Here is a 57,671-nt window from a genome sequence, read left to right as displayed (position 1 = left end):
GCCGGTACGCGGTGGACGGCGAGCGCTGGTTCGGCTTCGAGTCGGTGCGGGTGATTCCAGGCCTGGACGAGGAGGTCCTGCTGGTGCCGCTGACGGGCCACACGGCGGGCCACTGCGGTGTCGCGGTGAATGGGCCTGGAGGATGGATGCTGCACGCGGGGGACGCGTACTTCAGCCACCACGAGGTGAACCCGGTGGCGCCGCGAAGCCCATGGGGCCTGGCGCTGTTCCAACGGCTGTTCTCCGAGGACAACGCCGTGCGCATCCAGAACCAGGAGCGCCTGCGCGGCCTGATCCGCGCGCACGGGCACGAGGTGAAGGTGTTCTCCGCGCACTGCGCCGAGGAGTTCGACCGGATGCGTGCGTGAGGGCGCAGGCGGTAGCCTGGCGGAACCTTGCGACGCGCTCTGCTCGGCGCCATCCCTGTGGTCGCGGTCCTCCGCCTCCGCCGCTGAACCCGCTCGGGTCCAGGTGCTGAAGGCCGCCCGGCCGTGATGAAGGAAGGCGTCATCCACCGCAACGACACAGCGGCAGGCTCACGCGCCGCGTCGTAAGACCCACGGTCCAGAACGCCGGGCCGACCATTCGCGTCATCAGGCCGGCGCGCCCCCGGGCCTCGAGGACCGCGAACCTGTCCGACTGTCGGACAGGTTTTCCACTTACCGAGCCAGCACAGCCTTGGGCCGCGAGGACCGCGAACCTGTCCGACTGTCGGACAGGTTTTCATTGTCCGACGGGCCGGCGCGGCCCCGGGCCTCGGGCGCAGCGAACCTGTCCGACTGTCCGACAGGTTTTCATCGCCAGCTGGGCTCGTCACCAGGGAGTGCGGATCCACCCTGGTGGGTAGCGCTTGAGGGGGGCGGACACGGAGAGTCCCGAGGGACTTCCGTGGCGTGGGCGTGACTCAGAGGCGAAGTCGAAATGACTACTCGTAAAGTCCCGCGCCCTTCCGCGGAGCCATCACTGGCCCAAGCGCTGGAGAAGTTCATGGAACGCAGGAGTCGAAGCGGGTTGGCGGTACTGGCCCTGAGTCTGGTGCTGGCGCTGACCGGGTGTGGCGAACAATCAATGGCTGTGGCGGAAGGCAGCGCGCAGGCGGTGGTGACGCTGCCGCAAGCCTTGAGCGCCAGCGATGTGACTCGCGTGGAGCTCACCGTGTCCGGCGCCGGCATGACGACGCGCACGGACGCGCTGGTGAAGACGGGCGGGCAGTGGGGTGGGGTGCTGGGACAGTTGCCTGCCGGCGCCGGGCGCACCTTCAGCGCGCAGGCGTTCGATTCCTCCAACACCGTGCGCTACGCGGGACAGGTGGCATCCGTCACCATCCAGGCCGGACAGACGACGGCCGTCACGCTGCTGCTGCAGGAGGTGAACGCACCGCCGCCCTTTGAGAATGCAGCGCCACGCATCCTCTCCCTCGTGGCCAGTCCTGGCACCGTCGCCCCGGGCGGCCAGGTGACCCTGCTGGCCACCGCGGATGACCTCAACGCAAGCGATACCCTCACGTATGCATGGACGTCGTCGTCCGGCAGCTTCAGCTCGCCCTCCAGCCTCACCACCGCGTGGACCGCGCCAGCGGCGGCTGGACAGGTGGTCCTGACGCTGACCGTAACGGACTCCAAGGGCGCCTCGGCTGCCCTCAGCGTCACCATCACGGTCAGCACCGGCAACGGCAGCGCGGCCGTCAACGTCTCCTTCAACACCTGGCCTCAGGTGGCTGGAATGACAGCCGTGCCTTCCTCGGTGGTCGTAGGCCAGTCCACCCAGGTGACGGCCTCCGCCAGCGACGCGGACGGCGACAGCCTCACCTACGAGTGGACTGCCAGCTGCGCGGGCACGTGGGCCAATGCCACCTCCGCCAGTCCCAGCTTCACGCCTTCGACCCAGCCCTCCAGTGGCACGTGCACGCTCAGCGTGGTGGCGCGTGACGGTCGTGGCGGACAGGGCATTGGCAGCCTCACCGTCTACGTGACGACGTCGCCCACCACGGGGCGGTTCCCGCCCGAGATCGTGGAGACGTTCCACTCGATCGCCACCGTGCCTGCGCAGGGCGACACCGTTGTGTTCCGCGCGAGGGCGCGAGATCCGCAGGGCAGCGCGCTCTCCTTCGCCTGGACCGCCAACGCTGCCGGGCTGGGCACTGCCAGCGACGGCACGACGACCAGTGAGGTGCTCTGGACCGCGGGCGCCTGCCTTACTTCGGGCAACTCACTCACGGTGACGGTGACCGTCCGCAACGCGCTGGGGTTGTCCGCCAGCGCATCCATGGTCCTGGAGGGCGGCACGCCGTGCACACCTTCGCCGAGCCTCGTGACCTGGATCGCGGCGGGTGGCGCGCACAGCCTGATCGTGAGGCAGGACGGCACCGCGGCCGCGTGGGGCCACAACGGCTACGGGCAGCTTGGGGACGGCACGAACGTGGACCGAGTCCTGCCCGTTCCGATCCAGGTGCAGGGCCTCACGGGAACCACGGCCCTGTCCGCCACCGCCTATCACACGCTTGCACTCCAACAGGACGGCACCGTGTGGGGCTGGGGGTACAACGACTCCGGCCAGCTGGGGGACGCCGCGGACCTGGCCCGAGTGACACCGGCTCCGCTGCCCGGCCTCACGGGTGTCACGGCCCTGGCATCGGGGACGTACCACTCCCTCGCGCTCAAGCAGGACGGCACCGTGTGGACCTGGGGCCTCAACAACCTGGGCCAACTGGGAGACGGGACGACTGTCAGCCGCACGGAGCGGATGTCCGTGCCGGGCCTCACGGATGTCACGGCCCTGGCCGCGAGCACCTATCACTCGCTCGCCCTGAAGCAGGACGGCACCGTGTGGACCTGGGGCTACAACAGCTCCGGACAGCTGGGCGACGGAACCACCGCGAGCCGCCTCACGCCCGCGCAGGTGCCGGGGCTGACGGGCGTATCGGCCATCGCCGCAGGGCTCGTCCATTCACTCGCGCTCAAGCAGGACGGCACCGTGTGGGCGTGGGGCCGGAACACCGACGGTCAGCTCGGAAATGGGGCGACCGTGAACAGCCCGGTCCCGGTGCAGGTGCAGGGATTGACGGACGTGTCGGCCATCGCCGCCGGGTCCTATCACTCGCTGGCGCTGAAGCAGGACGGCACCGCGTGGACCTGGGGCCGCAACGACACGGGCCAGCTCGGGAATCAGACCGTCACCGGCAGCCTCACGCCCGCGCAGGTACCAGGACTGGCAGCGGTGACGGCCCTGGCCGGAGGCGACGCGCATTCCATGGCGCTGCTGCGGGACGGCACCGTGTGGACCTGGGGCTACAACGCCGAGGGCGAGCTGGGCGATGGGACGACGCTCGACCGCACCGCGCCCGTGCGGGTGCAGGGATTGGAAGACTGACTTCCAGAAGCGTCCGCCCATCCGCAATTCCAGACATCACGCAGGAGGGTTGCATGCGACGAGAGAGTCGAAGCGGATTTGCCGTGCTGGCATTGGGCCTGGTCCTGGCATTGGCAGGGTGCGATAGCGCACAAGGGGTGCAAGCCCAGGACGGCAGCGCGCAGGCAGTGGTGACCATGCCGCAGGCGTTGAGTGCCAGTGACGTCACCCGCGTGGAGCTCACGGTGAGCGGCACGGGGATGACGACGCGCACGGATGCGCTCGTGAAGACGGGAGGACAGTGGGGTGGGGTGCTCGGACAGCTGCCCGCGGGCACCGGCCGCACCTTCAGCGCCCAGGCTTTCGATTCCTCCAACACCGTCCGCTACTCCGGCCAGGTGACGCCCGTCACCATCCAGGCTGGCCAGACGACGGCGGTGACGCTCCTCCTGCAGGAGGTGAATGCGCCGGCACCCTTCGAAAACGCGGCGCCGCGCATCCTCTCCCTGGTTGCGAGCCCTGGCACCGTCGCCCCGGGCGGACAGGTCGCGCTGCAGGCCACCGCGGACGACCCCAATGCGGGTGACACGCTCACGTATGCGTGGACTTCGCCCTCCGGCAGCTTCAGCGCTGCTTCCAGCCTCACCACCACCTGGACGGCGCCAGCCTCCGCAGGCCCGGTGGTGCTGACGTTGACGGTGACGGACTCCAAGGGCGCCAGCGCCTCCCTCAGCGTCACCATCACGGTGAGCACCGGTAACGGCAGCGCGGCCGTCAACGTCTCCTTCAACACATGGCCTCGGGTGATCGGCGTGACGGCCCTGCCGTCTTCCATCGCCGTGGACCAGACCACCCAGGTGACGGCCTCCGCCAGCGACGCGGATGGGGACGGCCTCAGCTACCAGTGGACGGCCAACTGCGCGGGCACGTGGACGAATGCCGCTTCCGCCAGCGCCAGCTTCACGCCCTCGGCCCAGCCCTCCGGCGGCGTCTGCACGCTGACGGTCCTGGTGCAGGACGGCCGGGGCGGGCAGGGCACGGGCGGCCTCACCCTCTACGTTTCGACGTCGCCCACCTCCGCGCTCTTCCCTCCCGAGGTGGTGGAGACCTTCCAGTCCGTTGCCTCGGTGCCAACGGGCGGCGGCACCGTCGTCTTCCGGGTGAAGGCGAAGGACCCGCAGGGCAGCGCGCTGAGCTTCGCCTGGGCCTCCAGCGCGGGCTTGCTGGGCACGGCCACCAGCGCGGCCACGACAAGCGAAGTTCTCTGGACGGCGCCCGCGTGCGTGCCGGTGGGCAACCCGCCCTCGGTGACGGCCACTGTCACCAATGCGCTCGGCCTCTCCACCCGCTTCGCCTTCGCCCTCCAGGGTGGAGCGCCATGCACAGCGAGCAGCGGGGCTCGTCTCGCTGCGGGCAGCGGCCACACGCTGGCCTTGAAGCAGGACGGCACCGTCTGGGCCTGGGGCTCCAACGGCCAGGGCCAGATCGGCGACGGGACAGGCGCCGACCGCCTCACGCCGGTGCAAGTGCCGGGCTTGACGGGCGTCGCGGCCTTCGCCGCAGGCTCCCTCCACTCGCTCGCCGTGAAGCAGGACGGCACCGTCTGGGCCTGGGGGACCAACAATGGCAACCTCGGCGACGGGACAACCACCCAGCGCCTTACGCCCGTGCAGGTGCAGGGCTTGACGGGCGTCGCGGCCCTCGCCGCTGGCACCAACCACACGCTGGCCTTGAAGCAGGACGGCACCGTCTGGGCCTGGGGCTACAACGGACAGGGCCAACTCGGCGACGGGACAATCACCCAGCGCCTCACGCCGGTGCAGGTGCAGGGCTTGACGGGCGTCGCGGCCCTCGCCGCTGGCACCAACCACACGCTGGCCTTGAAGCAGGACGGCACCGTCTGGGCCTGGGGGAACAACAACGATGGCCAGCTCGGCGACGGGACAACCACCCAACGCCGAACGCCCGTGCAGGTGCCGGGCCTGACGGGCGTCGCGGCCCTCACTGGTGGCTACCTCCACTCGCTCGTCGTGAAGCAGGACGGCACCGTCTGGGCCTGGGGCGACAACACCCAGGGCCAGCTCGGCGACGGGACAACCACCCAGCGCCTCACGCCCGTGCAGGTGCAGGGTCTGACGGGCGTCGCGGCCCTCACTGGTGGCGCCTCCCACTCGCTGGCCTTGAAGCAGGACGGCACCGTCTGGGCCTGGGGCGAAAACATTTATGGCCGACTCGGCGACGGGACGACCACCCAGCGCCTCACGCCCGTGCAGGTGCAGGGCTTGACGGGCGTCGCGGCCCTCGCGGGTGGCGCCTCCCACTCACTCGCCTTGAAGCAGGACGGCACCGTCTGGGCCTGGGGCTTCAACATGTATGGCCGACTCGGCGACGGAACGACCACCCAGCGCCTCACGCCCGTGCAGGTGCCGGGCCTGAGCCTCTGACGAGGCGCTGGGCGCCTGCGCTTGGGGCCCGGAGGACTGATTCCCAGCGGGTCCCGTCTTCTCGTCAGGAGCTCGGGACCCGCACGACGCCAATGATGGCCTCCGCGTCGATGTAGCCGAGCTGCCGAGAGTCCTGGGTGTTGTCGACGTTGTCTCCCGACACCACCACCTTCCCGGACGGGACGCACGTCCGGGCATCGGCTCCGAGCTTCGCCCACGCCCAGTCCGGCACCGGATCTCCCGCGACGGCGGCCACCCGCTTGATGAGATAGGGCGGGTCCTCCGGGTTCATCACCGCGAGCCGCTCGGCGGGCAGCAGGAAGACGATGACGTCCGAGCGCGCGTAGCCGCCGTCTCCCACGCGGCGCCTCGCGAGGAGCTGCTGCCCGTCGCGCAGCGTGGGCGACATGCTGTTGCCTCGCACCGTGACGACGAGCCAGCGGCGGCGCGCCCAGGCCGCGAGCGCGGCGCCCGCCACCAGGAGCCCCGCGCCCACAGCCGCAAGCATCACGCGACCTCCCGCTGCGAGGTCCGTGAGGCGACGCGCTCGTCCTGATAGCCGCTGGCCTGGAGCGTGAACAGGCGCGCGTACTCGCCGCCCGCCGCCATCAGCGCGTCATGCGTGCCCTGCTCGATGACGCGGCCTTCAGAGAGGACGTAGAGCGTGTCCGCGCTCCGCAGCGCGCTCATCCGGTGGGAGATGAGCAGCCGCGCGCGCCCCGCGCCGTGGCGCTCCAGCGTCTGGTGGATGTGGAACTCCGCGGCCGCGTCCAGTCCGGAGCTGGGCTCGTCCAGCACCAGCAGGTCCACGTCCTGCCGCATCAGGGCTCGGGCCAGCGCCACCCGCTGCCACTGGCCTCCGGAGAGCGACACTCCCGCCGGCGCGTCGTCGTCCTCGCCCGCGAACACGCGGCTCAGCAGCGTGTCGTAGCCCGCGGGGAGCGAGGCGAGCGTGTCGTCCATCTCCGCCAGCCGCGCCACGTCTCGGATCCGCGCGCCGTCCTTCAGCCGGGCCACGTCCCCCAGGCCGATGTTCTCGGCCGCGCTGAAGTCGTACGTCATGAAGTCCTGGAAGGTCGCCGTCATCCGCGCCCAGAGCGCCGGGGCATCCAGCTCCCGCACGTCCACGCCGTCCCAGAGGATCTGCCCGCGCTCCACGTCGTAGAAGCGGCACAGCAGCTTCACCAGCGTGCTCTTCCCCGCGCCGTTGACGCCGACGAGCCCCACCGAGCCGCCCGCCGGGATGAAGAGGCTCACGCCGCGCAGCACCCAGGGGCCGTGGGCGTCGTAGCGGAACCAGACGTCGCGCAGCTCGATGCCCTGTCGCAGCGGCGCCACTGGACGCGAGGGCCCCGCCGCGCGGACCGGCAGGTCGATGATGTCGAGGTAGTTCTTGAAGGTCTGGATGCTGCGGCTCGCGAACTCAATCTGCGACAGCAGCCCGTTGAAGGCGCTCTGGATGCCCGCCACGGCCGCGAGGAAGAGGGCCACGTCCCCAATCTGGAGCTGCCCCCGGATGGCCCCTCGCGCGACGATGAAGGCTCCCACCGAGGCAACCACGGCCGTGAGCAGCGACAGCGCCGCCTGCACGCCCAACCCCTTGCGCGTCACGGCCAGCTCCTGGGTCGACGCCTTGTGTAGCGACGCCACCATCCGCTCCAGCAGCAGATCCCCCAGGTTGAACAGCCGGCTCTCCTTGGCCGCCCGCACGTCCACCAGCAGCGAGTGGTAGAAGTCGCGCCAGCGGTACGTGGGCACGAGCGCCTCGGTCAGCTCCACCAGCCACCGGCTGCGCGCGAGCTGCGCCGCCAACGCCACGCCCCCCGCCAGCAGCAGCAGCAACGCCATGGGCGGCGACACCATCAGCACCACGGCGCTCAGCGTCCCCACCGACACCAGCGTGCGCACCATGGCGCGCACGAACTCGGCGAGCTGCTGGGGCGCGTCCAGGGCGGCCTCGTTCGCGAGGCGGAGCCGGCCGTGGAAGGCGGGGTCCTCGAAGTGGCGCAGGCCCTCCAGCGCCACCACCTTCGCGAAGAGGGTGCGCTCGACCTCGATGGTGACGCGCCAGCGGATGACCCCGGCCAGGTACTCGGTGACGTTGAGCACCGCCATGGAGCCCCCGGCCACGGCGGCTGCGCCCACCGCGAGCGTGAGCGCCCGCTGCGAGTCAGCGAGCGCACCGCGGCTCAGCTCGTCCAGCAGCTGCTTGGTGAGCCACCCACCCACGGCCGCCACGGAGCCCGTGCACAGCGTGAGCGCGAACGCGAAGGCCGACGCCAGCGGAGCCGAGCGCCACTGGAGCACCACGGCCGCGCGCACCGTGCGCAGCACCTCACGCAGCAGATTCCGCGCGTTCCGCGGCCCGGTCATGGCAGGACTTCGTGCACGAAGTGTCCCGCCGCGGCGACCACGCCCTTATCGACGAGCACGAGGGTAGGGTAGCCGGCCTGCTTGACCGCCCGCGTGATGGAGTCCCCATCGTTCAGGTACGCCACCCGAGCCACCTGCTTCAGCGACGCCCCGAGCGAGACCACGTCCGGGTCCTCGGGGCTCCCCTCGATGAACGCCAGGATCGGCATTCCGGGCGGCGAGGCGATGAGCTTCTCGCGCACCGACGAGCAGGGCCGGCAGCCGGGGGTGAAGAAGCCAATCAGGGTCTGCCCATCCGCGAGGACGGCATCCGTCACGGAATCGCCCTCCACCGTGGTCGCCTCGAAGCGGCCCACCTTGTCACCTTCCAGGGGCAGGGCCGGATCCCGGGTAGGGACCTGGTTGGCCACCGTCTCCTGGAGTTTCCGCAGCCGGCCGATGAGCGCGAGCGTCAGCAAGAGGTTGAGCACCACCAGCACGGCCAGGATGGCGCCACCCACGACAAGAATCTCAACCATCGTCTTTCTCAGCTCCTACGGGCTCGCGAAGACGCGGCCAGGGGCTCCGGTCCGCGAATCAGGAACACCAGGTCGTCCCAACGCGTGACGAAGACTCCGGCCAGCATGCCGGCGGTCCCCGCGATGGCCCCCATCGCCACCGTCACGGGCGCGCCCGAGGCCGCCGCGTGGCTCACGGCCCCCACGACAGTGATGGCCAGCAGCAGGCCGTTGCGCACCAGGTGCGCCGCGCCCACGGGGGTATTGCTGGCGCCAAAGCACCGGCAGGCCACCTTGGCGCCCCGGCGCAACACCCAGGCAATGCCAAGCGTGAAGCCGCCCAGGAGCGCCAGCGCCAGCGCATAGCCCACGGCCACGTTCAGGAGCAGCAGGACGGCGGAGGCGGCCTCCGCGAGGATCAAGGTGGCCGCGAGCGGCGAGCCCACCAGGGAGGGCGGGAGACCGAAGTTCCCGAGCGTCTGGATGAAGTCCTCGAAGGGCTTGCGCCCGCGCGCCTTGCCGAAGGCGGCGACCACGAACACCAGGGACAGCATCAGGCGACACGCCAGATTGACCGCGCTCAATGGAAGAGTTCCCAGGGACAACGGCTGGACGCCAATGGGACGCGTCCAGCCGCGGTCATGAAGCAGAGGTCACTTGCAGCCGACCGACGCGACGCAGGTGCCGTAACAGTTGTGGACCTTGCCCTTGGTGCTGCAGCACTCGCCGTTGGAAGGCACGCAGGCGCCAACGGGAACCTCGGACAGGAACAGCTTCAGAAAGCGGTCGCTCAGCGTCTTGAGGATCTTCATGGGTGTGGTCCTTTCGGGACGCGTTGAGAGGGGGGTGAACAACATCCACTCGAACGCAACACGAACGTTACATCCCGAAGGTTCCGCAGCGAAAGGGGGGTTTCGCGCAATCTTGGTATTTAAGGATTAACGCGGCGCGCCTTGCGCGGCACGGTTGGACTCGGTGCAGCACGTCCAGCCGTGGTTGTGATGCGGGGATCAGCAGACGGGCGACCTGGTGCAGACGCCATAGCAGTTGTGACTCATCCGCTTGGCGTTGCAGCACTCACCGTGGTTGATGACGCACACACCCGCGGAAACCTAGGACAGGAACAGCTTCAGGAAGCGGTCGCTCATCGCCTTGAGGATCTTCATGGTGGGGTCCTTTCGGTCTGCGTTGAGAGGGTTTCTCGACGCGACGTGAACGTTACTTCCCGAAGGTTTCGCGGCGAAACCGGCAAGTGAAGAAATATGGGCAAAAAGACAATACCGAGCCGCAGAATTGACTCATTGGGGGCAGGGTGGACTCACGAGCAAAGACATTCACATATCGGCTATAGCGCCCCCTTTCCCGGGGGCATTCGTGAAACGAGTGAGAAGCAGTTGGTTGGCAATTCTGGCTGTGGGGCTTTTCGCGGCCATGGGTTGCGGAGGGATGCAGCCAGACGCATCCGGTGACACCGAGACCGCCACCGCGAGACAGGCGCTCACGGTCGTGAAGGTGCCCCAGTCCGTGGCCGCGGGCGCCTATCACTCACTGTTCCTCAAGAAGGACGGAACGGTGTGGGCCTGGGGCCAGAACGTAGCCGGGCAACTCGGCACTGGCGGCACCAGCGGCACACCCCAGTCGCAGCCTGGCCGGGTGAACGGGCTGCCTTCCATCAAGGCCGTTGCCGCGGGCATCGGGCACTCGCTCGCGCTGGACGTGAGCGGCAACGTCTGGGCATGGGGCCAGAATGCTTCCGGCCAGGCAGGCCTGGGAACCGCGGGGAACCCGGTGCTCGTTCCCACGAAGGTCGCGGCGCTCTCCAACGTCCAGGCCATCGCGGCCAACGGGAACTTCTCGCTCGCGCTGGGCGCGGACGGACGGCTGTGGGCCTGGGGCCAGAATGCCTCCGGGCAGGTCGGCACCGGCAATACCAGCGCGGCGGTGGCTATGCCTGTCGTGGTGCAGGGCCTGCCCACCGTGCGCGCCATGGCCGCGGGCGTCAACCACGCGCTGGCGCTCGCCACGGATGGCAAGGTGTGGGGCTGGGGCCTGAATACGTCCGCCCAGGCGGGCACTGGCGCCACCAGCGCGGCGGTGCTGGCTCCGGTGCAGGTCGCGGGGTTGCCGCTCGCCAAGGCCGTCGCGGCGGGCGCGGGCCACTCCCTCATCGTCGATGAGCAGTTCGGCAACGTGTGGGCGTGGGGGCAGAACACCTTCGGACAGGTAGGCACGGGCAGCACCAGCGCGACGCCGGTGGTGACGCCCGTTCCGGTGAATGGCGTCTTCGCGGTGACTCGCCTCGTTGCCGGGCACAACAGCTCCCTGGCCATCGTCGGGAATGGCCTGACGGTGGCCTGGGGGCACAATGCGTCGGGCCAGCTGGGCAACGGCGGCACGGCGAACAGCGCCTCGCCCGTAGGAGTCGCGGGCGTTACGGACGCGACGGCGCTCGCGGCCGGGGCCCAGCACGCGCTGGCCCTGCGGCCCGGCTGCCCCGTCTGGACGTGGGGCAACAACAGCCAGGGACAGCTCGGCACGGGCAACACGTCGACGACGCCCGTGACGGCGCCGGGGACGGCCCTCATCGCCAACACGTTCTACTTCGACGGCGACATGGATGGCTTCGGCGACGAGTACATCCCCGAAGAGGCCTGCGAGCCGTCTTTCGGCTACGTGGAGGACCTCGACTGCGACGACTACTCAGCCACCACCCATCCCGGCGCGGAGGAGACCTGCAATGGCATGGATGACGACTGCGACGGGGTGGTGGACAACGGCAGTGCCAGCGGCGGGGCGGAGTGCTCGACGGGACAGCTGGGCGTCTGCGCGGTGGGAGTGACGGCGTGCACGAATGGCAGCGTGGTGTGCCAGCAGCGCCAGGCCGCATCCGTCGAACAGTGCGATGGCCTGGACAACGACTGCGACGGCGCGACGGACGAAGGAAATCCGGGAGGACTCCAGGCGTGCGCGACCGGGCAACTGGGCGTGTGCGGGGAGGGCGTCACGTACTGCACCCACGGCATCATCGAGTGCGCTCCCATTCGTGGCGCCTCCGCCGAGCAGTGCGATGGTCTGGACAATGACTGCAACGGACAGCCGGATGATGGGCTGAGCTTCCAGTCCTGGTACCGCGATCAGGATGGCGACAGCTACGGTCAGACGTCCCAGTCCGTTCTGGCCTGTGTCCAGCCCGCGGGGCATGCCCCGAATGCAGGCGATTGCAACGACAGCAATCCGGCCCTCCATCCTGGAGCCCCGGAGATCTGCGATGGCGTGGACAACGACTGCGACTCCCTGGTGGACGAAGGCCTGCCCACGCAGGCCTGGTATCGCGACGCGGACGGGGATGGCCATGGCACTTCGGCCTCTCCGCTGCAGAAGTGCAGCCAGCCCGCAGGCTACGTGTCGAATGCCAACGACTGCAATGACTCCAACGCGGGCATCCGGCCAGGAGCGGCGGAGGTCTGCGACGGAGTGGACAACAACTGCAACGGTTCCATCGACGAGGCGGCTTCCGGTCCTCCGGGCTCCGCGTGCTTCGCTGCTGGGTTCCAGCGCGTTGCCGCTGGCCGCTACCACACCGTGGCCCTGAAGTCCGACGGCTCCGTCTGGGCCTGGGGCAGCAACAGCGTGGGCCAGCTTGGGGACGGGACGACGACCGACCGCACCACGCCGGTGCAGGTTCAGGGACTGACGGGTGTGACCGCCATTCACGCGGGTAAACACCACAGCGTCGCGTTCAAGCAGGACGGAACCGTCTGGGCCTGGGGTAGCAACCAAAGCGGTCAACTCGGGGACGGGACGACGACCAACCGCACCACGCCGGTGCAGGTTCAGGGACTGACCGGCGTTGCCACTCTTCATGCGGGCGGAGACCACACGGTCGTGTTGAAACAGGACGGCACCGTTTGGGCCTGGGGCAATAACTTCGAGGGTGAGCTGGGAGATGGAACGACCACCTACCGCAAGCAGCCCGTGCGCGTTACAGGACTGACAGGTGTCACGGCCCTTGGAATTGGCTCGGGTCACACCGTTGCCTTGAAGCAGGACGGCACTCTCTGGGCCTGGGGCTTCAATAGCGTCGGGCAGGTGGGAGACGGGACGAAGGTCAACCGCACCACGCCCGTGCGGGTGGCGGGACTGACAGGTGTTGCCGCCGTCTACGCGGGCTCGGGCCACAGCTTCGCGCTGAAGCAGGATGGCACCCTCTGGGCCTGGGGCTTCAACAATGCAGGCCAGCTCGGAGACGGGACGACGGCCGATCGTACTTCGCCAGTGCGGGTGCAGCTCTCGGGATTGACCGGCATGACTGCGCTGGTCGCTAGCGGCGATCCCGATACCGATAGCCACCACACCGTCATCTTGCGTCAGGATGGCACCGTCTGGGCCTGGGGTAACAACAGCAGCGGCCAGCTTGGCGACGGGACGACGATCCGTCGCGCGACACCTGTGCAGGTCCAGGGATTGACTGGCGTCAACACCCTGGCGGCTGGCGGGAATCACACGGTGGCCGTGAAGCAGGAAGGCAGCGTCTGGGCCTGGGGCAGCAACAGCAGCGGCCAGCTTGGCGACGGGACGACGACCCAGCGCACGACGCCGGTGCAGGTCAGGGGCCCAGCCATCCCGTAGCTCCGGGTTCAAGATGGGCCGGGCGTCCGGCGGCCCATGCCATGCGCAGCGGCACCTGCACCTTCACTGTGAAGGTGCAGGACGGCCGCTGTGGCAATGAAGCGCGAATGACCAAGTCTTTCATGTCCCGCCTTCATCGACGACCGCCTGGATGGCCTGCTCCAGCCAGCGGCGGGTGGAGGTGTTGCCCGACGCGGACTGGTGATAGCCGGGCATCAACCGGCAGCTGATGAGAAAGCCGCTCCAGAGGATGTTGAGCCGGGCCGCGCGCCCCTCACCATCCGGTGGGCCGAGCCAGCGCGCCAGCGGCTCCAGCGCCTTCTCCCGCAGCAGCTCGACCGTCGTCGCGTAGGCCTCGGGATCCGTCGCCGAGAGGATCAACATCGCCAGGGGCCCCGGAGCGTCCTCCGCGCCGAAGAAGAGCGACACCACCTCCTCACCGAAGCGCCGACGCTCCACCTGCAACAGGGGGGTGATGTCGAGCACCTGCTCCAGCGTCGCCCGGTACAGCCCCTGCTTCGAACCGAAGTAGCGGCCCACGAGCGAGGAGTTCACCCCCGCCAGGTCCGCGATGTCGCGCACCCCCGTGCTGGCGAAACCACGCGTGGAGAACAGCGTCCGGGCGGCATCGATGAGCGCGGCACGCGTGCGCTCTGCGTCCCGTTGACGCGCCGAGGACCTGGGGTCGGAAGGAGGGGTCATATGTACACGACCGTTTACATATTCGAGGAATTCGGGTATGTCCCGCAATGTACACGGCCGTGTACATCGTACACGGCCGCTCAGCCGAAGGGACGAGCGCGGATGACTGCGACGACGAAAGGCGAGCTGTCCTTCTCTCCAGAAGCGTTGAAGGAGAAATACCGACAGGAGCGGGAAAAGCGGCTGCGCGCGGATGGCACTGCCCAGTACCGCCCCCTCCAGGGCGTCTTCGCGGACTTCGACAAGGACCCCTACGTCGAGCCCGGATTCACCCGGCCGGCGCTGACCGAGCGGACGGACGTGCTGATCGTCGGCGGTGGCTTTGGCGGCATGCTGGCGGGTGCGCGCCTGCGTCAGGCGGGGGTGGAGTCCTTCCGCATCGTCGAGAAGGGCAGCGACTTCGGCGGCACCTGGTACTGGAACCGCTACCCGGGCGCGGCCTGCGACGTGGAGTCGTACATCTACCTGCCGCTGCTCGAGGAGACGGGCTACATGCCCAGGGAGAAGTACGCCAAGGCGCCGGAGATCTTCGCCCACTGCCAGCGCATCGGCCGGCACTTCGACCTCTACAAGGCCGCCTTGTTCCAGACGCTGGTGCGGACGATGGACTGGGACGAGGGCACCCGGCGCTGGAACATCACGACGGACCGGGGTGACCTCATCGCGGCGCGCTTCGTGATCATCGCGGGCGGCATCCTCCACAAGGCCAAGCTGCCGGGCATCCCGGGCATCGAGACCTTCCAGGGCCACTGCTTCCACACGAGCCGCTGGGACTACGCATACACGGGTGGCAGCCCGACGAGCCCCATGACGAAGCTGGTCGACAAGCGCGTGGGCATCATCGGCACGGGCGCGACGTCGGTGCAGGCCATTCCGCACCTGGGCGCCGCGGCCCAGCAGCTGTATGTCTTTCAGCGCACCCCCTCGGGGGTCGGCGTGCGTGCCAACCAGCCGACGGACGAGGCCTGGGCGAAGTCGCTCCAGCCCGGCTGGCAGCAGGAGCGCATCCGCAACTTCTCCGCGATCGTCTCCGGCCGCCAGCAGCCCGTCGACCTGGTCAACGACGGGTGGACGTACATCTTCCAGGGTCTGGACCTCACCCGGGCCGGCTCGCCGGAAGAGGCGGCCGAACTCGCGCAGCTGTCTGACTTCCGCAAGATGGAGGAGATCCGCGCGCGCGTGGGCGCCATCGTGAAGGATCCCGCGACGGCCGAGGCGCTCAAGCCCTATTACAACCAGCTGTGCAAGCGGCCCTGCTTCCACGACGAATACCTGCCGACGTTCAACCGGCCCAACGTCCAGCTCGTCGACACCGAGGGCCAGGGCGTGGAGCGCATCACGCCCACCGGCGTCGTGGTCAACGGGAAGGAATACCCGGTCGACTGTCTCATCTACGCCTCGGGTTTCGATGTGGCGGGAGAGTTCACCCAGAAGCTGGGCTTCGACATCCGCGGGAGGGGAGGGCGGTCGCTGCGGGATGCCTGGGCGCAGGGCCCGGCCACGCTGCACGGCATGCACAGCCGCGGCTACCCCAACCTGATGCTGTTCACCACGACCCAGAGCGGCTGGGCCATCAACTTCGTGCACATCCTCGACGAGCAATCCCAGCACGCCGCCTTCATCATCGCGCGGTGCCTGCAACAGGGCGTCGAGGTGTCCGAGCCCTCGGAGCAGGCGCAACAGCAGTGGTGGGACGTCATCCTCGGCCGGCTCAAGACAAGCGCCACCTTTGGCGGGGCCGAGTGCACGCCGGGCTACTACAACAACGAGGGAATGAAGGCGGGCCCGGAGATGATGAAGTACGCCACCTTCGGCGGAGACACGCTCGCGTTCATCGACGTGCTGCGCGAGTGGCGCAAGGGCGAGGAGCTCGTAGGCCTGGAGCTCACGCGCGGCGGAGCGGAGGTCCAGTCATGAGCGCGCCCCTGTTCCGATTCTTCTCCAGGTCCCTGGCCGCCAGTCTGGTGTTGGCCGGGGCTCCGGTGCTGGCCGCTCCGCCCAAGGCCTGGCGCCAGGAGGTGGTGGTCGCCGGCTCTCCCTTCCAGGGCGTCCACGGGCTCGTCGTCGACGGCAAGGGCCACCTGCTGGCCAGCAACCTGTTGGGCCAGACGGTGCACTCCGTCGACCTGAAGACGGGCGCGGTGAGCCCCCTGGTGGGGCCTCCGCTGGGCGGCGCGGATGACGTCACCCTGGGACCCGACGGCTCGGTCTACTGGACCGGCTACTTCACCGGCCAGCTGATGCGGCGCACGCCGGAGGGCAAGACGCGCGTCATCGCCCGGGGGCTGCCGGGCCTCAACTCGCTGGCCTTCCGCGGCGATGGCCGGCTCTACGCCACCCAGCTCGGCGCGGCGGATGTGCTGTGGGAAGTGGACCCGAACGGCAAGAAGCCGCCACGCAAGGTCATTGACGGGCCCGGCTTCCTCAACGGCTTCGAGTTCGGCCCGGACGACAAGCTCTACGGCCCCCTCCTGCTCAAGGGGCAGATCGCCCGCATCGACGTGGATACGGGCGGCATCGAGCCCGTGGCCCAGGGGTTCGCGATGCCGACGGCCGTCAACTTCGACGCACGGCGCGAGCACCTCTACGTGGTCGACGCGGCGCGGGGCGAGCTGGTGCGGGTGCGGCTGCCCTCGGGCGACAAGGAGGTCGTCGCGACGCTGCCCACCGGGCTCGACAACCTGGCCGTGGGTCCCGACGACCAGGTGTACGTGTCCAACATGGTCGACAACGACATCCGCGTGGTCAACCCCGCGGATGGCTCGGTGCGGGTGCTGGTCGAGGCGCGCTTGAGCGTGCCCTCGGGCATCGCCGTGGCGCCGGATGATCCGGACGAGCGGGTCTACGTGGCGGATGTGTATGCCCTGCGCCAGGTGGGCGGCCTGGATGGGAAGATCCACCAGACGGACCGGGTGCTCTCCTCGCCGACGAACTTCCCCATGAACGTGAGCGTGAGCGCCCAGCACGTGGTGCGCAGCACGTCCTATCTGGGCGGACTCAGCAGCGTGCAGGTGCTGGAGCGGGCCACGGGAAAGCTCCTGCGGACCCTGCCCAACACCCACGGCGTCCAGGGCGTGGTGGAGCTCGCGGACGGCACGCTCATCCTCGCCGAGGGCGCCACGGGCCGGCTCGTGCGAGTGGACACGGCCGAGCCCGCGGTCACCACGGTGCTCGCCGAGGGGCTGGAGGGCCCGGTGGGGCTCGCGGCCGATACAGACGCCCAGGAGCCCGGCGTGTACGTCACCGAGGTGCGCGCGGGGAAGGTGACCCGGGTGCGGCTGTCGGATGGCGCCAGGCGCACGGTGGCCAGGGGCCTCAAGGGCCCCGAGGGCATCGCCAGGCATCCGGACGGTGGACTCTTCGTCGCCGAGGTGGGCCGCAAGCAGTTGGTGCGCATCGATCCCGCCACGGGCAGGTCGACGGTGGTCGCGAGCAGGCTGCGCATCGGTCTGCCCGAGAGCGCTCCCTTTCCGCCGGGCTACCTGCCCACGGGCGTCGCCGTGGGGCGCTCGGGCACCGTCTACCTGACGTCCGACATCGAGAGCGCCATCTACCGCTTCGTCCCCGAGCCCTGAATCTGTCCTGCGGCCGGTGGCGGAGAGGTCGGGTTGGACCAGCGTGGCGCTGGGGTGACTCAGGAGCGAAGGGTGGGAACTCCCACTAGAGTCCTGCGCTCCTCTCCTGAGTCAGGCACCCGTCCGCGTGGGCGCGGATTGCCTCTCGGGGAGGCCCATCCAGCTGCACCCGGGGGAACAGTCCATGAATCAAGAGAGTCGAAGCGGGCTGGCGTGTCTGGCCTTGGGCCTGGTGCTGGCATTGGCTGGCTGCGGCGGGGCGCAGCAATCCGAGGAGGCGGAAGGCAGCGCGCAGGCGGTGGTGACGCTGCCGCAGGCATTGAGTGCCAGCGACGTGGCGCGCGTGGAGCTCACCGTTTCAGGCGCGGGCATGACGACTCGCACGGATGCCCTGGTGAAGACGGGTGGGCAGTGGGGTGGGGTGCTCGGACAGCTGCCCGCCGGCACCGGCCGTCTCTTCAGCGCCCAAGCCTTCGATTCTTCCAACACCGTGCGCTACGCGGGTCAGGTGACGCCCGTCACCATCCAGGCAGGCCAGACGACAGCCGTCACCCTGCTCTTGCAAGAGGCAGATCCCCCGGCGCCCTTCGACAACGCGGCCCCGCGCATCCTCTCCCTGGTGGCCAGTCCCGGCACCGTGTCGCCGGGCGGGCAGGTGACCCTCCAAGCCACCGTGGATGATCCGAACGCCGGGGACGTCCTCACCTCCGCCTGGACGACGGCCTCGGGCAACTTCAGCGATCCCTCCAGTCTCACCACCACCTGGACGGCCCCCGTCTCCGCGGGCCCGGCGGTGCTGACGCTGTCAGTGACGGACTCCAAGGGCGCCAGTGCGTCCCTCAGCGTCACCATCACCGTGAGCACCGGCACCGGCAGCGCCGCCGTCAACGTCTCCTTCAACACCTGGCCCCAGGTGGCCACGGTGACGGCACTGCCGTCCTCTGTCTCCGTGGGGCAGGACACCCAGGTGACGGCTTCCGCGAGCGACGCGGATGGCGACAGCCTGAGCTACCAATGGACTGCGAATTGCGCGGGGACGTGGACGAATGACACCTCAGCGAGCGCCAGCTTCACGCCCTCGGCGCAGCCGTCCGGCGGCACGTGCACGCTCACCGTGGTGGCCTCGGACGGCCGGGGCGGCCAGGGGCAGGGGAGTCTGGGCATCTACGTGGGCCCGGGGACTTCCGGGCGCTTCCCGCCCGAGGTGGTGGAGTCCTTCCAGTCGGTGGCCTCCGTGCCTTCCGCGGGCGGCACCGTCGTCTTCCGGGTGAGGGCGAAGGATCCGCAGGGCAGCGTTCTCACCTTCGCGTGGACCGCGAGCACCGGCATCCTGGGCACCGCGACCCGCACCGCATCCACCAGCGAAGTCCTCTGGACAGCTCCCTCCTGTGTCTCAGTGAGCACCACCATCATCGCAACCGTCACCAATGCCTTTGGCCTCACGGCCACCCAAAGCTTCGCAGTGACGGGGCTTCCTGCCTGTGGTCCCTCGGGTTGGGCCTCGACGGGCTCCATGACTACGCATCGCTACGGGCACATGGCGACGCTGCTGCCCAACGGCAAGGTGCTCGTCTCGGGAGGGCAGAGCAGGGTCAGCTATCTGGCGACGGCGGAGGTGTACGACCCGGCCTCGGGCACCTGGAGTGCCACCGGCTCCATGGCCTCACCTCGCTACTGCCACTCCGCGACGTTGCTGCCCAACGGCAGGGTTCTCGTCGCAGGAGGGCAGAACGGGAGCAGTTACCTGGCGACGGCGGAGGTGTACGACCCGGCCTCGGGCACCTGGAGTGCAACCGGCTCCATGGCCGCACCTCGCTACTACCACTCCGCGACGTTGCTGCCCAACGGCAAGGTGCTTGTCGCGGGGGGCTCCAACAGCAGCGGCTACGTCGCAGCGGAGGTGTTCGACCCGGCCACAGGCACCTGGAGCGCTGCCGGTTCCATGGCATCGCCTCGCGACCAGCACACGGCGGTTCTGCTGCTCAACGGCAAGGTGCTTGTCTCGGGGGGAAGAGACAATAACGGCGCCATCGCGACAGCAGAGGAGTACGACCCCACCTCGAACACTTGGAGCACGACGGGCTCCATGACCTCAGCTCGCCGCGTCCACAAGACGGCGTTGCTGAATACCGGCAAGGTGCTCGTCTCGGGGGGAATCAATTCGCTCAACCGCCTCGCGACGGCGGAAGTGTACGACCCGGCCTCGGGCACCTGGAGCACGACAGGCTCCATGGCCTCAGCTCGCCGCGAACACTCGGCGACGCTGCTGCCCAACAGCAAGGTCCTCGTAGCGGGGGGCAACAACACGAGCGGTACACTCGCGACGGCGGAAGTGTTCGACCCGGCCTCGGGCACCTGGAGCGCAACCGGCTCCATGGCCGCCTCCCGCGATAGCTACATGGCGACGCTTCTGTCCAATGGCCAGGTGCTCGTTTCGGGGGGACTCACCGGTAGCACCTCCTTTGCGGCAGCGGAGTTGTACACGCCCTGAACCCTGCGAGGAGCCATCTCTATTCATGTCTCACATGAGCTCCTGTCCCGCTGTCAGGTCCAGCCACCACACGCGCGCGTCGCTCCGAAGGGGCATCGCCTCATCCCCGGCCATCAGGTGGCGACCGCTCCGTGCAGTGTGCGGATTATCCGGTTGGTTTGCCTTCAAACGACCAATCCCTCCGCGTCGTTGAGCGCCGGCTCCGCCTCACGCCGAGGAGGATGGTTGCCCAAAGCCAAGGGGGCCAAGTCGACCCAGAGGAGCAAGCATTCACACCTCTGGTAGAAGTTCCCCCTCTCCATTCCCAACACGCCCGTGCATCAGCGGGTTCGGTGCTGTCTCAAGGATGGGGAATGCAATCACGCACGAGGGGGGCTTCCGTGAGGCGAACAAGTAGCAGTTGGCTGGCGATTCTGGCTTTGGGGATTTTCGCGGCCACGGGCTGCGGAGGGATGGAACCGGAGGCCGCCGGTGACACCGAGACCGCCACTGCGAGACAGAGTCTCACGGTCGTAAAGGTGCCGCAGGCTGTGGCCGCGGGCGCCTACCACTCCCTGTTCCTCAGGAAGGATGGCTCGGTCTGGGCCTGGGGCCAGAACGTCACAGGGCAGCTTGGCACCGGCGGCACCAGCAGCACACCCCAGTCGCAGCCTGGCCGCGTGAACGGGCTGCCTTCCATCAAGGCGGTTGCCACGGGCATCGGTCACTCGCTCGCGTTGGACGTGAGCGGCAACGTCTGGGCCTGGGGACAGAATGCTTCCGGCCAAGCGGGCCTGGGGACCGCGGGCGGAACGGTGCTCATTCCGACGAAGGTCGCGGCGCTCTCCAACGTCCAGGCCATCGCCGCCAACGGGAACTTCTCGCTCGCGCTGGGCGCGGACGGACGGCTGTGGGCCTGGGGCCAGAATGCCTCCGGGCAGGTGGGCACGGGCAGCGCGAGCGCGGCGGTGGCCACGCCTGTCGTGGTGCAGGGCCTGCCCACCGTGCGCGCCATAGCCGCGGGCGTCAACCACTCGCTGGCACTGGATGTGTACGGCAAGGTGTGGGGCTGGGGCCTGAATTCATCCGCCCAGGTGGGCAATGGCGCCACCAGCGCGGCGGTGCTGACTCCGGTGCAGGTCGCGGGGTTGCCGCTCGCCAAGGCCGTCGCGGCGGGCGCGGGCCACTCCCTCATCGTCGATGAGCAGTTCGGCAACGTGTGGGCGTGGGGGCAGAACACCTTCGGACAGGTGGGCACTGGCAGCACCAGCACGACGCCGGTGGTGACGCCCGTTCCGGTGAATGGCGTCTTCGCGGTGACGCGCCTCGTTGCCGGGCACAACAGCTCGCTGGCCATCATCGGGAATGGCCTGGCGGTGGCCTGGGGACACAATGCGTCGGGCCAGCTGGGCAACGGAGGCACGGTGAACAGCGCCTCGCCCGCGGGCGTCACGGGTATCTCGGATGCGACGGCGCTCGCGGCTGGGGCGCAGCACACGCTGGCCCTGAGGCCTGGATGCCCCGTCTGGACCTGGGGCAACAACGGACAGGGACAGCTTGGCACGGGCAGCACGTCGACGACACCTGTGACGGCGCCGGGGACGGCCCTCATCGCCAACACGTTCTACTTCGACGGCGACATGGACGGCTTCGGGGACGAGTACATGTCCGAGGAGTCCTGCGAGCCGTCTCCGGGCTACGTGGAGGATCTCGACTGCGATGACTACTCGGCCAGCACCCATCCCGGCGCGGAGGAGACCTGCAATGGGATGGACGACGACTGCGACGGGGTGGTGGACAACGGCAATGCCAGCGGCGGGGCGGATTGCTCGACGGGACAGCAGGGCGTCTGCGCGGCGGGGGTGACGGCGTGCACGAATGGCAGCATGGTGTGCCAGCCGCGCCAGTCCGCATCCGCCGAGCAGTGCGATGGCCTGGACAACGACTGCGACGGGGCGACGGACGAAGGGAATCCGGGCGGCCTCCAGGCGTGCGACACAGGGCAGCTGGGGGTGTGCGGGGAGGGCATCACGTACTGCACCCACGGAGTCATCGAGTGCGTGCCGACGCAGGGGGCTTCCAGCGAGGTGTGCGATGGCAAAGACAACGACTGCGACGGGCAGGTGGACAACGGGGCGCCGTTCCAGACCTGGTACCGCGACCAGGACGGAGACAGCTACGGACTGACATCCCAGGCGGTGCAGGCATGCGTCCAGCCTGCGGGGCATGCCCCGAATGCGGGCGACTGCAATGACAGCAATCCGGCCATCCATCCTGTAGCCCCAGAGATCTGTGACGGCCTGGACAACGACTGCGACGGACAGGTGGACGAAAGCACCTCATGCGTCGCCTCAGCGGCAAAGCTGGCAGTGGGCCTCGAACACACGCTCGTCTTGAAGCAGGACGGGACCGTCTGGGCCCGGGGCTTCAATGGACAGGGCCAGCTCGGCGACGGGACGACGACGAGCCGCCTCACTTTCGCGCAGGTGCTGGGCCTCACCGGGGTTGTCGCCATCGCCGCGGGTAACCACCACTCGCTGGCCCTGAAGCAGAATGGCACCGTCTGGGCCTGGGGCTCCAATGCACAGGGCCAGCTTGGCGATGGGACGACGACAAACCGCCTCACGCCCATACAGGTGCCGGGCTTGACGGGCGTCAAAGCCCTCACCGCCATTCTCTTCCATACGCTGGCCCTGAAGCAGGACGGCACCGTCTGGGGATGGGGATGGAACTACTCCGGCCAGCTCGGTGACGGGACGACCACCGACCGCTTCACGCCCGTGCAGGCGCCGGGATTGACGGGCGTTACGGCCCTCGCCACCGGCTATAACCACACGCTCGCCCTGAAGCAGGACGGCACCGTCTGGGCCTGGGGCAACAACGGCGAAGGCCAACTGGGCGATGGGACGACCACCAACCGCCTCACGCCCGTGCAGGTGCAGGGTTTGACGGGCGTCACGGTCCTCACCGCTTACTACTACCGTTCGTTCGGCCTGAAGCAGGACGGCACCGTCTGGGCCTGGGGGTGGAACGCGGGTGGCCAGCTTGGCGATGGGACGACCACCCGACGCTTCACGCCTGTGAAGGTACAAGGGCTGACAGGCGTGATGTCCATCGCGCAAGGCGTCTTCCACTCGCTGGCCCTGAAGCAGGACGGCACCGTCTGGGCCTGGGGCGGAAACAATGAGGGTCAGCTCGGCGATGGGACGCAGACGGACCGCCAAACGCCCCAACAGGTGCCGGGATTGACAGGAGTCACGGCCATCGCCGCTGGCGACTGGCATACGCTCGCATTGAAGCACGACGGCTCCGCCTGGACCTGGGGGAGCAATCAGTCCGGTCAGCTTGGCGACGGGACGACGGCGAGCCGTAACACGCCCATGCAGGTGCCGGGTCTGAGTCTCTAACAAGGCACTGGGCGCCTGGGATTGACAGGCGCCCAGCATGTCGCAGACATCTGCGAAAAAGGGCCCAGGGGCAGGGAAGGGCGGGCCTGGGCCGCCCAGACTCTTGGCCGGCGAACCAGGTCGGGCCCCTGCCATGAGGCGGATTGTCGAATCTGGATGAGGTCCTCGTAAATCAGTCTCTCTGGAATTTCAGGCCGCGACGTCAATCCAGAGCGCGCTGCAGTCCTGCGAGGCGCTCAGCGTCATGCATCCACGGTGCAGCTGTGCCCCCTCGCCCCTGGCGAGGACTCGCCCTTGCCCGAGCTGCAGGGCGGCATCCAGGGACAGCAGATAGCCGGCACGTCCCGGGGCCACCTTGAGCGCAGTCTCCTGTCCCACTGTCAGGTCCAGCCACCACACGCGCGCGTCGCTCCGAAGGGGCATCGCCTCATCCCCGGCCACCAGGTGACGACCGCTCCGTGCGGCGTGCGGTACGGAGCGGCGGAAGTAGGCGGGTGCACCGCCGTGCTGCGTGGGGGCGAACCGCAGCTGAAGCATCCGCGTGTCTTCATCTGTCTCGTTGCCCTCGGCGTGGAGCATGCCGTCTCGGGCCGAAATCAACTGCGCCTCGCGTGGGCGCAGGGTCGCCCCGGGGGACTGGTCCCCATGGTGGCTCAGCTCGCCGCTGAGGACGATGCTCAGGATCTCCATCTCCCGGTGCGGGTGGAGCGGGAAGCGCGAGCGAGGCGCGAAGGTGGCATCCGCCAGGACCAGAAGGCTGCCGAGCGCGCGTCCTTTGCCTGCGCTGGGGCCCACGGTGGCGATGAAGTGATCTTGCAGGCGCAGCCAGGGCAGCTGCGTGACCGGCAGGGAGGACAGTGGCCGCAGACGGACGTCGGCCATGGGCTCGGGCTTCGGAGGCGCGGAACAGCCGAGCGCGGCGAACCCCAACAGCTGGGCCCCGCCGCGCACCAGCGCACGTCGACCGAGCTTCACGCCTCGCCCCCTGCGCGCTTCGTCGCCTGAGCGAGCGCCTCGACCATGCGCGGTCCGGTCGCGAAGCCGCTCGCGAGCACTTCGACGCCGGAGCCGCCACGGAAGAGCACGGTGGGGAACCCGCTCACGCCCAGGGCCCGGACCTCCTGGAACTCGTTCGCCGTCGCCCGCTTCGCGTCCGCATGATCAAACCGGTTCAGGAACACCCTGAAGTCGAGGCCGTGCGCGGCGCAGATGCTCTCGTAGAAGGGCGCCACGGTCGGGTCCTCTCCCTCGGCGTAGAACTTCCGCTGGATGGCGGCAAACACCTCGTACGCGCGCGTCTCCGGTCCCGGCATCTCCGCGAGCATCCCGCGCATGACGAGGAACGCGCGGCACGCAGGCTCGGTGTCGTAGTTGAACGCCGCCCGGTCGAGGAACCGGGTGGAGAACGGCTGCCCGGTGCGCGCGGCAATCTCTTCCCAGTGGTGGCGCAGGAAGCCTTTGAACCGCTCGCTCCAGGGGTCCCCGCCTCCCGCACGGAGCCCGCCCACCCGGATGCGGAAGGGGATACCCCGACGGTTTGCCTCCGCCTCCAGTTGGCGGAGGCCGGGCGAGCCTCCCCAGCACCAGGAGCACATCGGGTCCCCCACATAGAGCACCTCTCCCACGAGTTCCTCTGTGCTCGACTCGACGCTCTTCTGCGCAGCGCCGGGGAGTGCGCACGCCCCGGTCTCGGGGTCACACAGCGCCTGCGTGTCAGAGGGCGTCTCGTTCTCATTTCTGGGGGTCTTCATGGCCAGCTCCTCTTGGCGGTCATTGCCGCGCCCCGAGAGATAGCCCCAGGCCCCTGCGTTGACGACTCGCGTGGACGCGCACAGCATGTGCGTTCATGCACATCGCCTGGGACGACCTGCAGACGGTGGAGGCGCTGGTGCGCACGGGGAGCGTCGTGGGCGCGGCACGCGAGCTCTCGCTCCGCCATTCGTCCATCTCTCGGCGGGTGGACGCCCTCGAGCGCGCGCTCGGAGTGCCGCTCTTCCTGCGTGGGGCGACGCTGCGTCCGACGCCGCTCGGCCTCGCCATCGCCGAGCGCGCGGGCCACATGCGCCCCCACGCCTTGGACGTGGGGGCGCTCATCGAGGAGCAGCGCCGGGCGCGCGCTGGCCAGTTCGTCATCACCACGAACGAAGTGCTGGCGTCCCTGCTGTTCGGCGCGCTGCGCACGTGCGGCTTCACGCAGCGGGTCCAGGTGCGCATCTCCGAGAGCGAGTTGGCGCTGGAGCCCGGGGTGACGGATCTGGCCTTGCGGCCGAGTCACACGCCGGGCGGGGCGCTGCGGGGACAGCAACTGGGGAAGCTGCGGCTCGGAGTCTTCCGGGCGCGGGCCGCCAGGCAGGACCCGGCGGCCTGGGTCCTGCCATCCGGGAACCTGCGCACCCGATCCTCCATGCGCTGGTGGAAGGCGGTCCCCGAGGACGCGGAGGCCCTCGTGGAGTGCGACACGCTGCTCGGCATCAGGGACGCCTGCGTCGCGGGTCTGGGGCGGAGCGTGCTCCCGGCGCTGCTTGCCGAGGGAGATCCGCGCCTGGTGCTGGAGGAGGAGCTCCCGGGCGGCCCACCGGTGTGGCTGCTATCCGCCGCCACCCGGCGCGCGGACGCGGCCCTCCGGCGGGCTCGGGAGTCACTCTCCGAAGCCCTCCGGAGCGCCCCGGGCGTGTGGGAGGCCTGAGGTCCTCAGGGCGGGAGGACAAGCTCGCGAGGCGGAACCGCCACGAACCGCCTCATGCATCGATTTGTCGTGAGTCAGGCCTGCAGCCAAGCTCGCAGCAGTCCTGCGGCGGCACCACCCAACACCAGCCAGGCCGAGTTGACCCGCCAGTGAAGGAGCAACACCGCTCCGACCACGGCGAGGGCCACCGTCCAGCCATCCACCAGTGCCGCGCGTCCCAGTTGCCAGGTCACCACTGCCATGAGGGCCAACGAGGCCGCGTTGACGCCATCGAGCACCGCGCCCGCGGTCCTGGACCGGCGAAGCCGGGGGATCAGCGGGCCGCTGAGCGCCACGAAGACGAACGCGGGAAGGAAGATGCCCAGCGTCGCGAGCCCGGCGCCGGGCGTGCCGCCCACCAGGTAGCCGATGAACGTCGCCGTGGTGAAGACGGGGCCCGGCGTGAACTGGCCCACGGCCACCGCGTCCAGGAGCTGGGCCTCGGTGAGCCAACCCCAGCGCTCGACGAGGTCCGCGCGGAGGAAGGCCAGCAGGACGTAGCCGCTGCCGAACAGCACGCTGCCGACCTTGAGGAAGAACAGGAAGAGGCCGCCGAGGCTGAACGGCGCGGCGGCCGTGGCGGTCACGGCGGTGAGGCCGTGGAGGGCGAACGGCGGCAGGGCGAACGTCGATCCGGACGCCGGGGAGGACCGAAAATGGCTCCAGGCCGCCAGGGAACCGCCGGCCAGGGCCAGGATGAGCAGTTCGTTGGCGCCCAGGGCGCTCGCCACGGCCGAGCCAATGGCCACGGCGATCCGGGGCCGGGTCGTCAGGGCCGTCTTACCGAGGCCCCATAGGGCCTGGAGGACCACGGCCAGGATGACGGGTTTGACGCCGTACAAGAGGGCGCCGGCTTGCGGCAGGGTGCCAAAACGCACGTAGGCCCATGCCGCCGCGAGCGTCAGGAGCATCGCCGGGACGATGAAGCACGCGCCGGCCACGAGAAGTCCGGGCCAGCCGGCACGCCGGTGGCCCAGGTGGATGGCCAGCTCCGTGGAGTTGGGACCGGGGATGAGGTTCGTGGCGCCCAGCAGGTCGAGGAACTCCTCACGGGGCAGCCAGGCCCTCCGGCGCACGACTTCGTCTTCCATCATGGCGATGTGCGCGGCAGGGCCTCCGAAGGCCGTCAGCCCCAGCCGGAGGAAGACCCAAGCGACTTCGCCGACGGAACCCGGGCGTGGGGGCGCCATCAGGGGACCCGGAGCCAGTTCTGGCGGGTCAGCAGGCCGACCACACGGGCCCGGATTTCGTCCCGGATCTCACGCACCCGGGGCAGCGGCTGTCCCTTGGGGTCTTCCAGGGGCCAGTCGTCGCGCCTCAGGCCAGGAACGACCGGGCACGCATCGCCACAGCCCATGGTGATGAGCCATCCGGCGTTCCGAGCCAGTTCGTCCGTGAGGAGCCGAGGCAGGGCGCCAGACAAGTCGATGCCGACTTCGGCCATGACGGCCTGGACCTCCGGGTGGACCTGGTCTCCGGGCCGCGTTCCAGCGGAGAGGGCACACGCCCGGGTTGGAGCCGCGAGGGCGTTGAAGAACGCCGCCGCCATCTGCGAGCGGCCCGCGTTGTGGATGCAGGCGAAGATGACCGTTTCCATCGCGCGGACTTCACCAGAGAAGCGGGGGAACCACTCAAACGAACGCGAAACGGGCCCAGGCCAAAGACCCCAGGGCACCCCAGGGGCTTAGTTGACCGTTAACCGGTCAATTCACCCGCAGGCGTCTCGGAGAAGGGGCCCAGGGGAAGGAGGAGGGTAGGAGGCTTACGCAGGCGTCGGGGGGCCGCCACGAGGGTAAGAGGCAGTACCTTTGCTTTGGCAGTCGTGGGCCGGACGCCCGGACACTGCGGTGCTCAATCGCATCGCGAGGGGTGTGCAAACCCACCCCACCGGGTAGCCCTGAAGGGCAATGACGCGGGGAGTCCTCAGGGACTTCCCCGGCGCGGCGGCGACTCAGGAGCGCGGAAGCGGGGCCGACCCATAGAGTCCAGTGCACCTTCCGCCGGTGGGCCACCGGGGGCGTGGCCGGAGAGGCCCGCTCGCTGGCGGAAGGCCTCCGTCCCACGCGCTGGGGTCGTCCATGAGAAGAGAGAGTCGAAGCGGGCTGGCATTACTGGCCCTGGGCCTGGTGCTGGCCCTGGCAGGATGCGGAAGCGCCCAGCCAGCGCAAGAGGGCAGCGCCCAGGCCGTGGTGACGCTGCCCCAGGCGCTGAGCGCCAGCGACGTCACCCGCGTGGAGGTCACCACCTCGGGCCCTGGCATTACGACGCGCACGGACGCGCTGGTGAAGACAGGCGGGCAGTGGGGTGGGGTGCTGGGCCAGTTGCCCGCCGGCAGCAGCCGCACCTTCAGCGCCCAGGCCTTCGACGCCTCCAACGTCATGCGCTACGCCGGCGAGGTGGCCAATGTCACCATCCAGGCCGGGCAGACGACGGCCGTCACCCTTCTCTTGCAGGAGGTGAACGCGCCCCCTCCCTTCGACAACGCGGCGCCGCGCATCCTCTCCCTGGTGGCCAGCCCTGGCACCGTCGCCCCGGGCGGCCAGGTGGCCCTCCAGGCCTCCGCGGACGACCCCAACCCCGGCGACACGCTGACGTACTCCTGGACGGCCAGCACGGGCAGCTTCAGCGCGCCTTCCAGCCTCACCAGCACCTGGACGGCTCCGGCCACCCCGGGACAGGTGATGCTGACGCTCGCCGTGACAGACTCCAAGGGAGCTTCCGCCTCCCTCAGCGTCACCGTCACGGTGTCCACCGGCAGTGGCAGCGCGTCCGTCAACGTCTCCGTTAACACCTGGCCCCAGGTAGCCCGCGTCACCGCTTCCCCCACCTTCGTCGCCGTCGGCCAGACCACCACCCTCACCGCCACGGCGAGCGACTCCGACGGTGACTCCCTCTCCTACGAGTGGACGACGAGTTGCGCCGGCACCTGGACGAACGCCACCGCCGCCAGCGCCTCCTTCACCCCTTCGGAAGCGCCCGCCAGCAGCAGCTGCACTCTCAGCGTGGTGGCGCGTGACGGCCGCGGAGGGGAGGGCAGGGGCAGCCTCACCCTCCACGTGGGACCACCCACCACCGGCCGGTTCCCGCCCGAGATGGTAGAAGCCTTCCAGTCCATCGCCACGGTGCCCGCCGCCGGCGGCACCGTCGTCTTCCGCGTACGCGCGCACGACGCCCAGGGCAGCGCGCTCACCTTCACTTGGTCCACCAGCGCCGGCGCCCTCAGTACCGCCACCAGCTCTGCCACCACCAGCGAAGTCCTCTGGACGGCGCCCTCCTGTGTGTCCGCAGGCAATCCGCTCAGCGTCACGGCCACCGTCACCAACACCCTCGGCCTCTCAGCCTCCTACGCCTTCACGCTCCAGGGCGGTGCCTTCTGCGCGGCGCTGAGTGGGCGTCTCACAAGCCGCATCCACACGCTCGCCGTGAAACAGGACGGCACCGTCTGGGCCTGGGGCCACAATGGTTTCGGGCAGCTGGGCGACGGGACGACGACAACAAGCCGAAACAGCCCCTCCCAGGTACCAACCTTGGTGGGGATGAAAGCAGTCGCCGCCGGCATCAACCACTCAATTGCATTGAAGCAGGACGGCACTGTCTGGGCTTGGGGAGTCAACGGCGATGGACAGTTCGGCGACGGGACGACGAACAACCGTTACTTGCCGGGGCAAGTCCCAGGCTTGACGGGGATTACTGCCCTCGGCAGTTGTTCCCTCTGTAGCTATGCGTTGAAGCAGGACGGCACAGTGTGGGCGTGGGGTGGCAATGGTTACGGGCAGCTCGGCGAGGGGACGACAAACCATCGCTACTCACCGGTACAAGTCCCAGGCTTGACGGGGATTATTGCCCTCAGTGGGGGTGATACTTTTGCGCTTGCGTTGAAGCAGGACGGCACCGTCTGGACCTGGGGCCACAATGTTTTTGGGCAGCTAGGCGACGGGACAACGGCCAACCGTAGCTCTCCCGGACAGGTGCCAAGCTTGGCCGGCGTTGTGTTCGTCGCTACTGGACACAACGAATCGTACGCCGTGAAGCAGGACGGCACCGTCTGGGCCTGGGGTCGCAACAATTTCGGCCAACTCGGAGATGGGACAACGAGCAACCGTAGTCATCCTGTCCAGATGATTGGCTTAACAGGCATCGTGGCCATCGGTTCTGGCGTCGAGCACGTGCTCGCACTGAAGCAGGACGGCACTGTCTGGGCCTCGGGATCCAACGTTGAAGGGCAGCTCGGCAACGGTACGGCAACAAATCGTCTTTCGCCGGGGCAGGTGCCGGGACTGACAGGCGTAGCAACAGTCGTGGCCGGCTACTACCACAGCTATGCCGTGAAGCAGGACGGCACCGTTTGGGCGTGGGGACAAAACGCCTACGGCCAGTTGGGTGATGGAACCACGGAGAGGCAAACTACACCTGTGCAGGTGCCAGGCCTGAAGTTCTGACGCAGTACACAGCCCGGCCCGCCCAGCTGCCCGCCGGCAGCAGCCGCACCTTCAGCGCCCAGGCCTTCGACGCCTCCAACACCGTGCCCCGGCCGCCGCGGGCCCGGTGGCGCTGACGCTGACGGTGACGGACTCCAAGGGCGCCTCAACCTCTTCACCTGGGCCACCAGCACCCCCACCGCGGGCCTCCAGGGGGAAAGCGGGTGGATTGGCCGGTTCACTGGGCCGGGCCCAGAGGGAAAAACCAGGGGATTACCTCGGGCCTGTCGGCCCTCAATCCACGGGCGGACTGGCTGGTTAGTTTACATAACGCTTCTTATCAGACCTTTCGACCAGGGATCCCCCAAGGATTCCAGGCGCTTCCCCAGCCGCCCAAGGCCGCCGCGGACGTCCGCGCAACCGGCCCGGGCCCGGCGTTCACGTGTCGTCGGGCTCATCGACATGGTCCAGGTACGCCTGGAGCTGCGCCCGGTAAAGCGGCACCACCTCCGCCGCCATCGCGTCCTCAAGCACCTTCCGAGCTCCGGCACGGTCCCCGCTCATCTTGAGCGAATCGGATGCCCCGAATGCCCGCCCGAGCCGATACGCGCCTTCACGCGTTCGTCGATGAATCTCCCTGACGAGTGAGGCTGTATCCGCCGCACTGGCAAGTGCTGCGTTGGCGTCCGCACGGGTCAGCCCCACCTCGAGAGCCATCCTGCGCAGGAGTTCGGGCATCTCGGGGTCTTGCGGCAGGTCCGCACCGTTCGCGAGCGCCAGGCCCAGGTCGATCACCTTCCGCCAGTCCTCGGACTTCACTGCGCCACCCCCGGCCCACACATGACATGCCACCGTCGGCCACCAACCTCCGGCCGCCATGCCCGGGAATCTCGTGCTTCCCGAGCCCGGTTCCGGAACGTACCTTGCCGCCCCATGCGCCTCTTCCGACGAACCGGACTCGCCGCGCTTTGCGGCCTCACCGCGGCCCTGTTGACGGGCTGCCCTGACAAGACGGCCCAGGCCCCCGTGGACGGCGGCGTCACCGGCCCCACGGCGGCTCCGGACTCGGGCCCCGAGGCCGTGGTCTTCACGCTCCAGTACCTGTCGCCGGACGGCGGCTCCGCGCTCATCCCCCTGGCCCTGGAGGAAAAGCCGCTCGTGGAGCCCACCTCCGACCTGGAGCTGCGCAGCACCCTGGGCCTCAAGAACTACCGCGTCCGGCTCATGGACGAAGCCGACCGGGCCATGGTCTCCGACGACTCCGTGTCCGAGGCCGATGATGGCCTCGTGTACCGCATCCACCTGCCGCAGCCGCTCAAGACCGGCTACTCGTACACCCTCGTCGTCGACTCGCAGACCGGCTCGTCGTTCCAGGACTCGCGCGGCCGCGACGTCGAGGACCTCCGGGCCTCGTTCCAGATCATCGGCGACAAGGAAAAGCCCAAGCCGCCTCCGGCGCCCGCCAAGGGCGGCAAGAAGAAGTCCAAGTAGCCGTCATTCCTGGGTTTCTGACTGCCCCGGCGCCTGGTCCGGCAACGGCTCGGGCGTGGCCGGCGCCGGGGTCGGCAGGTTCAGCGCCGTGCGCAGCTCCCGCAGCTTCGCCTGGATGAGCCGCATGTTCCCCGGGCCCATCCGCAGCAGGTGCTTCTGGGCCTTGCTCAGCCCCTCCAGCTCCGGCGACGCATAGACATACAGCGCGCCCTTGGGCTCCACCTCCACCGGCCCCTTCGGCACCGGCACCGCCAGCAGGTGCTGGATGGCCCGGCCAAACGCCGTCTCGAAGCCCTGATCCGGCGGCGCGATCTCCCGGTACGCCTGGTCGATGAGCGGCTTCAGCTCCCGGTACACCATCGCCGCGCCGGATGCGTCCAGCGAACCCAGCACCCGGGCCACCAGGTCGTAGCGCGCGTAGCTCAGCGGCGTGATCTCCGAGCGCCCGTTCGCCCCGGCCGCGCCCACCTGGAACGCCCCCACGGGCGCCATGAACAACAGCGAGGCCCGAGGGCTCTCACCGTCCGCGATGTTGCTCACGGACGCGGTGAACCGGCGCGCCAGGTCTCGCTCCTGCAGCCACTTCGCCAGCTCCGGATCCACCGACAGCTTGCCCGCCAGATCGCGGATGCGCCCGTCGCTCTCCTGCAGCGGCACCTCCGCGGGCACCTCCGCCACGCCCGCGTCCACCACCGGCGGCGCCGTCACCACGGGCGGCGCCTCCGACTGGCGCCTCAAGCCGAAGTACGAACCCACCACGCCCACGACCATCAGCGCGACCAGGATGCCCAGGACCTTGCCCCGCGACGGAGCCTTGGGCGGCTCGGTCTCCGGCGGCGGCGGAACGGCTCCAGGGCCCTGATTCACGAAGTTCGGATCGCTCATGGTCCCGGACATTACAGACAGGCCTTTGAGCCATTCCACGCGCGCGTGAACAATCCGCGCCGTCTGTGTTCACCGCGCCGCGAGGACCTCGTCCGGCAGGCGCCAGAGCTGACCGTCCTCCGGAGACAGAATGAAACCGCCGGGCAAGAGGTGCACCGACGTGACGGCCTCCGTGGACAACGGCAGCTCCCACGCGCACACGGGCCGCAGCGAGCCCGGGTCCAGTTGAAGCAGGTACCACTCCCCCACCTCCAACAGGTCCTCCACCGCCACCAGCACCGCCCGCTCGGTCACCAGCCCGCTGTACCCCGTGGCGAGCGTGCCCTGTTCCGGCAGCAGGAACTCCGCCGCCAGCGTGGCCTCTGGGTACGTCCAGCGCCGCACCCACGTGCCGCCCACGCCGATGAAGCCCGAGCCGTCCGGAAAAAACCCCGCCGGATAGAACGGCGCCTCCACCGAAGCCACCGCCGCGCCCCGCACGAGCCCCGCCGCGCCGCGCTCCACGAACGTGAGCCACGTGCCCTCCTGGCCCAGGCTCACCGACGCGCCCATCACCGGCAGGCTCGGATGCGGCATCCATTCGTGCAGCCCGTCCAGGTCGTCCTCACCCAGCGCCGGCGTGTCGAGCTCGAGCCCCGCCTCCGTCCCCGCCACGTCCGATAACGTTCGGGCATCCAGGACGCGCACCGAAGCCCGCCCGTCCTGGACGCCGCTCGTCCAGAGGCTCTCGCCGGTGACGTCGAACCCCAGGGCCTGCGTGTGCCGGGTCCAGGCCCGCGCGGGCGTCTCCACCGGACTCCCGTCCAGCGCCCGGCCCACCATCTCGATGCGCCCCGGCCCCAGCACCGCCGCGCACCCAAGCGACGGATGCAGCGCCACGAGCCCCGCGGCCCGAGGCAGCTCCAACACGCGGCCCGGCGGCCACGCCTCGCGAGCCCCGAGCACGGCCAGGCGCCGCACGCCCAGGGCCAGCCCCACGGACCCGCCCGAGGGAGGCAGCACGAAGCCGTCGCCCGCCCACTCCGCGTCCGTCACCGGCAGCGTCGTGATTCGAGTGAGCGCAACGCGGCGGCTGGGAATGCCCCACGGCGTGCCGGGCCGCGGCCGGCCCACCCAAGGCACGACCTGGCCGCTCAGGAATCCTGCTCCATGGCCCGCACGCGCGCGAGCGTATCCACGTCGCGCTCGGTGGGGCCCAACTCCAGGAGCAGCCGGCTCACGTCGTACAGCAGGTCTCCGCGCTCGAACACCTTCAGCCGGGGGACGTCCAGGTTCAGGTCGTCCGCGCCCTTATTGTACGTCAGGTCCATCAGCGACCGGAGCTGGAACGAATCATAGAGGTTGTACTCGACCAGGTAGCGCAGGGCCTCCACGTCGCCGCGCCGCAGGTACGCGCGCCACAGCAGCACCGCGTCGTAGCCATTCACGCCCTTCAGGTGCGGCGGCCGTCCCACGCCCAGCTTGTCTTCAATCTCCTTCAGCCCGCCGCCCATCCCCAGCCGACGCGTGACGAAGCGCAGGTCGATGTGCGCCTCCGGCACCGGGAAGTTCTTCGCGCCGAAGTACTCCTTCAGCACCGGCACGTCGAAGCACGAGCCGTTGAACGTCACCCACAGCCGCCGCTTCGCCAGGCCTTCCGGCAGCGCTTCCATGTTCCGGCCCTGGATGTAGACGTGCAGCCCCTCGGCGTCGAACAGGCTCACCACCGTGGGCACCTGCGTCTTGCTGCCGTCCGTCTCGATGTCGAAGTAGACGGCGTCGTCCTGGAACTCCGGGAACAGGCGCCAGTGCTCGCGCGGCGGCACCATGCGGGCCAGGTCCTTCAAGTCGCGCCGGGCCAGCGCCGCCCGGGCCTCCGCGATGCGCTCGCGGGCCGCCGTGTCCGCCTTGCGGCTGATGACGATGCCGCCGTCCGGGAAGTCATCCCAGGTCCGGATGCCCTTGGACCACAGGTCCTTCTCGCGCCACGGCCCCACGCCGGGGATGAGCTGGAACGTGTGCAGCAGCATCAATCGAGCGCACCCAGCCTTCCCGCCAACAGGTCGTCCAGGAGCGGCACGTCCGCCTCGCAGAACGGCAGCGCCTGCATCTCCGTGGGCGTGTGGAACGCCAGCTGGTGCGCGCCCAGCGGCTTCGGCTCACCGGACACAATCGTGGCCGCGAGCAGCACCAGCTCCACCGTGAGATCCGGGTACGTGTGGCGGCCCTCCCACAGGCGGCGACCCACGGACAGCTCCACGTCCAGCTCCTCGCGGCACTCGCGCGCGAGGGCGGCCTCGTCCGTTTCGCCGGCCTCCACCTTGCCGCCGGGGAACTCCCAGAGGAGCGCGCGGCTCCCACCGGGCAGGCGCTGCTGGACCAGATACCGAGGCCCGCCGTCTTCCGGACCGGGCCGGGGAATCAGCGCGGCCACCACCCGCACCGTCCGGGGCACGGCGCGCGTCACCCGCGCGGCCCCTTCTTCACGTCGTTCATGTCCAGCGCGTACAGGTACGCGTTGTTGGACAGCACGTACACCCGCGAGCCCACCACGAACGGCGGCGCGGAGATGCCCACGCCCGGGTTCCACGCCATGCGCGACCTGCCCGTCGTCGGGTCCACGAACAGCAGCGCACGCTCGTTGGGCACCAGCAGCATTCCCCTGGCCAACACCGGAGCGAGCGCCGTCCTGTCCTTGAGGGGGAGCGACCAGATGAGCTTTCCCGTCTCTCCCAGGTAGGCGTCCACGCGGCCGTCGCCGGTGGCGAACACCACCTCGCCCCGCGCCAGCAGCGACGTCAGGCCGCCCACGCTGGCGTTCCAGATGACCGCGCCGGTGTCCGCCTCCAGGGCGTACAGGCCGTTCTTGTACGAGGCCACATAGAGCCGCCCCGCCGAGTCGATGGCGGGCGTGGTGTCCACGTCCAGGAACTCCGTGCCCGCGCCCGACAGGGACTTCTCCCAGACGACGCCGCCGTCCTCCACCTTGAGGGCGACGAGGAAGCCGTCGGAGAAGCCGACGTACGCGGTGTCCTGGTCCACTCTTGGCGCGGAGGCGCCCCGGACGGTGAAGCCCGACGGCGGGTCGCGCCGGTACTGCCACACCCACGTGCCGTCCGTCGCCTTCACCGCGAACACCGTGTCGGTGTCCGTGGCCACCAGCACCAGGCCGTCCGCGAGCACCGGCACCGTGGCCAGGGACTCGCTGGTGGCGTACTTCCACTTCACCGCGCCGGTGCGGCCATCCACCGCGTACAGCACGCCGTCGCCGCCCGGCAGGTAGATGACGCCCTCGCTGGCCAGACCGCCCGCGAGCGCCCGGGCTCCGGTGCGCAGGGACCAGGCCACCTTCCCGTCCGGTCCCACCGCGCGCACGTAGCCGTCACGCGTCTGCACCACGACGTTCCGGCTCTCCGGGTCGTACACCGGAGAGGCGGGCTCGCGCGGCGAGTACTCCAGCAGCGGGACCTTGTCGACGAGCCCCGTCCACCAGTTGACCTGGAAGTAGTCCACCGGCGGCTGACGGGGCGCCGCGGGCAGCTCCGGGTTGCCGTACAGCGGCGCCGTCGCGCACCCGGCCAGGAGCCCTGCCCCGGCCACCATTCCCACCCACCGCTTCCACCGAGCGAGCCGCATGGTCATGAGCGCGCTACGGCTGCCCCGCGTCCGTGTCCGTCGCGGCGGGCGGCGCCGGCGTGGGCACCTTCACGCCCTCCGCGGCCAGCACCGCCATGCGCTCGGTGGCCTGACGGGCCGCGGCGCTGTTCGGGTGGTCCGTGGGAATCTTGGACAGCACCTGCGCGGCCTCGTCCTTCTTGCCCTGGAGGATGAGCATGCGCGCCTTGTGGTACGCGCCCATGCCGACCAGGTACTCGCCGGTGTCCGCCTTCTCCATCGCCTCGAAGGAGGTGATGGCCTGGGCGTAGTCACCCTTGGCCTCGTAGGCGTAGCCCTGGCCTTCCAGGGCGCTGGCGCGCAGGGCGTCATTCTCCGGGGCGCCCTTGAGGAAGACGTCCAGGGACGCCAGGGCGTCGTCGTTCTTGCCCAGCCGGAACTCGGCCTTGGCCTGCGGCAGGGCGGCCGTCGTCGCCGAGCGGGTGCCGCCGTGCTCCTTGCGGAAGGCGGCCAGCTGCTTCACGACCTCCTCGTCGCGGGCCTGCACCGTGGGGAACGGGGGCTCCGTGGCGGACGGGTCCACCGGGTCCACGCCCGTCACGGGGCGGTCCAGGACGGTGAGCGCCTGGCCCAGGGCCATGGAGGCCTGCTCCTCGCCGCGCTTGGACACTTCACTGGCGATGGCCACGCCCACCGCGCCCAGCACGAGCACGCCCGCGCCGATGGCGAGGAACTTCTGGCGCTGCATCAGCCAGTCGCGCGCGTCCGCTCCCGCCTTCTGGAAGGCGTCCGGCTGACGAAGCTCCTGCTGGCGAATCTTCTCGGTCTTCTGCTGGGCCACGATGAAGGGACCTCTCTCCGGCTCGACGGTGCTCTTCGCTCTGGGAAAGCGGCGCACTGTAAAGAGCGCCCGCTGGGAGTGTCAACGCGTGTGCGCGGTCAGTCGCGCCCTGCCCGCTTCCCACCCTTGCCACCCTTGCCCGCCAGGTGCGGGTTCTTGCGCGCCTCGCGCTTGGCCTTGCCTGGCCGCTCGCGGAAGAGCAGCCGGATGGGGACCCGCAGGTCGAACGTCTTGCGGATCTGGTTGGTGATGTACCGCTTGTACATGTCCGGCACACCCTGCGGTTCGTTGCAGGTGAGGGTGAAGGTCGGCGGGGCCGCCGCCACCTGCGCGATGTAGTACAGGCGCAGGGGCTTGCTCTTCACGATGGGCGCCGGGTTGTTGTCCACCATGTAGTCCAGCAGCTTGTTGAGCTGCGGGGTGGGCGCCCGGAAGCGGAACTGCTTGGCCAGCTCCACCGCCACGTCCACGACCTTCTCCACCTTGGAGCCGTGCAGGGCGGACGTGAAGATGACCGGCGCGTAGCCCACGAACTTGAGGGCGATCTTGAGGTCCTCGCGGAAGGCATCCTGGCGGCGCTTGTCCTCCGCGATGAGGTCCCACTTGTTGACGACGATGACCAGCGCGCGGCCCCGGTCCATGGACAGGCCCGCGAGCTTCGCGTCCTGATCCACCGCAGGCTCCGTGGCATCCATCAGCAGCACCGCCACGTCGCTGCGCTCCAGGACCTTCAGCGCCGCGATGACGGAGTACTGCTCCACCTGGTGCGCGATGGTCTTCTTGCGCCGGATGCCCGCGGTGTCCGTGAGGATGAGCTGGTTGCCCTTGTACGTGACCTCCGAGTCGATGGGGTCACGCGTGGTGCCGGCGACGTCGCTGGTGACGACGCGCTTCTCCTTGAGGATGGCGTTGACCAGGGTGCTCTTGCCCACGTTGGGCCGGCCGATGATGGCCACGCGGATCTTCCCGTCGTCCGGCGGCGCCTCCGAGTCCTCGCCCTCCTGCTTCTCCGGGAGCTTGGACACCACGGAGTCCATCAGGCTGCCCATGCCCAGGTTGTGCTCGGCGGACATGGCGTTCACGTCGCCCAGGCCCAGGCGGAAGAACTCGCCGGCCAGCGACTGCATCTGCCCGGACTCGTTGTCCAGCTTGTTGGCCGCCACGACGACGGGCTTGCCCGCCTTGCGCAGGTAGTTGGCGACGGCCTCGTCCGCCGTCGTCATGCCCGCGCGGGCGTCCACCACGAAGATGATGACGTCGCACTCCTCCACCGCGAACTGCGCCTGCTCGCGCACCTGCTTGAGCAGCGAGTCCTTCTCACCGGGGACGAAGCCGCCCGTGTCGATGAGGGTGAAGGCGCGCCCCTCCCACTCCGCGTCGGCGTAGTGCCGGTCGCGGGTGACGCCGGGCTGGTCCTCGACGAGCGCGATGCGGCGGCCCACCAGGCGGTTGAACAGCGTGCTCTTGCCCACGTTGGGGCGACCGACAATGGCGACCAGCGGCTTCATGGAGTCTCTTTCGACAGCGACGACGACTTCGAATGCAACGACGTCAGCGGCACGGACTTCAGCGGCGACATCACTCGTAACCCAGCTTCCTCAGCCCCGCGGCGCGCTCGCTCCAGCGGGCCTCCACGCGCACGCGCAGGTCCAGATACACATGCGCGCCCAAGAGGCGCTGCACGGATTTGCGAGCGTCCGTGCCGATGAGCTTCAGCATCTGCCCCTGCTTGCCAATCAGGATGGCCTTCTGGCTGTCGCGCTCCACGTAGATGGACGCCGCGATGCGGATGAGGCCACCCAGCTGGCCAGGGGGCGTGCCGGGGCGCGGCTCGCGCTCGGATTCATCGAACACGTCCACCAGCACCGCGGTGGAGTACGGAATCTCCTGCCGGCAGTGCCGCAGCACCTGCTCGCGGATGTACTCGGCCACCAGCACGCGCTCCTGCTGATCCGTGAGCATGTCCTCCGCGAAGAGGGGCTCGCCCTCCGGCAGGTGGCCCAGCACGACCTGGAACAGCTGCTCCACGCCGTCCTTCTCCCGCGCGGAGATGGGCACCACCTCCGCGAAGGGGAACTCCTGGCCGTAGAGCGCGATGAGCGGCAGCAGCTTCGCCTTGGGGATGGAGTCGATCTTGTTGATGACCAGGAAGGTGGGCTTGCCCACCTTCTGGAGCCGCTCGAGGATGGCGCGGTTGCCCGGCGTCACGTCCAGCGTCTCGCCCTGGGGCGGCTCGATGAGGAAGAGGACCAGGTCCACCTCCTCGGCCGCGGAGAGGGCGGCCTCCACCATGTATCGGTTGAGCTCTCCCTTGGCCTGGTGGATGCCGGGAGTGTCGATGAACGCCACCTGCCCTTCCGGGCGCGTCACCACGCCCAGGATGCGGTTGCGGGTGGTCTGCGGCTTGGGCGAGACGATGGCGATCTTCTCGCCTGTGAGCACGTTGAGCAGGGTGCTCTTGCCCACGTTGGGCCGGCCGATGAGCGCGGCGAAGCCAGCGCGAGGGGTCTTCTTCTGGGACTGAGAGGCCATACTTCCGGAGATGATCAGTGGGCCTTCCAACCTCGACGACGGGAAGGCCCCGGGGGAACTGCCAGGGTACGGCGGCGGACTGCTTACGAAGGCCGCGCCGTGGAGATGGTCAACGTCTGGATGCGCACGTCCCGGCGGGGACGGTCGCTTGAATCCTTGGGAAGCTCATTGGCGATGCGGTCCACCACGTCCTGCCCTTCCACCACCTCGCCGAAGATGGTGTACCGGTTGTCCAGGTGGGGCTGCGGCGCCGCGGTGATGAAGAACTGACTGCCGTTGGTGTTGGGGCCGGTGTTGCCCATGGCCAGCACACCCTTCTTGTCGAAACGCCGGCCACCCTGGAACTCATCCTCGAAACGGAAGCCCGGGCCGTTGTTACCCCGGCTGGTCGGGTCCCCGCCCTGGATCATGAAGTCCTTGATGCAGCGGAAGAAGAGCGTCCCGTCGTAGAGCGGGCGGCCGTGCTGGGGCTGGAACGTGATGGGGTCCGTCCAGGGCTTCTCCCCGGTGGCCAGCCCCACGAAGTTCTCCACCGTCTTCGGTGACTCCTGGGAGAACAGGCGCACCACGATGCGCCCCTCCGTGGTCTGGAAGGTGCCGAACAACTCCGTGCCCGCGCGGGCCTGTTCCATGAAGCTCATTGCGGAGGGCTCTTGGGGGCGGCGGGCTTGGGGGCGGCCGGCTTCCTGGGCGCCTTTTCACTCAGCGTAATCGTCTCCAGGACCACGGGCGTCTGCGGCCGGTCCTGGGCGCTGCGGGGCACGTTGCCGATCTTCTCCACCACGTCGTAGCCGGTGACGACCTCGCCGAAGATGGTGTGGCGGCCGGCGAGGTGCGCGGGCGTGGAGGTGGTGATGAAGAACTGGCTGCCGTTGGTGTTGGGGCCCGCGTTGGCCATGGCCAGCAGGCCCTGCTTGTCGAAGCTCCGGCCGCTCTGGAACTCGTCCGCGAAGCGGTAGCCCGGGTCGCCCCTGCCGGTGCCCGTGGGGTCGCCGCCCTGAATCATGAAGCCCGGGATGACGCGGTGGAAGACGGTGCCCGCGTAGAGCGGCTTGCCCTTCACCTGCTCGCCCGTCGTCGGATCCGTCCAGGCCTTCTCGCCCGTGGCCAGGCCCACGAAGTTCGCCACCGTCTGGGGCGCGTCCTTGGAGAAGAGCTTCACGGTGATGACGCCCTGGCTCGTCTTCAGCGTCGCGTAGAGGTCCTTGCCGGCCTGGACCTTCTTCGTCCACGGGCCCGTGGCGGGCTCGGCGGCCAACGCCGCGACGGCGGCGAGCGCCACGGTGAGACCGAGAAGACGGTGCATACGGGACAGCCTCCAGGGCAGGAAGGCGCGGACCCTACCCCCCACCCCCCTCCCGCTCCAAGGGCTTTCACGCCGGAGGGTCGTCCGGGGAAGGACCTCCCGGGACGGGCGCCACGACAGCCGGGGATGCCACGACAGCCGCCTCCTCCTTCAGGCGCTCCAGCGTGGTGCGAGCGGCTGCCTGCTCGGCCTCCTTCTTGTTCCGGCCGGTGGCGCGGGCGTACACGGACTCCCCGATACACACCTCCACCTCGAACACCTTGGCGTGCTCCGGGCCCGTCTCCGCGACCACGCGGTAGCGCGGCGACAGCTTGAGCTTCTCGTGGGCCAGCTCCTGGAGGAGCGTCTTGTAGTCCAGGCGGCCCGCGCCGGAGGCCACCTCCTCCACCAGCTCCCCGAAGACGCGGTCCACCAGGGCCAGCGCCGGCTCCAGTCCGCCGCTCAGGTAGACGGCGCCCAGCACCGCCTCCAGCGCGTCCGCGAGCAGCGAGTTCTTGTCGCGGCCTCCGGACTGGGACTCGCCCCGGCCCAAGAGGAGCAGCTCGCCCAGGCGCAGGCTCCGGGCCACGCGGGCCAGACCCTCCTCGTGGACGATGCGGGCGCGCATCTTGGTGAGCTCACCCTCGGGGACGCCGGGGCAGCGGTCCATCAGCCGGTGGCTCACGGCCAGGTCCACCACGGCGTCGCCCAGGAACTCCAGGCGCTGGTTGTCCTTGAGGTGCTGGTCGCGGTTCTCGTTGACGTACGTCTTGTGCGTCAGCGCCTCCAGGGCCAGGTCGCGCTTGGAGAACTGCACGCCCAGGCGGGCCTCCAGGGCCTGCACCCGCTCGGCCAGGGTCATCTTCTCCACGCGGCTCACTCCTGGGGTGCGTCCGGGCCCACGAGTCGCACGGCCTCGGGAGCGACCTTCAACAGCTCCGCCACCAACTGTACGACGCCGGGGAACTCATCCAGTTCGAAGCGCCCCGCCCACACCTTGCCCTGGGTGCCCGCCAGCAGGCCCCGGAAGGTGCGCCCGGCGATGCGCGCGGCCGCGAAGCGGTAGGCCTTGCCCTCCACCTGCAGCTGCGCGAGCAACTCCAGGCTGCTGCGCGGCGGCACCAGCGACTGCGGGCCGAACTTCTCCACGATCTCCACGAAGCGCACCGGCTCCGCGCCGGACGTCGCCTGCGGCGCGCGCGCCACGGGCTCGCCGAGCAGCGCGGACAGGTAGCCCGTCAGCGCGGCCTTCTCGCGGAACTCCGACAGCTCGATGACGTGCCCGGCGGCGGTGACCAGCTCCTCCCGCCCGCGGATGGCCTGCGCGATGCGGAAGTTGCCCTGCCGGTCCGCCACCAGCTTCACCGCGAGCTGGCCCTCCTTCACGTCCGTGGACAGCACCAGCGACTGCGGATCCACGTCCGCGGGCAGGCCCAAGAGCTGCAGCTCCTCCGAGCGGCGCTGCAGGTGGAAGACGTGGTCGCTGAAGGTGTCCAGGAGGAGCGCCTGCATCTCCTCCGCCGCGTCGATGGCGGACAGGAGGATGGGCGCCATGCCCACCACGGCTGGCGGCGAGATGGGGATGAGCCGGTCCCCCATCCCCTGGAAGGTGATCTCGGTGATGAAGTCCTTGGTGATGGGATTCACCAGGGACGCGGCTTCCAGGTCCAGCACCACTTCGACGCCGGACGGCTCCTCACGGACCAGGAGCCCCAGCTCTCGCAGCCGAGCAGTATCCATTACGCGCCTTTGAAGGTCTCGCGAGCGATGATGGTCCGCTGGATCTCGCTCGTGCCTTCGCCAATCTCACAGAGCTTGGCGTCGCGCAGGTAGCGCTCCACGGGGAACTCGCGCGTGTAGCCGTAGCCGCCGTGGATCTGCACGGCCTTGTTGCACCCGCGCATGGCCGCTTCCGACGCGAAGAGCTTCGCCATGGAGGCCTCCTCCGAGTACGGCTGCCCCGCGTCCGCGAGCCGCGCCGCGCGGTGCACCAAGAGGCGCGCCGCCTCCAGCTCCGTCTTCATGTCCGCCATCATCCAGCGCAGGCCCTGGAACTCGCCAATGGGCTGACCGAACGCGGTGCGGTCCTTGGAGTACGCCACCGACTCCTCCAGCGCCCCGCGCAGGAGGCCCACCGACAGCGCGCCGATGGTGATGCGGCCCTTGTCGAGGATCTTCAGCGTGTCGATGAAGCCGCGGTCGACCTCGCCCACGATGGCGTCGTCACCGACCTCCACGTTCTCGAGGATCAGCTCGGCCGTGTCCGACGAGCGCATGCCCAGCTTCCCGTGGATGGCGCGCTGGCTGAAGCCGGGGATGCCCTTCTCCAGCACGAAGGCGGTGATGCCCTTCTGGCGCTTCTCCGGCGAGGTGAGCGCCAGCACCACGAACACGTCACCCACCGTGCCCTGGGTGATGAACATCTTCGCGCCGTTGAGCACCCACTTGTTGCCCTTCCTCACGGCGGTGGTGCGCATGCCGGACGCGTCCGAACCGGATCCCGGCTCGGTGAGGCCCCACGCGCCCAGCCACTCACCGGAGGCGAGCTTGGGCAGGTAGCGCTGGTGCTGCGCCTTGTTGCCGAACACGCGCACGTGGCTGGTGCCCAGGCCGTTGTGGCTGGCCACCGTGAGCGCGAGCGAGCCGTCGTAGCGGGCGATCTCCTCCACTGCCACCGCCACGGCGAGCGAGTCCATGGCCGCTCCGCCGTACTCCTCGGAGACGAGCATGCCCAGCACGCCCAGCTGCCCCAGCTCCTTCACCACCTCCATGGGGAACTTCTCGTCCTTGTCCCACTCGCGCGCGTACGGCTTCACGCGGCGTTCGCAGAATTCACGGAGGGAGGCCTGCAGGGCGCGGTGGCTTTCAGGAAGTTCGAAGTCCATGGTCGGGTGCGGAATCTAGAGCGTGAATGACGGGTGGGGAACTTCAGACGGGGTGGACGCCGTGCTTCTTCTCCGCACGGGGCTGGAACCGGTCCGCATACAGTGAATAACGCTGCATCAATTCCCCGCGCAGGGAGTCGCCGGGGACCACGGCGTCGATGATGAGCTCGCTGGCCAGCTTGAAGATGTCCACGTCCTCCTTGTACTCGTCGCGGAGCTTCTGGACGAAGGCTGGCCGCTCGGCCTCCGGCAGCTCCTGGATCTTGTTGAAGTAGACGGCGTTCACCGCCGCCTCCGGGCCCATCACGGCGATCATCGCCTGGGGCAGCGCCAGCGTGGCCTCCGGGGCGAAGCCGGGGCCGCTCATGGCGTAGAGGCCGGCGCCGTACGCCTTGCGCACCACCACGCAGATGCGCGGCACGCTGGCCTCCGACACCGCGGAGATCATCTTCGCGCCCGCGCGGATGATGCCCGCGCGCTCCACCTTGGTGCCGATCATGAAGCCCGGCACGTCCGCCAGGTACAGCAGCGGGATGTTGAACGCGTCACACAGCCAGATGAACCGGGCCGCCTTGTCCGCGCTGTCCACGAAGAGCACGCCGCCCTTGTACTTGGGCTGGTTCGCGACGATGCCCACCGGACGGCCGCCAATGCGCGCCAGGCCCGTGATCAGCTCCTGCGCGAAGAGCTTCTTCACCTCGAACCAGCTGCCCTCGTCGATGAGCTCCGCGATGAGGGCGTGCATGTCGAACGGCTTGTTCTGATCCGGCGGGACGATCTCGTCCACGCGCTTGCCGCTGTGCTTGGGCGCCTTCAGTTCGGCCTGCGGCGGGGCCTTGGAGAAGTTCTCCGGGAAGAAGGCCAGGTACCGCTTCGCCGCGGCGATGGCTTCCTGTTCGGTCTTCACCAGCACGTCGCCCACGCCGGACACGGAGCAGTGCATCTTCGCGCCGCCCATCTCCTCCAGGGTGACCTTCTCGCCGATGACCATCTCCGCCATGCGGGGGCTGCCCAGGTACATGGAGGCGTTGCCCTCCACCATGATGACCAGGTCGCAGAACGCGGGGATGTACGCGCCGCCCGCGGCGGACGGGCCGAAGAGCAGGCAGATCTGCGGGACGAAGCCCGACAGGTGGACCTCGTTGTAGAAGATGCGGCCCGCGCCGCGGCGGCCGGGGAACATCTCCACCTGGTCCGTGATGCGCGCGCCCGCGCTGTCCACCAGATAGAGCAGCGGGCATCTGAGCGCCCTCGCCGTCTCCTGGATGCGGAGGATCTTCTCCACCGTGCGCGCGCCCCAGCTGCCCGCCTTCACCGTGGAGTCGTTGGCCATGATGGCCACCGCGCGCCCGTCGATGCGCCCGACGCCGGTGATGACGCCGTCGGAGGGCAGCTCCGGGTCCAGGTTGTTGGCGAGCTTGCCGTCCTCCACGAAGGAGTCCGCGTCCACGAGCAACCGGATGCGCTCGCGCGCGAAGAGCTTGCCCGTCTCCGCGTTCTTCGCGTGGTACTTGGGCGCGCCGCCCTTCTCCACCTGGGAGACCTTCTCGAGCAGTTTCTGATCTGAGGACATGGCCGTCGTCCCATACCAAGAAACCCCTGGCCTGGCTGCCTTCTTGCCAGCCGAAGCACCAGCCGTGCCGTCCACAGGACGACGCATGAGGCCACGGAGGAGCGCTCCGGGGGGGTGTCGCTTGGGGCTTCCCTGCCTACCTTCATGCTGCACGGGGGGTGTGCACCCAGGCGGGCCACGAACCGCCCCGTGAACCGCATCCGGCCCAGGAGGGACCCATGTTCAGAGCGAAGAAGGCGACGTGGCAGGCGAAGGCTTTGGCCAAGAGCAAGCTGTACCGTCAGTTCCTGGCGCACCAGCTGCTGGATCAGCTGCCCGACTACGCGGACAAGGCCGGCAAGGTGGCCCGGAAGTCCTGGGACAACTTCGACCCGGACGACGCGCTGCGCTATGTGGGATTGACGACGTACAAGCCGGCGCGCGCGGGCCTGGGCGGCCTGGGGGCGTTCCTGCTGGGCGCCGCCGCGGGCAGCATCGTGGCCCTGCTGATGGCCCCGAGCCGCGGCACGGAGCTGCGCACCACCGTCAAGGACAAGGCGATGGGCTACATCAACAAGCAGGGCGTGAACATCGGCGGAGAGAAGACCGCGAGCGCCTGAAGTCGAGGTGAGCGGTGCAAGCAGGGGCAGCACGGTCCGCGGGCAACCGCGGGCCTGCCGCCCCTGTCGCTTTCGAAGGGCCTAGCGGCCTTTATAGACAGGGGGACGCTTCTCCGCGAACGCGCGGAGCCCTTCCAGCCGGTCCTCCGTCTTGAGCACCTCCTCGTACTTCTTGAGCTCCAGCGCCAGCGCGTCGTCCAGCTCCAGGCCGGTGCCCTCGTCGATGGCGTGCTTGGCGGTGGCCACGGCCACGGGGGCGTTCTCCACCACGGCCTCCGCGAGCTGGAAGGCGACCTCCAAGAGGTGCCCTTCCGGAGCCAGCCGGTTCACCAGGCCGATGCTGAAGGCCTCCGCCGCGTTCACGCGCCGGGCGGTGAGGATGAGGTCCTTGGCGCGCCCCGGGCCAATGAGCCGCGCGAGCCGCTGGGTGCCGCCGCCGCCGGGGATGATTCCCAGCTTCACCTCCGTGAGGCCCATCTCCGTGGCGGGGGAAGCGACGCGCAGGTCGCACGCCAGGGCCAGCTCCGTGCCGCCGCCGAAGGCCGCGCCGTTGATGGCGGCGATGAAGACGCAGTCGCTCTTCTCAATCGAGCGCAGGGTGACGCGCAGGCCGTTGAGGAAGGCGCGCACCTCGTCCTCCGACATGGTGGTGCGTTCCTTGAGGTCCGCGCCCGCGCAGAAGGCCTTGTCGCCCGCGCCGGTGAGGATGACGGCGCGCACGGCGCGGCCGGAGGACACGCGGGACACGAGCGCGTCCAGCTCCTGGTGCATCGCGCGGCTGATGGCGTTGCGGCGGCTCTCCCCGTCGATGGTCCAGATCTCGATGGCCCCTCGGGCCTCGACCTTGAACTCCGGCATCTTCGCTCCCCGTGACGGGCCGCGCTGGGCGGCCCGCGTGAATGGCGCGCAGCCTGAAACCTGTTCCCCAGTCTGGCAAGCCGTAAACGGATAGGATCCTGCCCATGCCTTCGTGCTCAACAGCGAAACGCCCGTGGCGGTGGCTGCCCGGCCTGCTCACCGTGTCCGCCCTGCTCGTGCTCGCCCTGCCGCTCGTGGCCCTGGCGCGCGGCGGTGGAGGCGAGCACTACACGTCCGGCCGCGACCGCGGGAACGGAGGTGGCGGGGGCGACGGCCTGCCCATCTGGCTGCTCTTCGAGCTGATCCGCTTCCTCTTCCTCTACCCGAAGGTGACCGTCCCGCTGCTGATCATCGGCGGCGTCGCGTACTGGCTCTACAAGCGCAACCTGCACCCGGACGCCACCACCCGGCGCGCGTTGGATCAGCGCGAGGCGGAGGTGCGCACGGAGGTGTCCGGCCGTGACGTGCAGGGCTGGGTGAACGCGCTGAAGCTCAAGGACCCGTCCTTCGAGTTGGAGCCCACGTTGGAGAAGGTGCGCTGGCTCTTCATCGAATTGCAGAAGTCGTGGTTCCGCCGGGACATGACGCCGGTGCGCCCCTTCCTGTCGGACGCGACGTGGCAGCGCTTCAACGTGCAGCTGGCGCTGATGCAGGCGCAGGGCGTGCGCGACGCGCTCGCGGACATGAAGGTGCTGGACGTGCAGCTCATCGGACTGCACCAGACCGAGTGGTACGACAGCATCCACGTGCGCGTGCGCGCGAGCATCCGCGACACGGACGTGCCCGCGGACCAGACGGACGCGCAGGCCATGGCCGCCGCCAGCAAGGTGGCCCCGGAGACGTTCACGGAGGTGTGGACCTTCGTGCGCAAGCCGGGCGCGCAGACGCGCATCGGCGAGGACCTGTTCCAGGGCAAGTGCCCCAACTGCGGCGCGCCCTTCAAGGGCGGCGCGTCCAACACCTGCGAGTTCTGCGACGCGGTGGTGAACTCCGGTAACTACGACTGGACGCTCTCTGAAATCACGCAGGGCGTGGAGCACGTGCGCCACCACAAGCAGGTGGACGGGCTGATGCAGGCGCGCGCGGACGACCCGGCGCTCAACCTGGAGATGCTGGAGGACCGCGCGTCGCTCTTGTTCTGGAAGTGGATCGACGCGCAGAGCCGCAACGAGCCGCAGCGACTGTCCAAGGTCGCCAACGCGGACGCCCTCACGAAGCTGGACGCGGAGCTGGGGCAGCTGGCGAAGCAGGGCCGCCGCCGCGTCTTCCTGGAGTGCGCGGTGGGCGCGGTGGACGTGCGCGCGCTGGAGGTGCACCCGGAGTCCTTCGACGAGGCGCAGGTGGAGATCCGCTGGAGCGCCCGCATGGGCATTGGCCCGGTGAACGAGAAGCCCCCCAGCCTGCCCACGGTGCCGCAGCGCTGGGTCTTCACGCTCTTGCGCCGCCACGGCGCGAAGACGAACACGGACACCGGCATGTCCACGGACCGCTGCCCGCAGTGCAACGCGCCCACCACCAACAGCGCGGCCAACACCTGCGAGTTCTGCGGCACGGTGCTGGGCAACGGCGAGCGCGACTGGGTGCTCGCGTCCGCCCTCCCCTTCGAGTCCTGGAACGTCCAGCACGCGCAGCGCACGTCCCGGAACGCGGCCCGCTACCAGGAGGCCCGCCGGGCCGAGCGCGGCACCGTCCCGCCCCCGCCCGTGGACATGGGCGGACATGGCAATGGCCACGGCCATGACGACGGCGACCGGGTGGTGACGGACGTGAAGGAGCGCGAGCGGCTGCTCTACATGATGGCGTCCATCGCCGCCGCGGACGGTGACGTCTCCAGCGCGGAGCGCCGCCTGCTCAAGCTGTGCGCGGAGCGCTGGAGCGTGTCGTGGGCCAACGTGGAGATGGCCCTCAACGCCGGGCCGCAGCTCTTCGAGCGACTGGTGCCGCGCGGCAGCCCGGAGGCGGAGGTGTTCCTGCGCCACATCGTGGAGATGGCCCTGGTGGACGGCCGCATCGACCGCAAGGAGCGGAAGATGCTGCAGATCGCCGCCCAGCACCTGGGCCTGGAGGAGAAGCTCCCGGCGCTCATCGGGGACCACTGAGTCAGGGGTCCCCTCGGGGGATTCTCAGGTCTGCGCGCGGCGGGTGGCCTTCTTGTCCCGCTCGCCGAGCGCGGCCTGGAGGTACTTGCCCGCGAGCTTCCGGCCGATGAGCTCCTGGGCGATCTCCCCGGCCTCCACCAGCTTGTCCAGGTCGATGCCGGTGTCCACGCCCATGCCGTGCAGCATGAAGACGGCGTCCTCCGACGCCAGGTTGCCCGCGGCGCCCGGCGCGTAGGGACAGCCGCCCAGTCCGCCGATGCTCGCGTCGAACGTGGTGACGCCCGCGGACAGGCCCACCAGCGCGTTGGCCAGCGCGGTGCCTCGCGTGTCGTGCAGGTGCAGCGCCAGCGTGTCCACCGGCATGTGCTGGAGCAGCGCCGCCAAGATCTCTTCCGTCTGCCGGGGCGTGCCCACGCCAATCGTGTCACCCAGGCTCAGCTGGTAGATGCCCGCGTCCACCAGCTGGCGGCAGATGTCCACCACGCGCTCCACCGGGACGTGGCCCTCGTAGGGGCAGCCCCACACGGTGGACAGGTAGCCGCGCACGCGCATCCCGGCCTTGCGGGCGGCGGCCGTCACCTCCTTCGCGCCGGCCAGCGCCTCCGCGATGGTCTTGTTGATGTTCTTCTTGGAGTGGGCCTCCGACGCGGAGATGAACACCGCGGCCTCCTCCAGGCCCGCCGCCTGCGCGCGCTCCAGGCCCTTGAGGTTGGGCACCAGCGCGGAGAAGACGACGCCGGGGCGGCGGCCCACCAGCTTGAGCAATTCCTCCGCGTCCGCCAGCTGGGGGATCCACTTGGGTGACACGAACGACGTCACCTCGATGCGCTTCTCCCCCGCGGCGACCAGGGCGTTGATGAGCCGCGCCTTGTCTCGGGTGGGCAGCGTGCGGAGCTCGTTCTGCAGGCCGTCGCGGGGGCCGACCTCGTACACGTCGACCCGGCGGGGCAGTTGCCCCAGCAGGCCGACCCGCGTTCGCGATGTCTCTTTCGGATCCACTGGACGTGTCCGGGGCTCCGTCACCGGCGCCCGGCTCCCACGATGAGGTCGGTCGACTCGGGTGACACCGGCGCGCCATCCAGGCCGCCGTGCACCCACTGCACCGAAAAGCCCGTGCTTTCCAACAGCCCCTTCAGTTCCGCAAGAGGATAGTAACGAAGCGTGTACGCCGCTCGCAGCACGCGACCGTCAGGCAAGGTGAGCTGACGCTGCCCGACATCCCTTCCACGCGTCGCGTCGAAGCGGCTCTCCTCCTCCAGGAGACTCCCATCCGGTAACCGCTCGCGGAACGACGCGCCCGGACTTCCGGCCAGCCGCTCGTAGGGGACCGTCTGGAACACCAACCGTCCGCCGGGCTTGAGCGCCCGCGCCACCTCGCGCAGCACCTGGACGTGCTCCGCGTCGCTGAAGGCGAAGAGTGTCGAATACCAGGCGTAGGCGCCCCCCAGGGTCGCGTCCTGGAAGGGCAGCGCCCGCAGGTCGCCCCGCACCACGGGGAAGCCGGGGCGGCGCAGGCGCAGGGACAGCGGATCCAGCTCCAGGCCCACCACCCTGCCGGCGAGCGCGCCCTCCGTGTTGAGCCGCGCCGCGTGCCGGCCGTGGCCGCAGCCCAGGTCCACCACCGGGCCCTCCACGTCCGCGAACGCCCGGGACAGGTACTCGGCTTCCCGGGCCGTCACCGCCTCGGAGAGGTACGGCAGCGTGCTGCGCAGGTACAGCTCTCCGAAGAAGTCGCTCACGGCCCGTCAGCGCTTGAGGGCGGGCAGCTTCGCGCGCAGGCGGCGCACGGCTTCATCCAGCACGCCCTCCGTCTTGCAGAAGGCGAAGCGCGCGAAGCGCTGTCCCAGGTGCCGGTGCTCCGGGCCGTAGAAGACGCTGGGCGGGATGCCCGCGACGCCCACCTCCGTCACCAGGTGCCGGCAGAACGCGACGTCGTCCTCGAAGCCGTAGCCGCGGATGTCCGCGAGGATGAAGTAGCTGCCCTCCGGCGAGTACGCCTGGAGCCCCGCCTCGCGCAGGCCCGTGAGCAGCCGCTCGCGCTTGACGGTGTAGAGCGCCGTCAGGTCCTGGAAGTAGCTGTCCGGCAGCCGCAGCGCCACGGCCATGGCGGCCTGGAACGGCGACGCGGTGGCGAAGGTGACGAACTGGTGCGCGCGCTGTACGGCGTCCCGCAGCGGCGGCGGCGCGATGATCCAGCCGATCTTCCACCCCGTCAGGCTGAAGGACTTGCCCGCGCTGCTCACCGTCACCGTGCGGTCCGCGAGCACCGGCACCGTGGCCGCGCGAATGTGCTTCGCGGGGGCGAAGACGATGTGCTCGTAGACTTCGTCCGCCAGCACCTTCACGTCGTGCTCGGCGCAGAGGTTGCCCAGGAACTCCAGCTCCTCGCGGGTGAAGACCTTGCCCGTGGGGTTGTGCGGCGAGTTGAGGATGAGCAGCCGCGTCTTCGGCCCGAAGGCGGCGCGCACCTCCTCCCGGTCGAACCACCAGGTGGCGTGCTCCGCGTCCGGCGGGCGCAGCGGCACGTAGCGCGGCGTGGCGCCCACGAAGGCGATGTTGGCGTCATACGAGTCGTAGTACGGCTCGAAGGCCACCACCTCGTCGCCCGGATCCACCAGGCCCAGGATGACGTCGAGGATGGCCTCCGTCGCGCCGCTGGTGACGGTGACCATCGTGTCCGGGTCCACGGCGTGGTTGTAGAAGCGCTGCGCGTGCTCCGCGATGGCGTTGCGCAGGTCCTTGGCGCCCATGCCGGGGGCGTACTGGTTGACGCCGCCCTGGATGGCCTTCCACGCCGCTTCCTTGATGGCGTCCGGCCCGTCGAAGTCCGGGAAGCCCTGCCCCAGGTTCACGGCCTGGTGCTTCAGGGCCAGCGCGCTGAACTCGGAGAAGACGGTGGTGCCGAAGCGGGAGACGCGCTGCGCGAGCACGGGCCGGGGGGGCATGGGGCAGGCCTCTGAGGCCAGCGCACGTCCACCCCGAACCCCGGGGCGACCGGCTGGCGGTTCAGGGCCGGACGATAGCGTCCGCGGGCACGGAACGCGCGCCCTGTTCCACCGCGCGCTGCCGGGCGGAGCGGGACAGGGCCAGCGCCAGCCCCGTCACCACCATCACCAGGGGCACCGCGCAGATGAGGTCGATGGCGTAGTGGAACCGCCCCGCCAGCGTCGCGAAGATGAGCCCCATGCCCGGGAAGAGCATCACCCAGAAGAAGCGCCGGGCGAACCGGAACGCGTAGAAGAGCACCACCAGCATCACCCCGGTGTGCCCGGACGGGAAGCAGTCCCGGGTGTACATGGGCGTGCGCATCATGGACTCCAAGAGCGGCGTGAGGATCCACCCCTGCGTCGCCGGCCCGTCGAACGCGCCGATGAGAAAGTACCGGGGCCCCACCGCGGGCACCAGCGAGTACGCCGCGTAGTTGAAGCCCAGGAGCAGCCCCAGCCCCAGCAGGTACTCGTCGAAGCCGGGCGTGGCCCCCCTGCCCCGGGCGTACAGGTAGACGCCCAGGAGCAGCGGCCAGATGAAGTGCCCGTAGTAGCAGAGCATCAGCACGTCGTTGGCCCAGGGCGGGACCACGTGCGCCAGCGCCACCGCGGCCTGGAAGCCGAACAGCTTCTGATCCACCGCGACCAGCTGGGCGTCCTTCAGCACCGGGTTCATCCAGTCCACGATGGGACCCAGCCACCCGTGGGCCAGCGCCGACACCGGCAGGAGCCAGAAGTCCGCCACGATGGCGAGGAGCTGCTGGCGCGGGAAGCGCGCCTCCAGCATGCGCATGGCCGGCAGGCCCAGCGCGAAGAAGAGGAAGAGGAGCGCGTTGCGGCCGGAGTGCGGCGCCCAGCGGGCCGGGCCCACGCACATCAGGGCGGCCACCGAGCAGGCCACCATGAGGACGAGGTCCACCTGCCGGAAGCGCACGAGCGCTTCGTTCGACGACGTCACGACGGGCCGCACGCGGCCTTCGCTGAATGACCAGATGCTCACGCCGATTTGCGCTCCCCCGGCGACTCGGCCGGCAGCTCGCCGGCCCCCCCGAGATTGAGGCTCCGCACCACCGCGCCCGACTCCGGCGCCACCGCGGACCGCCGCCCCTTCCACCGCTCCAACAGCGCCAGCATCGCCGGGAAGAACACCGTCGTTCCCAGGAAGGTGCTCACGACCCCCAGTAGGGCAATCTGTCCGATGCTGCGCAAGCCCTGATGGTTCGCCACGAGGAGCGCTCCGTAGCCCGCCGCGTTGGACAGGGTGGCCACCACCGCCGCGAAGCCGGTGTTGCGGACCACCCGGCCCAGCGACCCGGGGCCCTCTTCCTCGTACCGGTGGAACAGGTGCACCGAGTTGTCCACCGCGATGGCCAGCAGGTTGGGCAGCACCACCGCGTTGATGAAGTTGAGCTGGACGTCGAACAGGTACATCCCGCCCGCCAGGCACGTCATGCCCAGGAACAGCGGGCCCGCCACCAGCAGCGCGCGCTTGAAGCTGCGCAGGCTGGCGAGGATGACCAGGAACACCACCGCCGCCGCGGACCAGAGGATGAACGGCCCGTCCATGCGCACCAGCGAGAAGATGCGCGCCGCGATGCGGTTGCTGTCCAGCACCGCCAGGTCGATGCCCTTCGCCTTCGCCCCGGCCACCACCTCATCCAGCTGCCCCGCCCAGCGGTGCAGGTCCTGCGTGTCGTAGTTGGACACGGACGGGAACAGCAGGAGGAACATCCCCTTGCCGTCCAGCGCCTCGAAGCGGCGGCGCGCCTCCACCGGCAGCTCGTCCAGGCCGTAGGGCTTCGCGTCCACCATGGCGCGCAGTTCCTTCACGCGCGGGTCCTCCTGGGCGGACTTCGGCAGCCCGTCGAGCAGCGCCCGGATGCGGCCCAGCTCCACCTCGTGGCCCGCCACGTCGGAGGGCACCAGGTCGCTCAAGGACGCGGTGCGCAGGAACACGGAGTTGGCGCCGTTCTTCGCCTTCACCTGGGCGATGACGGCCTCCACCTCGCGGACCTGCTCCAGCGTGTCCACGGCGAGGATGGCCGGGTTGAGCGGCGAGCCGATCTGCTCCGTGATGTGGTCGTCCAGCCGCGACGCCGGCGAGTCACCCTTCAGGTTGCGCAGGTTGGTCTCGAAGCCCAACCGGGGCGCGATGCCCACCGAGTACGCCGCGAAGCCCACCACCGACAGCGCCACCGCGACGATGACGCCCGTGGGCCAGCGCCGCCACTCCTTCGCCGGAGCGGGGACCGCAACGGGCGCGGAGGCCTGGGCGGTGGAGGCCGCGTCGCGGCGGAACGGGCGGATGCGCTCCGCGATGGCGAGCAGCGACGGGCCCAGCGCGTACGCGGACAGCACCGCCATCAGCACGCCCACGCCCGCGAGCAGGCCGAACTGCTGGAAGGCGTGGAACTGCGCCAGCACCAGCACGAAGAACGCCGCCGCGTTGGTGAAGGCGGACGTGAGCGCCCCGCTGAAGGTGCCGCGCACCGCCGCCGTGAGCGCCTCCTTCACGCCGTGCCGCTCGCGCTCCTCCCAGTAGCGCATGGCCAGGTGGACGCCGTACTCGATGCCCAGGCCGATGAGGATGGCGACGAGGAAGCCCGTCACGATGTTGAGGTGGCCGATGGCGCCCTGCGCGAACGCGAACGTCAGCATCAGCCCCACCATCACCGGCACGCCCACCACCGCCAGCGCGGAGATGCGCCGGGTGGCCAGCAGGATGAGCCCTACGGCAATGAGCGCGGACAAGAGGCCCGCGTTGGACAGGTCGCGGCGCATCACCGCGTCCTCTTCGATGCGGTTCTGGAAGTTGCCCGTCGCCTCCAGCGTCACGCCCGGGTACTTCTCCGCCGCGAGCTGGCGGCCGGTGTCGAACACCGAGGCCACGAAGTTCCGCGCGAACTCCAGGTCCCCCGCCGTCCCCGACGGCTTGATCATCAGGTAGACCTCGGTGCCCTCCTTGTTCGCCAGCGTCTCCGGCAGCGCCGTGGTGTCCGGGGTGTGCTTCTTCGCGATCTCCTCGAAGGTGGGCGGCGCTTCTTCCGTCTCCAGGTCCACGAAGAGGGGGCTGGCGCGCTCCTTCTCGTAGCGGACGCGGGCCTCCAGGTCCTGACGCAGCGAGGCGACCTCCGCCGTGGGCAGCAGAAGCAGGCCGTGGCGGCGGAAGAAGGCCACGTCATAGTGGTGCTCGACGTAGCGGACCGTCGGCAGGGCCTCCAGGCGCTTCTGGAACTCCGTGGCGTAGGCCTTCAGGGCCTCCGGTGCCGCTCCCTTGGCCATGATGACCAGGTAGCCGTCTCCACCCGCCTTCTCTGACACGCGTGTCAGGTCCCGGACCTCCGGGGCACCCTCCGGGAGGAGCTCCACGAACGAGCCCCGGAACTCCAGACGCGAGGCGAAGAAGCCCGCGGCGGCCGTCACCAGGGCGACAGCGAGCAGCACCTGCCAGGGGCGCGACATCGCTGCCTGGATGAAGCCCTCGAACCACCGCTGCCGTCGTGCTTGGGACACCGTCTGCTCCTCTGATACCGGCCGGCAAAGCAATAAGCCGGCCATGATCCAGGCCCCCGGAACAGACGGCCCCTCGCGACCCATTCCCCATGTGAACCCGTGTGTGCCCTGGGTGCTGGAGCATCCACTGGCGAACGAAGGTCCGGGGGCGCGGCGTGCCACCAATGCGGCATGACTGTCAAGGCGCGCCCTGACACGGATGCCCCACACGCGATGCGATGGGACCGTCCCTGCCTTGACAGTGCGGTTTTCCCTCTTTATTGACCCCCTCGCGTCGTCCCCCTGGGTGTTCGCGCGGCCGGGCAATCCGAACCTGGAACGCGCCCTGCACATGGAAAGCGGCTCGGATCACACCCTCCGACGCGTAAGAAAGACCACCATGAGCGACGTGTTCGACAAGTGCCGTACCTGGAAGGACTACCGCATCGCCAAGGCCACGGGTTTGTACCCGTACTTCCGGGCCATCGAGGCGTCGCACGGAGCCACGGAGGTGGAGATCGAGGGGCGGCGGGTCATCATGGTGGGCTCGAACAACTACCTGGGCCTGTCCGCGGATCCGCGCGTGAAGGAAGCGGCCATCAAGGCGACGGAGAAGTTCGGCACCACGTGCTCCGGCTCGCGCCTGCTCAACGGCACTCTGGCGCTGCACGAGGAGCTGGAGGCGCGGCTGGCCAAGTTCCTCAACCGCGAGGCGGCCATCGTCATCTCCACCGGGTTCCAGACGAACCTGGCGCTGGCGTCCATCCTGGGCCGGCACGACATCGTGTTCAGCGACCGCGCGAACCACGCGTCGCTGGTGGACGGCGTGCGCCTGTCGTTCGCGACCGAGCGCAAGTTCCGCCACAACGACATGGAGCACCTGGAGCAGCTGCTCGCCGCGGCGGAGCCGGGCGCCGGGAAGATCATCGTCACGGACGGCGTGTTCTCCATGGAGGGCGACGTCTGCAACCTGCCCCGCATCGTGGAGCTGTCCAAGCAGTACAACGCCCGCGTGATGACGGATGACGCCCACGCCATGGGCGTGCTGGGCGAGCTGGGCCGGGGCACCTCCGAGTACTTCGGCCTGGAGAAGGACGTGGACCTGGTGATGGGCACGTTCTCCAAGAGCTTCGCGTCGCTGGGCGGCGTGCTCGCGGGCCCCTTCGAGGTCATCAACTACATCCGCCACAAGGCGCGCTCGGTCATCTTCTCCGCGTCCATGACGCCCGCGTCCATCGCGGCGGCGCTCAAGGCGACGGAGATCATCGAGGCGGAGCCGCAGCGCCGCGAGCGCCTCTTGGACATCGCGGAGAAGATGCACAACGGCTTCCGCGCCATGGGCTTCGACACGGGCGTGTCGGTGACGCCGGTGGTGCCGGTGCACATTGGCGACCAGGTGAAGTGCTTCCGCTTCTGGCGCGCGCTGCACGAGGCGGGCGTGTTCGCCAACCCCGTCATTCCGCCGGCGGTGGAGGCGGGCCACGCGCTCATCCGCACCAGCTACATGGCCACGCACACGGACGCGCAGCTGGATCAGGTGCTGGACACCTTCGAGAAGATCGGCCGCAAGCTCAACGTCATCCCGGAGACGCGCCCCACGGTGTACGAGCCGGTGAAGATCGCCCGGCCGGGCAGCGCGGTGCGCAGCAACAAGGCGAGCGAGACGTGGGCGGCGGGCAGCGCGGGCCTGCTCGCGGACAAGGGCTTCAGCCTGGAGCAGCTGTCGCGGATGTCTTCGCGGGAGATGGCCGGGAAGTTCTTCGACGCGGTGGAGCAGCTCACCTGGCGCGCGGCGAACCTGCAGCCGGAGGACCTGCGGCGGCTGGGCGGCGCGCCCAAGAAGCTGTGGGAGAAGCGCAGCGAATTGGGCGGCGTGCTGCTGGAGAAGGGCGCGCAGCTCTTCATGCGCAACGGCAGCGACGGTTCCGACGGCAACCCGGCCGAGAGGAACTGAGCCCCACC

General features: G+C 69.4%; 45 protein-coding genes (1 of these 45 running past the window's edge). 14 read left to right on the top strand and 31 right to left on the bottom strand.

The genetic code is table 11. The annotated features are described in order from the left end of the window. The 3 genes from D7W82_RS08020 to D7W82_RS08010 all read left to right on the top strand — a co-directional run. On the top strand, positions 1 to 368 hold the end of the coding sequence (locus D7W82_RS08020; protein WP_120617758.1) for an MBL fold metallo-hydrolase. 457 nt of this gene lie to the left of the window's left edge; only the last 368 of its 825 coding nucleotides appear in the window; the start codon falls outside the window, past its left edge; it ends in the stop codon at positions 366 to 368. Between the two features lie 700 nt (positions 369 to 1,068). Continuing rightward, complete coding sequence (locus D7W82_RS08015; protein ID WP_233587373.1) at positions 1,069 to 3,369, top strand: Ig-like domain-containing protein; 2,301 nt, start codon at positions 1,069 to 1,071, stop codon at positions 3,367 to 3,369. 53 nt (positions 3,370 to 3,422) lie between these two features. Beyond that, positions 3,423 to 5,792, top strand: a complete 2,370-nt coding sequence (locus D7W82_RS08010; protein WP_120617756.1) for an Ig-like domain-containing protein — start codon at positions 3,423 to 3,425, stop codon at positions 5,790 to 5,792. Positions 5,793 to 5,856: 64 nt separating this feature from the next. On the opposite strand, the gene D7W82_RS08005 is transcribed toward D7W82_RS08010, so the two are convergent. The 5 genes from D7W82_RS08005 to D7W82_RS40910 form a co-directional block, all read right to left on the bottom strand. Further along, a complete protein-coding gene (locus tag D7W82_RS08005; RefSeq protein WP_120617755.1) occupies positions 5,857 to 6,300 on the bottom strand; it encodes a S26 family signal peptidase in 444 nt (147 codons plus the stop codon). Next, a complete protein-coding gene (locus D7W82_RS08000) occupies positions 6,300 to 8,165 on the bottom strand; it encodes an ABC transporter ATP-binding protein (RefSeq protein ID WP_120617754.1) in 1,866 nt (621 codons plus the stop codon). The genes D7W82_RS08005 and D7W82_RS08000 overlap by 1 nt, the downstream gene beginning before the upstream one ends. After that, the gene (locus tag D7W82_RS07995) at positions 8,162 to 8,683 is read right to left on the bottom strand and encodes a hypothetical protein (protein ID WP_120617753.1); all 522 of its coding nucleotides are present in this window, start codon (positions 8,681 to 8,683) and stop codon (positions 8,162 to 8,164) included. Before D7W82_RS07995 ends, D7W82_RS08000 begins: the two co-directional genes overlap by 4 nt. 8 nt (positions 8,684 to 8,691) lie before the next feature. Next, entirely contained in the window at positions 8,692 to 9,246 is a 555-nt protein-coding gene (locus D7W82_RS07990) for a MauE/DoxX family redox-associated membrane protein (protein WP_255417097.1), read from the bottom strand. Between the two features lie 69 nt (positions 9,247 to 9,315). Further along, positions 9,316 to 9,474, bottom strand: coding sequence for a hypothetical protein (locus D7W82_RS40910; protein WP_199727705.1), 159 nt, complete (start codon positions 9,472 to 9,474; stop codon positions 9,316 to 9,318). 634 nt (positions 9,475 to 10,108) lie between these two features. Between D7W82_RS40910 and D7W82_RS07985 the strand changes: the two genes are divergently transcribed. Beyond that, positions 10,109 to 13,291 (top strand): MopE-related protein, encoded by a 3,183-nt coding sequence (locus D7W82_RS07985; protein WP_158617610.1) that lies wholly within the window; start codon positions 10,109 to 10,111, stop codon positions 13,289 to 13,291. 120 nt (positions 13,292 to 13,411) lie between these two features. On the opposite strand, the gene D7W82_RS07980 is transcribed toward D7W82_RS07985, so the two are convergent. Continuing rightward, complete coding sequence (locus tag D7W82_RS07980) at positions 13,412 to 13,993, bottom strand: TetR/AcrR family transcriptional regulator (protein WP_199727704.1); 582 nt, start codon at positions 13,991 to 13,993, stop codon at positions 13,412 to 13,414. A 102-nt stretch (positions 13,994 to 14,095) separates the two neighbouring features. Here D7W82_RS07980 and D7W82_RS07975 point away from each other — a divergent pair, with 102 nt between their 5' ends. From D7W82_RS07975 to D7W82_RS07960, 4 genes are all read left to right on the top strand, one after another. Further along, positions 14,096 to 15,910: an NAD(P)/FAD-dependent oxidoreductase gene (locus tag D7W82_RS07975; RefSeq protein ID WP_199727703.1), complete on the top strand. Its 1,815-nt coding sequence runs from the start codon at positions 14,096 to 14,098 to the stop codon at positions 15,908 to 15,910. Beyond that, entirely contained in the window at positions 15,907 to 17,568 is a 1,662-nt protein-coding gene (locus D7W82_RS07970) for an SMP-30/gluconolactonase/LRE family protein (protein ID WP_199727702.1), read from the top strand. The genes D7W82_RS07975 and D7W82_RS07970 overlap by 4 nt, the downstream gene beginning before the upstream one ends. Positions 17,569 to 17,752: 184 nt before the next feature. Further along, the gene (locus D7W82_RS07965; RefSeq protein WP_120617769.1) at positions 17,753 to 20,059 is read left to right on the top strand and encodes a kelch repeat-containing protein; all 2,307 of its coding nucleotides are present in this window, start codon (positions 17,753 to 17,755) and stop codon (positions 20,057 to 20,059) included. Between the two features lie 530 nt (positions 20,060 to 20,589). Then, positions 20,590 to 23,445: a MopE-related protein gene (locus tag D7W82_RS07960; RefSeq protein WP_158617609.1), complete on the top strand. Its 2,856-nt coding sequence runs from the start codon at positions 20,590 to 20,592 to the stop codon at positions 23,443 to 23,445. A gap of 189 nt (positions 23,446 to 23,634) precedes the next feature. Here D7W82_RS07960 and D7W82_RS07955 read toward each other — a convergent pair whose 3' ends face one another. Further along, a complete protein-coding gene (locus tag D7W82_RS07955; RefSeq protein WP_233587372.1) occupies positions 23,635 to 24,420 on the bottom strand; it encodes a pirin family protein in 786 nt (261 codons plus the stop codon). After that, positions 24,417 to 25,283, bottom strand: a complete 867-nt coding sequence (locus tag D7W82_RS07950) for a DsbA family protein (protein WP_233587371.1) — start codon at positions 25,281 to 25,283, stop codon at positions 24,417 to 24,419. Before D7W82_RS07950 ends, D7W82_RS07955 begins: the two co-directional genes overlap by 4 nt. Before the next feature lie 8 nt (positions 25,284 to 25,291). On the opposite strand from D7W82_RS07950, the gene D7W82_RS07945 reads away from it, so the two are divergent. Beyond that, complete coding sequence (locus D7W82_RS07945; RefSeq protein WP_120617748.1) at positions 25,292 to 26,131, top strand: LysR family transcriptional regulator; 840 nt, start codon at positions 25,292 to 25,294, stop codon at positions 26,129 to 26,131. Between the two features lie 74 nt (positions 26,132 to 26,205). Here the strand turns inward: D7W82_RS07945 and chrA are convergent, their stop codons facing one another. Together chrA and D7W82_RS07935 are read right to left on the bottom strand one after the other, a co-directional pair. Continuing rightward, the gene (chrA, locus tag D7W82_RS07940) at positions 26,206 to 27,360 is read right to left on the bottom strand and encodes a chromate efflux transporter (protein WP_120617747.1); all 1,155 of its coding nucleotides are present in this window, start codon (positions 27,358 to 27,360) and stop codon (positions 26,206 to 26,208) included. Further along, a complete protein-coding gene (locus tag D7W82_RS07935; RefSeq protein WP_120617746.1) occupies positions 27,360 to 27,767 on the bottom strand; it encodes an arsenate reductase ArsC in 408 nt (135 codons plus the stop codon). The genes chrA and D7W82_RS07935 overlap by 1 nt, the downstream gene beginning before the upstream one ends. 481 nt (positions 27,768 to 28,248) lie before the next feature. On the opposite strand from D7W82_RS07935, the gene D7W82_RS07930 reads away from it, so the two are divergent. Then, positions 28,249 to 30,609 (top strand): Ig-like domain-containing protein, encoded by a 2,361-nt coding sequence (locus tag D7W82_RS07930; protein WP_120617745.1) that lies wholly within the window; start codon positions 28,249 to 28,251, stop codon positions 30,607 to 30,609. Positions 30,610 to 31,026: 417 nt separating this feature from the next. Here D7W82_RS07930 and D7W82_RS07925 read toward each other — a convergent pair whose 3' ends face one another. Next, positions 31,027 to 31,407: a DUSAM domain-containing protein gene (locus D7W82_RS07925; protein WP_158617608.1), complete on the bottom strand. Its 381-nt coding sequence runs from the start codon at positions 31,405 to 31,407 to the stop codon at positions 31,027 to 31,029. A gap of 114 nt (positions 31,408 to 31,521) precedes the next feature. Here D7W82_RS07925 and D7W82_RS07920 point away from each other — a divergent pair, with 114 nt between their 5' ends. Continuing rightward, positions 31,522 to 32,079 (top strand): hypothetical protein, encoded by a 558-nt coding sequence (locus D7W82_RS07920; protein WP_120617743.1) that lies wholly within the window; start codon positions 31,522 to 31,524, stop codon positions 32,077 to 32,079. Positions 32,080 to 32,082: 3 nt separating this feature from the next. Here D7W82_RS07920 and D7W82_RS07915 read toward each other — a convergent pair whose 3' ends face one another. The 14 genes from D7W82_RS07915 to D7W82_RS07850 all read right to left on the bottom strand — a co-directional run bounded on the left by D7W82_RS07915 (position 32,083) and on the right by D7W82_RS07850 (position 45,674). Next, positions 32,083 to 32,964, bottom strand: coding sequence for a DUF3014 domain-containing protein (locus D7W82_RS07915; protein ID WP_233587370.1), 882 nt, complete (start codon positions 32,962 to 32,964; stop codon positions 32,083 to 32,085). Between the two features lie 69 nt (positions 32,965 to 33,033). Further along, positions 33,034 to 33,999 carry a hypothetical protein gene (locus D7W82_RS07910; protein WP_147439261.1) on the bottom strand — a complete coding sequence of 322 codons (966 nt, stop codon included), beginning with the start codon at positions 33,997 to 33,999 and terminating at the stop codon, positions 33,034 to 33,036. A gap of 98 nt (positions 34,000 to 34,097) precedes the next feature. Next, positions 34,098 to 34,973 (bottom strand): ribonuclease H-like domain-containing protein, encoded by an 876-nt coding sequence (locus tag D7W82_RS07905; protein ID WP_120617740.1) that lies wholly within the window; start codon positions 34,971 to 34,973, stop codon positions 34,098 to 34,100. Then, positions 34,973 to 35,410 carry a (deoxy)nucleoside triphosphate pyrophosphohydrolase gene (locus D7W82_RS07900; protein WP_120576879.1) on the bottom strand — a complete coding sequence of 146 codons (438 nt, stop codon included), beginning with the start codon at positions 35,408 to 35,410 and terminating at the stop codon, positions 34,973 to 34,975. Before D7W82_RS07900 ends, D7W82_RS07905 begins: the two co-directional genes overlap by 1 nt. Next, a complete protein-coding gene (locus D7W82_RS07895) occupies positions 35,407 to 36,546 on the bottom strand; it encodes a PQQ-binding-like beta-propeller repeat protein (RefSeq protein WP_233587374.1) in 1,140 nt (379 codons plus the stop codon). The genes D7W82_RS07900 and D7W82_RS07895 overlap by 4 nt, the downstream gene beginning before the upstream one ends. A gap of 46 nt (positions 36,547 to 36,592) precedes the next feature. Continuing rightward, positions 36,593 to 37,402 (bottom strand): tol-pal system YbgF family protein, encoded by an 810-nt coding sequence (locus tag D7W82_RS07890; protein WP_370450953.1) that lies wholly within the window; start codon positions 37,400 to 37,402, stop codon positions 36,593 to 36,595. Positions 37,403 to 37,497: 95 nt separating this feature from the next. Then, a complete protein-coding gene (gene der, locus D7W82_RS07885; protein ID WP_120617738.1) occupies positions 37,498 to 38,907 on the bottom strand; it encodes a ribosome biogenesis GTPase Der in 1,410 nt (469 codons plus the stop codon). Between the two features lie 70 nt (positions 38,908 to 38,977). Continuing rightward, positions 38,978 to 39,931 (bottom strand): GTPase Era, encoded by a 954-nt coding sequence (gene era / locus D7W82_RS07880; RefSeq protein ID WP_120617737.1) that lies wholly within the window; start codon positions 39,929 to 39,931, stop codon positions 38,978 to 38,980. An 83-nt stretch (positions 39,932 to 40,014) separates the two neighbouring features. Next, the gene (locus D7W82_RS07875) at positions 40,015 to 40,572 is read right to left on the bottom strand and encodes a peptidylprolyl isomerase (RefSeq protein WP_120617736.1); all 558 of its coding nucleotides are present in this window, start codon (positions 40,570 to 40,572) and stop codon (positions 40,015 to 40,017) included. After that, positions 40,569 to 41,237, bottom strand: a complete 669-nt coding sequence (locus D7W82_RS07870; protein WP_120617735.1) for a peptidylprolyl isomerase — start codon at positions 41,235 to 41,237, stop codon at positions 40,569 to 40,571. Before D7W82_RS07870 ends, D7W82_RS07875 begins: the two co-directional genes overlap by 4 nt. Before the next feature lie 67 nt (positions 41,238 to 41,304). After that, positions 41,305 to 42,078 (bottom strand): ribonuclease III, encoded by a 774-nt coding sequence (gene rnc / locus D7W82_RS07865; protein WP_171424725.1) that lies wholly within the window; start codon positions 42,076 to 42,078, stop codon positions 41,305 to 41,307. 14 nt (positions 42,079 to 42,092) lie between these two features. Beyond that, complete coding sequence (locus D7W82_RS07860) at positions 42,093 to 42,956, bottom strand: hypothetical protein (RefSeq protein WP_120617733.1); 864 nt, start codon at positions 42,954 to 42,956, stop codon at positions 42,093 to 42,095. Further along, positions 42,956 to 44,101, bottom strand: a complete 1,146-nt coding sequence (locus tag D7W82_RS07855) for an acyl-CoA dehydrogenase family protein (RefSeq protein WP_120617732.1) — start codon at positions 44,099 to 44,101, stop codon at positions 42,956 to 42,958. Before D7W82_RS07855 ends, D7W82_RS07860 begins: the two co-directional genes overlap by 1 nt. Before the next feature lie 43 nt (positions 44,102 to 44,144). Beyond that, positions 44,145 to 45,674, bottom strand: coding sequence for an acyl-CoA carboxylase subunit beta (locus tag D7W82_RS07850; RefSeq protein WP_120617731.1), 1,530 nt, complete (start codon positions 45,672 to 45,674; stop codon positions 44,145 to 44,147). Between the two features lie 218 nt (positions 45,675 to 45,892). Here D7W82_RS07850 and D7W82_RS07845 point away from each other — a divergent pair, with 218 nt between their 5' ends. Further along, on the top strand, positions 45,893 to 46,273 hold the full coding sequence (locus D7W82_RS07845) for a YtxH domain-containing protein (RefSeq protein ID WP_120617730.1): 381 nt from the start codon (positions 45,893 to 45,895) through the stop codon (positions 46,271 to 46,273). Positions 46,274 to 46,354: 81 nt separating this feature from the next. On the opposite strand, the gene D7W82_RS07840 is transcribed toward D7W82_RS07845, so the two are convergent. After that, complete coding sequence (locus D7W82_RS07840; RefSeq protein WP_014397059.1) at positions 46,355 to 47,131, bottom strand: enoyl-CoA hydratase-related protein; 777 nt, start codon at positions 47,129 to 47,131, stop codon at positions 46,355 to 46,357. Between the two features lie 104 nt (positions 47,132 to 47,235). On the opposite strand from D7W82_RS07840, the gene D7W82_RS07835 reads away from it, so the two are divergent. Further along, complete coding sequence (locus D7W82_RS07835; RefSeq protein ID WP_120617729.1) at positions 47,236 to 49,230, top strand: TIM44-like domain-containing protein; 1,995 nt, start codon at positions 47,236 to 47,238, stop codon at positions 49,228 to 49,230. Between the two features lie 24 nt (positions 49,231 to 49,254). Here D7W82_RS07835 and D7W82_RS07830 read toward each other — a convergent pair whose 3' ends face one another. From D7W82_RS07830 to D7W82_RS07810, 5 genes are all read right to left on the bottom strand, one after another. Continuing rightward, positions 49,255 to 50,229, bottom strand: a complete 975-nt coding sequence (locus D7W82_RS07830) for a hydroxymethylglutaryl-CoA lyase (RefSeq protein WP_043321614.1) — start codon at positions 50,227 to 50,229, stop codon at positions 49,255 to 49,257. 20 nt (positions 50,230 to 50,249) lie between these two features. After that, positions 50,250 to 50,969, bottom strand: coding sequence for a class I SAM-dependent methyltransferase (locus tag D7W82_RS07825; RefSeq protein WP_120617728.1), 720 nt, complete (start codon positions 50,967 to 50,969; stop codon positions 50,250 to 50,252). Between the two features lie 6 nt (positions 50,970 to 50,975). Next, positions 50,976 to 52,175 (bottom strand): aminotransferase class I/II-fold pyridoxal phosphate-dependent enzyme, encoded by a 1,200-nt coding sequence (locus tag D7W82_RS07820; RefSeq protein WP_120617727.1) that lies wholly within the window; start codon positions 52,173 to 52,175, stop codon positions 50,976 to 50,978. A gap of 61 nt (positions 52,176 to 52,236) precedes the next feature. Next, positions 52,237 to 53,217 (bottom strand): phosphatase PAP2 family protein, encoded by a 981-nt coding sequence (locus D7W82_RS07815; RefSeq protein ID WP_171424724.1) that lies wholly within the window; start codon positions 53,215 to 53,217, stop codon positions 52,237 to 52,239. Next, complete coding sequence (locus D7W82_RS07810) at positions 53,214 to 55,679, bottom strand: RND family transporter (RefSeq protein WP_120617726.1); 2,466 nt, start codon at positions 55,677 to 55,679, stop codon at positions 53,214 to 53,216. The genes D7W82_RS07815 and D7W82_RS07810 overlap by 4 nt, the downstream gene beginning before the upstream one ends. Positions 55,680 to 56,109: 430 nt before the next feature. On the opposite strand from D7W82_RS07810, the gene D7W82_RS07805 reads away from it, so the two are divergent. Continuing rightward, entirely contained in the window at positions 56,110 to 57,663 is a 1,554-nt protein-coding gene (locus D7W82_RS07805; RefSeq protein WP_120617725.1) for an aminotransferase class I/II-fold pyridoxal phosphate-dependent enzyme, read from the top strand. Positions 57,664 to 57,671 lie beyond the last annotated feature (8 nt).

Origin of the sequence: Corallococcus sp. CA049B (assembly GCF_003611685.1) — a bacterium.
GTDB lineage: Bacteria > Myxococcota > Myxococcia > Myxococcales > Myxococcaceae > Corallococcus > Corallococcus coralloides.
Note: the sequence above shows the minus strand (reverse complement) of the source record. Positions and strands in the feature narration are given on the sequence as shown.

Bases quoted from the DNA above. Each gene is read 5' to 3' on its own strand.
- D7W82_RS07870 (WP_120617735.1), bottom strand. From the start codon at position 41,237: ATGCACCGTCTTCTCGGTCTCACCGTGGCGCTCGCCGCCGTCGCGGCG.
- D7W82_RS07985 (WP_158617610.1), top strand. From the start codon at position 10,109: ATGCAGCCAGACGCATCCGGTGACACCGAGACCGCCACCGCGAGACAG.
- D7W82_RS07805 (WP_120617725.1), top strand. From the start codon at position 56,110: ATGAGCGACGTGTTCGACAAGTGCCGTACCTGGAAGGACTACCGCATC.
- D7W82_RS07980 (WP_199727704.1), bottom strand. From the start codon at position 13,993: ATGACCCCTCCTTCCGACCCCAGGTCCTCGGCGCGTCAACGGGACGCA.
- D7W82_RS07920 (WP_120617743.1), top strand. From the start codon at position 31,522: ATGCGCCTCTTCCGACGAACCGGACTCGCCGCGCTTTGCGGCCTCACC.
- der (WP_120617738.1), bottom strand. From the start codon at position 38,907: ATGAAGCCGCTGGTCGCCATTGTCGGTCGCCCCAACGTGGGCAAGAGC.
- rnc (WP_171424725.1), bottom strand. From the start codon at position 42,078: ATGACCCTGGCCGAGCGGGTGCAGGCCCTGGAGGCCCGCCTGGGCGTG.
- D7W82_RS07915 (WP_233587370.1), bottom strand. From the start codon at position 32,964: ATGAGCGATCCGAACTTCGTGAATCAGGGCCCTGGAGCCGTTCCGCCG.
- D7W82_RS07935 (WP_120617746.1), bottom strand. From the start codon at position 27,767: ATGGAAACGGTCATCTTCGCCTGCATCCACAACGCGGGCCGCTCGCAG.
- D7W82_RS07975 (WP_199727703.1), top strand. From the start codon at position 14,096: ATGACTGCGACGACGAAAGGCGAGCTGTCCTTCTCTCCAGAAGCGTTG.
- D7W82_RS07995 (WP_120617753.1), bottom strand. From the start codon at position 8,683: ATGGTTGAGATTCTTGTCGTGGGTGGCGCCATCCTGGCCGTGCTGGTG.
- D7W82_RS07810 (WP_120617726.1), bottom strand. From the start codon at position 55,679: ATGTCGCGCCCCTGGCAGGTGCTGCTCGCTGTCGCCCTGGTGACGGCC.
- D7W82_RS07950 (WP_233587371.1), bottom strand. From the start codon at position 25,283: ATGCTGTGCGCGTCCACGCGAGTCGTCAACGCAGGGGCCTGGGGCTAT.
- D7W82_RS08000 (WP_120617754.1), bottom strand. From the start codon at position 8,165: ATGACCGGGCCGCGGAACGCGCGGAATCTGCTGCGTGAGGTGCTGCGC.
- D7W82_RS07970 (WP_199727702.1), top strand. From the start codon at position 15,907: ATGAGCGCGCCCCTGTTCCGATTCTTCTCCAGGTCCCTGGCCGCCAGT.
- D7W82_RS08015 (WP_233587373.1), top strand. From the start codon at position 1,069: ATGGCTGTGGCGGAAGGCAGCGCGCAGGCGGTGGTGACGCTGCCGCAA.
- D7W82_RS07875 (WP_120617736.1), bottom strand. From the start codon at position 40,572: ATGAGCTTCATGGAACAGGCCCGCGCGGGCACGGAGTTGTTCGGCACC.
- D7W82_RS07850 (WP_120617731.1), bottom strand. From the start codon at position 45,674: ATGTCCTCAGATCAGAAACTGCTCGAGAAGGTCTCCCAGGTGGAGAAG.
- D7W82_RS07930 (WP_120617745.1), top strand. From the start codon at position 28,249: ATGAGAAGAGAGAGTCGAAGCGGGCTGGCATTACTGGCCCTGGGCCTG.
- D7W82_RS07840 (WP_014397059.1), bottom strand. From the start codon at position 47,131: ATGCCGGAGTTCAAGGTCGAGGCCCGAGGGGCCATCGAGATCTGGACC.
- D7W82_RS07860 (WP_120617733.1), bottom strand. From the start codon at position 42,956: ATGGATACTGCTCGGCTGCGAGAGCTGGGGCTCCTGGTCCGTGAGGAG.
- era (WP_120617737.1), bottom strand. From the start codon at position 39,931: ATGGCCTCTCAGTCCCAGAAGAAGACCCCTCGCGCTGGCTTCGCCGCG.
- D7W82_RS08005 (WP_120617755.1), bottom strand. From the start codon at position 6,300: ATGCTTGCGGCTGTGGGCGCGGGGCTCCTGGTGGCGGGCGCCGCGCTC.
- D7W82_RS07895 (WP_233587374.1), bottom strand. From the start codon at position 36,546: ATGGTGGCCGGGGCAGGGCTCCTGGCCGGGTGCGCGACGGCGCCGCTG.
- D7W82_RS08010 (WP_120617756.1), top strand. From the start codon at position 3,423: ATGCGACGAGAGAGTCGAAGCGGATTTGCCGTGCTGGCATTGGGCCTG.
- D7W82_RS07965 (WP_120617769.1), top strand. From the start codon at position 17,753: ATGAATCAAGAGAGTCGAAGCGGGCTGGCGTGTCTGGCCTTGGGCCTG.
- D7W82_RS07820 (WP_120617727.1), bottom strand. From the start codon at position 52,175: ATGCCCCCCCGGCCCGTGCTCGCGCAGCGCGTCTCCCGCTTCGGCACC.
- D7W82_RS40910 (WP_199727705.1), bottom strand. From the start codon at position 9,474: ATGAAGATCCTCAAGACGCTGAGCGACCGCTTTCTGAAGCTGTTCCTG.
- D7W82_RS07905 (WP_120617740.1), bottom strand. From the start codon at position 34,973: ATGCTGCTGCACACGTTCCAGCTCATCCCCGGCGTGGGGCCGTGGCGC.
- D7W82_RS07855 (WP_120617732.1), bottom strand. From the start codon at position 44,101: ATGGACTTCGAACTTCCTGAAAGCCACCGCGCCCTGCAGGCCTCCCTC.
- D7W82_RS07835 (WP_120617729.1), top strand. From the start codon at position 47,236: ATGCCTTCGTGCTCAACAGCGAAACGCCCGTGGCGGTGGCTGCCCGGC.
- D7W82_RS07945 (WP_120617748.1), top strand. From the start codon at position 25,292: ATGCACATCGCCTGGGACGACCTGCAGACGGTGGAGGCGCTGGTGCGC.
- D7W82_RS07845 (WP_120617730.1), top strand. From the start codon at position 45,893: ATGTTCAGAGCGAAGAAGGCGACGTGGCAGGCGAAGGCTTTGGCCAAG.
- chrA (WP_120617747.1), bottom strand. From the start codon at position 27,360: ATGGCGCCCCCACGCCCGGGTTCCGTCGGCGAAGTCGCTTGGGTCTTC.